Source organism: Noviherbaspirillum saxi, assembly GCF_003591035.1.
In the GTDB taxonomy this organism is placed as follows: Bacteria; Pseudomonadota; Gammaproteobacteria; order Burkholderiales; family Burkholderiaceae_D; genus Noviherbaspirillum; species Noviherbaspirillum saxi.
In genome coordinates, this window is the sequence record NZ_QYUO01000001.1 from 224,593 (window position 1) to 281,818 (window position 57,226).

Below are 57,226 nucleotides of genomic sequence, written 5' to 3' on the forward strand. Positions count from 1 at the left end.
GCCGATTCAGACAGCCGCGCCATGGCCGACCTGTTCAGCAGCGTACCCAAGCACGTAGCCACGCATCGGTCCGATACGCTTGACTGGCAGAACAGTCATGCGCTGGAGGGCGACCTTGCCGACGCAATACGTGCGCTTAAACACCAGGACGGCGCCAATCTATTGACGTTTGGCAGCGGCGACATGGTGCGCCAACTGCTCGCAGCCGGGCTGGTGGACGAGCTTCGGCTTCTGATTTACCCCGTCATACTTGGGCGCGGCAAGCGCTTGTTCGGCGACAACGCACAAGCGTCGGCCTTCACCCTGGCGCACTCGACCAGCACGCCTGGCGGTGTGCTAATCACCCGCTACGTGCGCAGCGGCGAGGTGCGTACGGGAGCGTTTGAAGAAGTCGAGTAACGATCAGTGCAGTAAGGGCATGCCTTCTGACCCACTCGCCTGCGGCACGAATTGCAGCTCAACTCAGACGTTGAGGGTCCGCTGTTGAGAAGCATAACTGGCCGTTCAGGGTCGGATCTTCCTGTTCGCAGCCGCAAGTTCAGCGGCCGCTTCATCGCCATAAGCTGTCTAATCCTAGCCGCGGTTCAGAGGCGACCAGCGGCCAATAGTTGCCTATTGCCTATTGCGTATGGTGGGTAGCTATGCTTTATTACACAAAGTTAGGGTCTGCAGCATGAGTCATAACCTTAGTTCGCCGTTGGAGGGGAAATCATGAACACTAGTTTCACGGCTCTGTTGTCCCTTCAAGTGCCGATAATGCAAGCTCCGATTGGAACTGCAGCCGGTCCCGAACTGGCCGCCAGCGTTAGCAATGCGGGCGCGTTGGGGTCACTGCCAATCTGGTTCCTTCCATTGAAAAACGTTTCTTCAATGGTTACGGCAACGATGCAACTGACTTACCGTCCATTTTCCGTAAATGTCCGCGCTGACCTCAATCAACAATCTCATGTAAATGCGGCGGTGCAAAGCGGTGCAAGCTTGGTTCATCTTTTTTGGGGTGACCCGACTCCATATACTGCTGCAATACACGATGCTGGAGCAAAGGTAATTGTTACGGTTGCGAGCGTCGACGAGGCAAAGCAAGCGCTTGATGCTGGCGCCGATATTCTCATCGCCCAGGGCTGGGAAGCAGGCGGACACGTTCGCGGAAACGTGACAACGATGGCACTAGTCCCCGTCGTGGTAGATATTGCAGGTGCAGTACCAGTTCTTGCTGCCGGGGGCATCGTTGATGGGAGGGGTCTAGCCGCTGCATTGATGTTGGGGGCGTCAGGGGCCGCGATGGGTACTCGGTTCGTCGCCTCAGAAGAATCCCGGGCACACGCCGGATATAAAGCGGCACTACTGGCCGCTCGCCAAAGTGAAGCCGTTTATTTAGTTGATTTATTCGACATTGGCTGGGCAAATGCACCACACCGCGCACTTCGCAATAGCACAGTCCGGGCATGGGAAGCAGCTGGCTGTCCTGCTTCAGGCTCACGTCCGAACGAGAACGAGATTGTGGCCACGCGTGCAGATGGCAAATCGATCGAGCGGTACAGCGTGGTTCTTCCAATGGTTGGTGCCTCTGGCAACATGGAGGCCTTGGTCCAGTACGCAGGCCAGGGTGTAGAAGGAATCAAAGAGATTCTTCCAGCTAGCAGGATCGTCGAAGCCACCGTATATGAAGCCAGCGCATGTCTGTCAGAATTTAGGTCTTGAGTCGTTATTGAAACAGGCTCCCGCGAAATGTCCGCTTTCGGGAAAGTCCAGAGGCGGCTTAGGTTCGCAGAACGTCGGTAATTGGTAGCGCAAAATGAGTCTCCTTTCATTCACCGAAGGAGACAGTCATGAATCCGAACCAAGCTCAACCAGCTACCATTCGGCCATGGAACAAAGGCAAGTTCGTCGGCCCAAAAGCACCCCTGAAGTTGAAGGAAATCTGGGCCATACGCACCCGCCTACAATTGGAGCACCATACCCGCGATCTGGCATTGTTCAATCTGGCAATCGACAGCAAGCTTCGCGGCTGCGACCTGCTTAGCATTCGCGTCAGCGACATCACACAAGGTAACCGAGTACTTCCGCGAGCCATTGTGATGCAACAGAAGACGAAGCGGCCTGTGCAGTTTGAAATCACCGAGCAGACACGCAACTCGATTCTGGCTTGGATTCAATGTGCCCATCTGGCCAGTAACGACTTCCTGTTTCCAAGCCGTATATCGGCTTCTCCTCATCTGTCGACACGCCAGTATGCACCTATCGTTGATGACTGGATTGAATCGATCGGGTTGGAATCAACAGACTATGGTACCCACACGATGCGGAGAACGAAAGCCACGCTGATCTATCGGCGCACGAAGAACCTGAGGGCGGTACAGTTACTCCTTGGTCATACCAAGTTGGAGAGTACCGTTCGATATCTGGGAATTGAGGTCGACGATGCGCTGGAGATCGCGGAACAGACTGAAATATGAAGCATAGCCGCCGGTCGGTGTCTGGCATCTGGAGACGTTGACCGGCCAACGGCAGCCATCCAAGTCCTGGGTAGAGCTTTAGCATACAAATCCGGCATGCCTTGGAGCGTTGTTCCAGGAATTTCCCATTCGGCGCGCCTCTCAGCGCGGGTAGGTGAAGCCGGTGCGAATATCCATCGGTACCAGACGGCTGCCCTCCCGCACCATTAGCCGCTGGGGCGGTTCGTCGCCTGCCAGTGCGCGCGGCGTCACGGACAGTCCTTCGCCCCTGCGCAACAGTGGGTCGCAGCGTTCGTAAACGTTGCGGCAGCCCGTGGCATTAAGGAGCGCCTGCACTACAGGCACCTTCCACAGGTCGACGCCACCGGCATTGAACTGGCAAACCAGATAGCCTGCGATGCCGCCATAGCTGTGCACCAGGAGACCTGGCAAGCCGTCCTTTTCGCCATCGATCAGCTGGACCAGCGCTTGCGGATCGGCGCTACGTAGCGCATCGGCGCGGAGAAGCACGCCAGCCTGTACGCGCCGCTTGATCATCGCGTGGTCAACCGGCTCGTCCTCGCGCAACGTCCAGACGCGGGCGGCGATTTGCGATTTCGCGTTATAGGCCGCGCGGGCCAGGAACTGGCGAGCCGACGATTGCACGATCGCTGTGGCGCCCGGTTTGTTGCGCTCCTGGGGCTTGCCCTCGACCTTTTCGACGGCGGAGACATAAATCCACGGGTCGCCGGAAAGCAGGCCTTGTTCCTTACCCTGTTTGATGGTGATGATGAGCATGCGCGGCTTTCGTTTTCAGGAACAGGATGATACAGCATGCCGCCGGCATCCCCTTTCGCTGCATACTGCTCCTGAAGTGATTGATTTGGTGCCGTTGACTTGCCAATGAGCAATCATCGGCACAGCGTCTGCACCGTGGCCGAAGCAGGTCGGCGGCGTAGGCGGATCAGCACCGTGCGATGCGCTACGAGGTGAGTCCGCGAAGAAGGCTGCTGTCGGTCGCAATCGGCGCGTCGGCCAACCCCGGTGCAGCCTCCGGAACCGGCGGCCTTGCCGGCTCAAGCGCGGGCACTGCGTCCTCCCACTCCCGGCCCCAGCGCATTGCCGCTATCGCTAGGGCACCGGGGTGGGTGAGTCTGGCCTTGAGTTCAGGAAGGCGGCGCTTGCCGATACGCCGGTCCGCAGCGAGCAAGATGTCCACGATCTGCCAACGGTCGGCGAAAGCGAAGCTGAGCAACTGGTCGGTGGGCGTGTCGATGTACTCACGCAATAAACTCGATATCGACGACACGTCCGTGTCGTAAGGGTAGTACGTGGCGTTTCCGCCAAATTCACGCGGGTAATCCCAGATCACGTCTTTGCCCAGCGTGCACCAGTAGCGGGGCAGGTCGGTGCCGCCACTGGCCGATGCCATGCGGTATGCGCGGCACTGGATCTGCAGACGCAGCCCCTCGGCAAAAAGCTTGCTGATCTCGCGCTGGAGTTTGCTCCATGGTTTCACATCCGCCTCCGATTTACAAAGCTGCGAACATGATAACCGCTGGCGTCGCAATGCCCTCGGAGTGGTCTTCGTCTTTGCAGCGTCCGCTTCTGGGAGAAACCTAACACTGGTTTGGGTCGCGTCCGGCCGCTTCGAACGATGCGACCGGTGGCAGGAAGGCGGCGCAAAGCTGCCACCGTTCTTGAATCCTAGTACGGCTTACGATGGCTGGAAACCGTGACCCACCACTACGGGCCAATCGATGTTGTTTGTCAATAGTTCCATGGCACGATGAAACGCCAGATCGACGAACACCATACCATTGACAAAGAACAGCCACTCCCTCATCCGCGAACTGTGAGCTGCAGATGCTGAAGCATTTTCCACCCTGCTGCGCGAACTTGTAGCGGATAACCCGATTTCCATGGGCCTGTCGTATGACGAGGAATTGATGCGTCCGATCTGGCAGTTCGTGCTACGCATCGACCAGACAGCTTGCAGTTACAATGCGTCATCCTGCTGATCTCATCCAATTTGTCATGCATATCTGGGTCGACGCCGACGCCTGCCCCGCCGTCATTAAAGACATCCTGTTTCGGGTGGCCGAACGCCTGCAGCTCAACGTCACGCTGGTTGCCAACAAGTTGATCCGCGTGCCGGGCTCGCGCTTCATCCGCGCGCTCCAGGTCCCGGCTGGCGCGGATGCGGCCGACGCGGAAATCGTTGAGCGCGTCAGCCCCGGCGACATCGTCGTGACCGGCGACATTCCCTTGGCGTCCCTGGTACTGGAAAAGGGCGGTTTGCCGCTCAATCCGCGCGGCGAGTGGTACACCAAAGACACTATTGCCCAGCAACTGACGATGCGGGCTTTCATGGAAGAGCTACGCGGCAGTGGTGTCGACACGGGCGGCCCGGCCGTGTTTAGCCATGCCGACCGACAGAACTTCGCCAATGCGCTCGACCGCGAACTCGCGCGGAGTAAGAATCGCGCAGGTTCCCGCTAAGTATTGTTTCTCAGCATCCTCGCCCCAGTCACATTTAAGTGATGCAGGTCGTATCGCTTCGACATGAAAACAGACTTGTCCCTAGACCGGAATACCAGCTGCATGATCAATTGGTAACAAAATGTGTAAAGAGAGAAACTATTTCCTCTCGACAACGTCTCAAGCGTAACAAAACAATCTGCGGTGGCTGTCTTTACCACGACGGATAAAGCTTGTTATGAACTTCGCAGAGGCACAACCCGGCGAACCAGTCGAACGCAAGGCATAGGACCCCTACGGCTAGGAGGTGTGGTCTCTGACCACGCCGCCGGAACAGAATATGCGGTTTTTTGGGAAGAGGTCCCCATCCTCGGACGGTGCATAACAAGCTCTAGTACTGACGACTGAGTTGAAATGTTCAAGAGAGAAGGAGAGGCAGCATGGAATTAGAACCTTGCCCCGTAAGCGCAGGCGTTAGCGCCGGACAAGCTCGTCGAAAAGGGCATATGTCGATGAACCAACAAAATCGGATGGCCATTACTACGCTCATTTCCGGAATATTGGCAGCCAGCTTCCTCGCTCTTCTGATCGGTTGGTCGGTGTTTGACATTATTTCGGATATCAAACGTGCCGCCGTATTGAAAGCCCGCAACCACGAAGTGACATCCGCCCTGAACAAGCTGCAAATCAATCTAACCAATGCGGAGAAAAGCGAACGTGGGTATGTCGTCGGCAGCGAGGTATCGGCAACGCCTTATCTCGCAGCGGTGGAAGAAGTGCGCTGGACCACCGATCTGATCCATGCACTCGTGTCAAACGATTCATCGCAACGCAGCAACGCTGCGCGTCTTGAAAAGCTTGTTGAATCCAAACTTGGAACGCTCCAGTTTGTCGTCGAGGCCCGCGAAGCAAGCAGCATACAAGCTGCGCAGCTTTTGATGTCGGTCGAGCAGGACAAATTGGAAACGGACCGCATCAAGGATGTGCTCAGCGAGATGGAAAGCCACGAAAACACTGTCCTGAATAAAGCACTTCGTATTCGCGATGGCGCGTTTGACAAATTGTGGTGGGTTCTCGCTGCCCTTACATTCATGTTGTTCGCCGGCGCAATTTGGCAGTATCTGCGCGTACGGAAAATCGTGCAGTACGCCGCGAAATCGGAAGCCGCAATTCGGCATCTGGCGAACCACGATGTTTTGACAGAGCTTCCCAACCGCAGGCTCTTGCTGGAACGGCTCGATACGCACATCGACCACGCGCACAGCAATGCGCAGTCACTTGCCGTCATGTTTATGGACCTCGACGGATTCAAGAAAGTCAATGACACGATAGGACACGACGCTGGAGATGAGTTACTTAAGTGCGTCGCTCAAAGGCTGAAGTCGACCATACGCGCCAGTGATACGGTTGCGCGCATCGGGGGAGATGAATTCATTGTTGTTGTTCCCAAATTGTATGGAGCAGATACAGCGGCACAAATTGCGACCACCCTCGTAGACGCGGTATCGAGGCCTTATTGCATCAAAGGCAGATCCATCAAGGTATCGACAAGTATCGGAATCAGCTTTTATCCGAAGCACGGGGTATCGTCCGGCGAACTACTGGAACGCGCGGACCAAGCGTTAAACCAGGCAAAAGCTAGCGGGAAGAATCGATACAGGTTTGCGTCTTGACGATTTCCGGAGCAGGCGGACGTCCGGGATGGCAAGGCTTAGCAAATCCCACTCGGCCCCGTGCGGCCAGTGACACCGGATGCTCTGCCCGCCACCCCCTCCTTGTTCAATCCGCTGGAACTCACCAGTTGCGCCAGCCGTGCGCATACAAATAACTCGAAGAAACAATATTGCACTTTCCAGCAGAATGCGGAACGATTGCAGCCGTCCCGGCATCGAAGTTTTTTGCAACGTATGCACGAGGAAAACATGAACGCAAATTGGATCGTTTCAGCGAATGCAACTCGGGCGAGATTTTTTTCTCAGGAGAAGTTTTCGGATCCCCTGGAAGAAGTCAACAACATGGTGAATGGAGGATCGCGCCTGCGGCCGGGAGAAATCGAGTCGGATAAACGAGGCCCGATCGCCGCGTCAAAGAGTGCGCATGGTGTCGGGGCAGCCACGCCGAGCAAGACTTACGAACCAGCCCAGACAGCCGACAAGCATGAGGCGGAATTGTTTGCCAAGGACATCGCAGCTTATCTGTTGCAGGCTTATCAGAACCGCCGCTTCCAGCGACTCTCTCTTGTTGTGTCCCCTCAATTTCTTGGCATGTTGCGCCCCTTGCTTGATTCCCAACTGGAATCCGTCGTGAAGCTGGAGATCAACAAGGACTATACGCAGTTCAGCGCGGCACAATTGCGCGAACAGATCCAGGCTCATACGGCCAAGGGATAAGGCCAATGCATCAGCGATGGCGGGTGACGCGATCGTCAACTGCGAAACGTAACGCATATCAAGCGCATATACGCGCCTGATATGCTGCCGCGCTATTTCCTCTCGTTTACCGCACCCGGCTATTCATTATCGCAATCATGGAATTCATCGAATCGCGGCAGGCAACGTAAGAAGGTGTACCCACGCAGGAATACCATGGGCCGGTGAATCCCATCGGCGCCGGATACAGTGCGACATGGTTCGGAATATAGGTCACCATCGTTTGCCGCACGCGTTCCGCTTCGTTGGCCAGCATTTGCCGGTACGAGGTTTCATCCAGCTGCATCATCGCGACCAAGGGTTGTGGATCGACGTAGGGCAGGTCGTCGAGTGTCAGTAGGACTTGCGGTCGGTAAGATGCCGAAGGAATCGGACCGTTCAGGCGCGGTTGCGGTACGTTATTCAGGGTCCAGGTCCGCGCGGGCATGACCACGGTTTCGGTGCCGCCCTGGCCCGATGCCGCACTGAATGCGACGATGCGCGACACCATGGTTCCGTTAGGCATGCCGGCAGTATCCAGGTCGATCCAGGCATAGGTCTTGTCGGCGGAAACATTGAATCGTGCGATCAATGGCGCATAACCACTCGGTGGAAGCAGCTCGACGTTTTCGATGCCGGTACCGCGCACTTCCAGTCGCACCGCTCCGCTTACGCCAGCGCCATCCGCCGGGGCGTTGACCAGCGCTGCCGATAGCGGTGCCTGGCCCGAGTACGGCGTTGGCGCAGGCGAGGGTGACGACGGTGGCAAGGCTTGCGGACCGGATGGATCGACCGGCGGCGAACCGGCGGCCACCGGGATGCGGCCGATCGCGTTAGCCGTGTCTTGCGAGGTGACGGCGGCAGCGATTTCCATCGTGCGCTCGATCGATACTTCAGGCGTGTTGTAACTGAGTCCTTGCTCGACCGCAAAATAGTGGCCAACCGTGTACTTGTTATTCAACAGCGATGGCACCCAGCCCCACGTCGGATCGTTCTGGAAGGTATGCGCGGAATCCAGCATGCTGCGCACCAGCGTGCCTCTGGTGGCGCTGCCGCTGGCGACGCGGTCGGCCCAGAACTGTACATCTTGTTCCGGCGGCGCGGTGGCACCGCTGCGTCCCAGCACGTTGCGGTAAATGATGCGGACGAATTCCGCTGCGCTCATGCCGACCGAATAGCCGGTTAATGTCGGGTACAGAATTGCCGCATTGTAAAATTCCTCGGCGATCTGATCGATGCCTTGTCCGGCTTTGAAGCGTTCGATCCAGAATACAAGGCCGTCGGATTCCGGCACGCGGTTGAAGAAGGCGACATAGAGTTCGATTAATTTTTTGAGGTCGGTGGCGGCAATTCCCTGCGCCTGCGCAGCCACCGTCGGGTTGACGGAAACGTCGGTAAATTGCATTCGTTGCGCAGCGTTGTCCAGATTGGTCGTTCCATCCGATCCGGCATTGTCTATCACTGCATATCCGTTTGCGTTCTTGGCGATCGTGTAGTTGGCGCGTGCACCAGAAAACACTGCTTTGCCGCCGACTACCATGGCTGGCGCCAGCTTCGTACCGGACGATACGGCAGACGAACTTTCGCTACCGCCGCCACAGGCTGCGAGCAATACACAAGCCGATGCTACGGCATACGATGCTACGGCATACTTTTGTGAGACCGATTTCTTCATTTGTCACCTCGACGCAGATTGTTCTAAAGCCTCTTGGCTCTGAAGCCCGCTCACTCCAAAGCTTGATAAGAAGCGTTTATTTAAGAGCAATGCATGAGGTATACGTTCCCTGCTGGCATGGCCGGTATTTGATCTCGGTTAATGATGTGCAGAAACGCAGTTTGTTTCGAATAGACAAAAAAGCCGCCAGTAAAACCCGGCGGCCTTTCAAATCATATGCACCAAGGCAACTAAGTTGCCTGCATTCAGCGTGTCGTGCCTGGAGTTGTTGATGGGGTGGAGGAAGGTGTTGATGTGCTCGATGATCCCGAACCGGACGAAGGCATGGTGCTTGAACTGCTGCTCGAAGTATCGCTCGGTGTCGTTCCCGTTGCCGACGTTCCGCTTCCCGACATGCCCGAGCTGCCTGAAGTGCTACTGTCGGTTGCCGATGTGCCTGACCCCGACGAGCCGCTCGATGATGTGCCGTAACTTGGCATCGGCGGCTCGCTGAGGCTGGAACTGCCGGTTCCAGTGCTGGTGCCGGAGCTGGTGTCGGTAGACATGCTGGTGCCTCCCGAAGTACCTGAGCTACCCGAGCTGCCGCTCATTCCAGAACTGCCCGAACTAGTCGAGCTGTCGCCGCTACTGGTAGTGGAGCTGGGGCTCGTGCTGCTGCTACTGCTGCTCGGACTGCTGGTGGTTCCCGATGATCCGCTGCTGCCGCTGCTGCCGCTGCTGCTCATGTCCGAGGAGCCCGATGCACTGCTGCCGCTCTTCGGAGTTTCCACTGTGGTCGTGGTGGTAGTCTTTGGTGCCGACGTGCCGCTGCCGGATGCGCCGCTGCCGGTCGATGTGCCGGCGCCGGATGTGCTGGTATCCGCTTTGGCCGGATCGGTTGTTGTTGTCGTGGTCGTCGTGGTCTGGGCAAATGCCGCTGTCGCCGTGCCGATCAGCGAAAGAAAAATGGCGATAGGTAACTTTTTCATTTTTGCTCCTTTGCTTCAAATGAAGGGATTCTTCAAAACCACCGAAGGTAAGTTTTAGACCTTGTTTAACAGGCAGGTTCGCAACTTCTCTTTGTGCGGTGCGGGAGCAGGCTTATGAAGTGCGGCATCGCCGATGCCGTGTGGGTAGAGTAGGACCGTCCGATCGATCAGTCTTCGCGCTTGCGACTCAGCTGTTTGAGTTCGGTGTACTTTTTTGCAGAACCATAGGACTGCGCGACCGGATATTTCTCGGCATTCTTTTTGATTTTGTTTTCGGCGGCCTGCAACAGATCGATGCCGCCTTCGCCAGCGATAAGTAACAGGTACAACAGCACGTCCGCGCATTCGTCGGCCAGTTTTTCCTGAAACGCCGGATCCGACGCAAGCTGTCCCAGCATTGCATCGGATTTCCATTGCGTCAGTTCAAGCAATTCCGCCGATTCGAGGTTGAGCGAAATGATCAAGTCCTTCAAGGTATGAAACTGTTGCCAGTTGCGCTCGTCGCGAAAACGGATAAGCAGCTGATGAATGGAGGCGAGGTCGGCCATGTGGGAGTTCCTGGAGAATAGTCGGCGTTTGCAAGTGTGCCTTGCTTTGCCGGTGTATGCCAGGTTCAGAACAGTCGAGCTTAGTGCGATGAGCTTGCGTATCAATCACGCCGGCTTCGGCGCCCATCCAAACAATTCCTTGAACGCCTTCCGGTATTCTGCGGCGCCGATGCGCATGCTGTTGTTGTGGGTGCCGCCTTCGATTAGCAGCAAACGCTTTTTTCCGGCCGCCGCTTCGTACAATTTTTCGCTGAAGCGTGAAGGCACATAACGGTCCTTCGAGCCGTGCACGATCAGCACTGGCAAATCGATGCGCGCAATCTTGTTCACCGAATCGAATTTCTGCGATAGCAGCAGTTGCAGAGGCAACCATGGATAAGTCAGCGAGCGCGCAATATCGAGCAGCGAGGTGAACGAGGATTCGACAATCAAGCCATGCGCCGCCGGCAACGCGGCTTTGCCGACGGCATCGCTGCTTCCAGTCTGCCGAAGATTCGCCGCCAGGTCGATTGCAATCGCGCCGCCGAGCGAATGGCCATAGATAAGGCGCTTGGATGGATCGGGCTGCAGAGTCGTCAAATGTTTCCAGGCGATGTGGGCATCTTCGTAGACCGTATGCTCCGATGGCAGATCGCCATCGCTTTTCCCAAAACCGCGATAGTCGACTGCAAGCACCGAAAAGCCGAAAGCATGCAATTGCTCGATCCGGAATAATTGCCCGGTCAAATTCCAGCGTGCGCCATGCAGGTACAGCACGGCGGGCGCATCCGGGTCGGCTGCCGGCCACCACCAGGTGTGCAGATGCTGGGTCTTGTCTTTCGCTTGCACCGGCAGCTTGGCTTCGGTGATCCCGTCCGGCATGCCGCTGTACCAGCTGGGGGTGCCGGGTTCGACACGGAATGTGAGTTCACGCTCCTTTTCTACCAGTTGGCCGCAGCCTGCGGCTGCAAGCACCATTACCAGCCCGGATGCGGCCGCAACAGACAGCGTGCGGCGACGCAGGAATTGAGCGAATGTTGAAACAAAAGAATGCAGATTCATGGGCGCAAGAAGGAGATGGTTGCCTGCTTAGGAACGTGCACGAAATAATTTCCCGATTTGGTTCACGTCTGACGGGCGCGCTGCAGCGTTGCTCGGCGTCGCCATAGCTCGCTATGACTCCTTCTCGCGCCTTGCAGCGCATCCCGTCAGACGCGTCCAAATCGGTAACTTATTCCGTACACGTTCCTTATCGGAGCATGCAACTCGGAAATGATTCGAGAAGATAAGACTTATCGCGCAGCAAAACGTTCTGCGCAAGCCGTCAGGCGTGCGGATGCTTGTGAATGGGGTCAACCCAGTGCACTTCTTCCGGCTCTTCCACTGCGGCGATGTCGAGGTTGATCACCACCGCTTCATTGTCGCTGCGCACCACCACGCATTCGAGCGGTTCTTGCTGGCTGGCGTTGATTTCCTGATGCGGCACATAAGGCGGTACATAAATGAAGTCGCCCGGCCCGGCTTCGGCAGTGAACTCGAGCTGATTGCCCCAGCGCATGCGTGCATGTCCGTGCACCACGTAAATCACGCTTTCCAGTGCGCCGTGATGATGGGCGCCGGTCTTGGCATTGGGATGGATGGTCACGGTGCCGGCCCATAATTTCTGCGCGCCGACGCGGGCGTAATTGATCGCCGCCGCGCGGTTCATGCCGGGCGTCTGCGGCGTATTGGTGTCGAGGTTGTCGCCGTGCACCACCCGTACGCCGTTTTCACGCCAGTCCGTCTGGCCTGTCGTTTCGTTCATGGCTTCCTCCGATCGGATGACACATGATACGACGACGGCCATAGAACTGCTGATACGCTGTTAACCGGCCGCCGCCTCCGTTGTAACCGGGGTTTCCTCCACCACGGCCGGTGGCGTGGTCACTGCCGTTTTGGTACGACGTAACGCATAGCGGTTCAGCCCCGCCATATGGACGCGACACAGATAGTCTTCCCAGCCTATCGTTGCCGGATCGACTGGAAACAGGACATCGCCTTCCACGCCGAAGCGCTGCGCCAGCGCCAGCAGCTTGCGATTGTGAAAACGATACCTTGGCTGGGTATAAAACGAAAACGTCAGCGCCAGCATCCGGGTCGTGCGCACGGCTTCCAGCGCAGCCGATTCCCGACGCGCTCCAGTCAGCGCTCGCACAGTGCGCCATGTACCGGTGCCGAAGCGTATCGCGGCCAGTATCAACCGAAAGAGGCGATGGTGCACGACCCGGAAATCATGCGTCGGCTCGCGATAGAACAGTTTGTCGTAGCGGCGCCAGTTGCGTTTCGATTCCTGTTCCAGCAGCCCGATTACTTCACCCAGGCGCACCGGATTGCTCGAACCGCTGCAGCATTGATATATCCGATGCGCGCCCGGCACCTGCAATGCTTCGGCCGTGGCCAGCACGATGCTGTTGGCGACCAGGTCGGCCGGAATGATGTCGATGATTTCATTGGGCTGGGCCGGAAAGAAGCGTGTTTTGCCGCGTGCGTAAGCGAGGATGATGGCATCGGCGACTTTCACGCCTTCTATCCAGCCGGGCACCGGTTCCTGCAACGTGCTTTCGATGATGGCCGGGCGCACGATGGTCAGCGTGCGCCCTTGCATGCCCTGTATCGCAATTTGTTCGCCCAGCCACTTGGTAAAGGTGTAAGTGTCGTTCCAGCCGTAACGGTTTGCCGCGCGTATGCCCAGGTCCGTCAGCTTGCGTTCCTCTTGTAGCGGATCGAGCCCGGCATTCTTGATGCGGGCGATCTTTTGCGACAGCGCGCGGTACAGCCCTCCAACATCGTAGTGGCCGTCGCGATGACGCGGAATGGCAGCGCCCGCCGGCGCCACCATTTCTTCATGCATGTCGCCCCGGTGAAAGCCGTTGACATAGCAAGTCGATACCTGGATCAGCGGTGCATCGGCCGCGCGCGCCAGTGCCGTCAGGTGATGCAGGCTGAGCGTATTGATGCGCAAGGCGGCGTCGAGCGGTTCGCGAAAGTTGACGCTGGCCGCTGCGTTGATGATGACGTCGACTTTGCCCGCGAGTTCGATGAAGCGCGAAGCCGGTAGACCGAAGCCGGCTTCCGTGATTTCGCAGCCCAAGCATTCGATCCGGTTGGCAAAAAAGCCGCGCAGCCAGTCCGGCCGTTCGCTGCGCAGGCGGTCGAAAATGGATGAACTGGCAATTTCGCGTTCAAACCGTTCGTGTGCGCTCGCTGCGCTGCCGGTGCTACGGATCGGCAGGATCAGGCAACCGATATCCGGCACCGTGCGTATCAGTTTTTCCAGCACCACCTTGGCCAGGAAACCGGTGGCGCCGGTCAGCAGGATGCGTTTGCCGGCAAGACTTGCGCATACGCTCAATGGGCTACGCGCTGGCTGCATGGTCGATCTCATCAAGTCCTCCATGATCAAAGGATGCGGGTCAGGCGGAACATCGCTGTCATCGCCAGCGCCGGCAATGCGCTGCGGTGCGCGCAATAGGTTTTTTCGACAGTGCCCTGGAAGCGCGACTTCGCGAATTCCAGCCCCTTGAAGTTGTAGAGAAAATCCATGCGTTCGCGGATAACCGACATCGTGCCGCGCAGCAGGCGCGACTCTTGCGGTTCGACGCTGCGGTCCATCATCAGCGGCACCAGACCAAGATCGATATAGGCAACACCTTCCGCCTTGAACACTTCCATCGCATGCGCCATCAGCGCATACCACAAGCCTTGCTTGAAGTTGGCCGACGAGCGCGAAATGTTGGGAACATAACCGACCAGCTTGCCGTTCTGGTAAATCGGATCGAAGAACACGAAGCCGACTGCTTCACCGCCATGGTAGGCATAGAAGTAACGGGTACCTTCGCGGTAATCGATCAGCATCGGACGGATCAGGAAGCGGATTTCATTGTTCTTGCAGCGGCGCGTGCGTATCCACGCCTGCGAAATTTTTCTGACTTCCGGATCGAAGCCGCTCTCCCGGATTTCCAGCCCCTGGTTGCGCGCCTGGTTGATTGCGGTACGGATGATCTGCTTCTTGCCGCCGCGCAGCGACCAGTTGCCGAGATCGACCTTGGATTCGCTGCCGAACTGCGTGCCGTAGTAACGGTATCGATGATGCAAATGGTCGATCACCGGCTTGCTGACCTGTACGAAAACCGCATCGGAAAACGTCGCCAGAAAGTCGTCCAGCATCAATTCCTGGTGCTGCGGGTGACAGACCGGATCAGCCAGCACGAAGCGCATGCCCCAGTGCCGCGCATAGGCGATGTAACCGATGCCGGGTTTGTCGAAGTAACTCATGTCGGGCTGCAGCGTCGAAAACGACATGGAATGCGAGCCGAATTGCTTGAGGCAGGCAATGCGGCGTGCCATGTCGAGATGCGCAACGCCGGCGGCGATAGGATGATCGAGTACAAATGCGTGATCGGACAATTCAGGCTCCCGTAGCGAGCAGGATAGAACGTTGGATGACGGACAAGCAGCGCTTCCGTGTTGCGGCGATCAAAGGGCTTTCTTGCCCAGCACCGACCAATAGCAATCCAGCAGCATCAACCGATAATGTTTTTGCTCGCGTACCTGCAAGCCCAGTTTTTTCATCGACTCCGGATAGTTGTAAATCCGGTGCAGCGCATTGCCGGCCAGCAGACAAAAGAACAGTACCGCGCCGTACCAGTACGCTGTCTTCAACATGCGCGAAAACACATTCCCGCTGGGGAAGGCAAAGTCGCCGACCACCACATCCGCGCCCGGCTTGCCGAGCCGGATCAAATGTTCCAGCACCTGCACCATCCTGTCTTCATGAAAGACGTTGAGGAAAAAATTAGCGACCACCATGTCGTACTGTTCGTATTCCTGTACCTGCATGATGTCGCTGTGCAGATGGTGAATGCGGATGCCGACGTTTTCCCGTTCCAGATTCGCCTGAAATTTTTTGAGCATGGTTTCCGACAAGTCGACGACCGTCACCTCGGCGCCGAGCCGTGCCGCATGCACCGCATCCATGCCATGCCCGACACCAGCGAACAGCACCTTGTCGCCGGGCTTCAAACGGTCCAGCATCGCCACCTTGCAGCGGTGGATGGACTTGCCGCTATAGACGGTGCTCAACCAGTCATAGATCGGGCCGACCAATTTGTATTTGTCTCGCATTGCCTGCTCCTCCGGAGTCTTTTGCATGAATGTCGGTTGCGGCCTGATCGCGGTCGACAGGCGGCTTGACGAGCATGTAGCTTACGTTGAGTGTCGGGTGGTCGGCGTCGTTGGTGGTTGGCATCGCGAGCCAAATACCTGACCGTATGAGTCAGCTGCGTGCCCGATGCATGAAAATATTTCTGTGTCGCAAAGACGTTTGCGGCACGTCATGGCAAGGTCGGTTTTTCACTACAATCCATAGAGATATCCATAGAGATCAACCGACGAAGGAGGCCCTGCATGCGCTATGAACTGTATTATTGGCCCGGCATACAAGGGCGCGGCGAATTTGTCCGGCTGGCGCTGGAAGAAGCCGGCGCCAATTATGTCGATGTCGCGCGCCGCTCGGAACGCAGCGGCATGGGCATGGCGGCGATGATGCGATTGATGGAAAGTCCCGAACTCGCACGCCTACCGTTTGCACCGCCTTTCCTGAAAGCCGGCAGGCAAGTGATCGGGCAAACCGCCAACATCCTGCTCTTCCTCGGGCCGCGGCTGGAGCTGGTGCCCAAGGGCGAGGCAGCGCGACTCTGGGTACATCAATTGCAACTGACGATCGCGGACCTGGTGACCGAAGCGCACGACAGCCATCATCCGATCGGCAACGGACTGTATTACGAAGAACAAAAGCCCGAAGCGCGCCGCCGCGCGGAAGACTTTACGCAGGCACGGATACCCAAGTTTCTTGATTATTTTGAAACCCTGCTGCAGCGTAATCCCGATGGCGATGCCTGGCTGGTCGGCGATACGCTGAGTTATGTCGACCTGTCGATGTTTCAGGTGATCGCCGGATTGCGTTATGCCTTTCCCAAGACCATGAAGCGGCTAGAACCGGACTATCCTTTACTGGTCGCCTTGCATGATCGCGTTGTCGCGCGCCCAAGGATCAAGGCATATCTGAAATCCAAGCGGCGCATACCATTCAATAATGAGGGGATCTTTCGCGCCTACAAGGAACTTGATCGCTGACCCTGTGTGCCACAGCGGGTAAAATGGCGTCCCATGACCAGGTTCCACATCGATCGCCAAGCGACCCGCCTCGCCCGCTGCTTCATGCGTCAACATGCCACACACCGGCCGACATGACCGGATCCAATCTCACTCAACAACTCGACAATTGTTCCGCCATCGAGACAACGGTGTTGTCGCTGCTTGCGCTGCACGGCGAGCCGCTTGGCAAATTGCGCCTGCTTGAATGCCTGCGCATGCTGGGTGCCGCCGATGAAGACGGCGATGTCTTTGTCGCCGCGACTATCGCCGATGTGCTCGCCTTATTGTGCGAAAAAGAGTTGGCGATTGAAGCGCCCGCCAATTCGGTGACTTGTGTGGATGGCATCGTGCTGCCGGTGATCCGGATTGCGCTGGCAGGCGATGGCTTCGGCGCACTATGCCGCGCTGCCGAAGCCGCCACCCCGGTCGGCCGCACCTATGACGGCTACATGTTTCTGCGTACGTACAGGCAAGCATTGGCGCGCCTGCGCATGGCGCTGCTGCAGGCGCAGCCGCCGGAAAGGATTGCGCTATGGCTCGATACCTGCGCGCGCTTTCCCGAGTTTCGCCGGCGGCATCCCTATGTCGAACTGTTTGGCATGTCCTTTGATCCGGAATTGCTCGGCCATTTGCATCCGGCGCTGCAGGACGATGTGATGATATTCCTGCTGTCGCATGCGCAGAATGAACCGGAAAATGTGGAACCGTTGCGCGCTTGGAGCGAGCAGCGTTTGGTATGCGGGGCATGGAAGACGGAAGCGCTGACATTGGCGCTGGCCGAGCATTTGTTGCTGCGCGGCCGGCTGTCGCAAGTGGAAGCCCTGCTGAAAAATTGCGCAAGCGCTGCCGCCGGTATCACGCAGGCTGCCATGCTGTTACTGCGCGGTGAGCAGGAAAAGGCGATCGCCGGCTTCGATAACGCGATCAAAGCCTTGCGCAAGGAAAGCGGCAAGCGCAATGTATTTGTCGATGGCAGCAGCGGTGTGTTCTGCGTGCTTGCAATGATGCGTTCCAGCGAGCCGCGGCACAAGAAACTCGCTGAATCCTTCTTCACCCTGGCCCAGCGTTCGTCGCAAGGCAGCCAGCGCAGTTTCGCGGCGCTGGTTGCCTTGCACGATGCCCGGATCGGAACGCAAAAGGCTGAACCATTGCCAACGGTGGAGCGTGCCATCGGCGACGACATGCTTCCCGCGTTGTTCCATGCATTGACCTGTTACTGGCTCGGTCAGCCGCTCACCGCGCAGACGATTGAACGCGTGGCGCAGGTCTATGCGCGCGCGCAAACGGAAGGCTTCGGCTGGGTTGCCGCGCAGGCCGCCGCCTTGCTGGCCCGCCTCGGTGAAAGTGCTTATCGCGAACCGGCATTGTCGCTGCGTCGGGAACACGGTCTTGACGATCTGTGCGACTGGTTCGAACATCAGGAACCGTGGGAACGGCAGCTGGCGGCACTGATGGAATTGCGCCGCGCGGATCGTGTCGCGGCGAAGACGGAAGCGCCAGGCCGGCTGGTATGGATGATCAACTATGATCCGTCCCGGCAATCGCTCGAGATCGAGCCGAGGGAACAGCGGCGCGATACCAGCGGTGAATGGGGTAAAGGGCGGCCGGTTGCGCTCAAGCGTTTGCGCGACGAAACCGATGCGCTCGATTTCCTGATGCCGCAGGATCGTGCGGTATTGTCCGCAATCGGTGTCAGTACCTCCTTCTATCGCGGTGTCAGTTACGACATCGACAATGACAAGGCGCTGCTCGCCCTGATCGGGCATCCGCTGATGTTTTGGCAAGACACGCCCGAGCAAAGGGTAGAGCTGCTGTCGGGCACCATCGAGCTGATGCTGACTGAACAGCAAGGAACGCTGCAACTCGGACTGCAGCCGCCAGTCGACCATAGCTCGCGCCGCGAAGTGTTGATCGTCATGGAAGGCGCGGCGCGCTTGCGCATTTTCAGCATCAAGGAAGAGCACCGGCAGATCGCCGCGATCATCGACCATGCATTGGTCGTGCCCTTGCATGCAAAGGCCAAACTGTTGCAGGCGGTCGGTGCGGTCTCCACGTTGGTGCCGGTGCAGTCGGACATTGCAACCGGCGTCGACGATATCGATGCCGCGCCGGTGAATGCGGATACCCGGCTGCACGTGCATTTGCTGCCCTACGGCGATGGTTTGAAGATGCAATTGCTGATCAAGCCGTTCGGTCCTGATGGCGCGTCGTACATGCCTGGCAAGGGCAGGGAAAACGTGATTGCCGATGTGGCCGGCAATCGTCTGCAGGCAAAGCGCGACCTTGCCGCCGAACGCATGGCCTCGGCTCGCTTGCTCGATGCCTGTCCGGCGCTGGCCGATGCGGTCGATGCACACGGCGACTGGTATCTCGCCGAGCCGCAGCATTGTCTGGAATTGCTGATGCAGTTGCAGCGCTGCCCAGACATCTTGCTGGCCTGGCCGCAGGGAGAGCGTTTCCGTATCGTTGCCGAAGCCGGCCCGCAGCAATTGCAATTGTCGGTAAAAAGCGATCGCGACTGGTTCGAAGCCAATGGCGCATTGCGCATCGATGACAAGACGGTGCTCGATTTGCGCCGCCTGTTATTCGATGCTCAACAAGGGCAGGGGCGTTTCATCGCGCTCGACGGTAATCGCTTCGTCGCATTGACCGAAGAATTCCATAGACGTATTGCCGAACTCGCGAACGTCAGCCAATTCGACGGCGAGCAGATACAGGTGCACCCCTTGGCGGCGAGTGCATTGGCCGAACTGGCGGACGATGCCGGCACATGTGATTCCGACGCCGCATGGATGCAACATGTAAGCAGACTCGGCGAGCTCGACGACTATGTCGCACAGGTTCCCGGGACCCTGCAGGCGGAATTGCGCGACTATCAACTCGCCGGATTCCAACGGCTGGCACGGCTGGCGCACTGGAAGGTCGGCGCCTGTCTGGCCGACGATATGGGACTGGGCAAGACCATACAAACTCTGGGCTTGTTGCTTCTGCGTGCACCGCAAGGCCCGGCGCTGGTGGTGGCGCCTACGTCGGTATGTCCGAACTGGATGAGCGAAACAGCCAGATTCGCGCCGACGCTGAAGGTCGTGCTGTTTGGCAGCGGCGAGCGCACGCTCGATGGCTTGCAGGGTTTCGATGTCGTGGTGGTCAGCTACGGTTTGCTGCAGCAGGAAGCCGAACGCTTTTCTGCAGTGCGCTGGAGCACCATCGTGCTGGATGAAGCGCAAGCGATCAAGAATGCGCAGACCAAGCGCAGCCAGGCGGTGATGGGATTGCAGGGCGCGTTCAAGATGGCGCTGAGCGGCACGCCCATCGAAAATCATCTCGGCGAATTATGGAGCCTGTTCCGCTTCATCAATCCGGGCCTGCTCGGCTCGGCTGAGGAGTTCAATGAACGCTTTGCACTGCCGATCGAGCGGCACAAGAATGTGCGCGTCAGGACGCGGCTGCGACGGCTGATTCAACCTTTCCTGCTGCGGCGTACCAAGGCCCAGGTGTTGGCCGAGTTGCCCTCGCGTACAGAAATGGTTCGCCATGTCGATCTGACCAACGAGGAAACCGCGCTGTATGAAGCCTTGCGCCGCATCGCGCTGGAGCGTCTGGAAAAAGACGACATGCCGGCGACGCAAAAGGCGTTGCAGATCGTCACCGAATTGATGAAGCTGCGGCGTGCCTGCTGCAATCCCAATCTGGTTGCGCCGGATCTCGGCCTGACAAGCAGCAAGCTGGAAGTGTTCGGTGAATTGCTTGATGAATTGCTGGAAAACCGCCACAAGGCCTTGGTGTTCAGCCAGTTTGTCGATCACCTGAGCCTGATCCGTGCATGGCTGGACCAGCGCGGCGTGCGCTATCAGTATCTCGATGGGTCCACACCGATGCAGGAACGCAAGAAGCGTGTCGAGGCTTTCCAGGCTGGCGATGGCGACGTATTTTTGATCAGCCTGAAGGCGGGAGGTACCGGCCTCAACCTGACTGCGGCCGATTATGTGATCCATATGGATCCCTGGTGGAACCCCGCGGTCGAAGATCAGGCTTCGGATCGTGCGCATCGCATCGGGCAACAGCGGCCGGTGACGATCTACCGACTCATCGCTCGACATACGATAGAAGAAGGCATCGTCGAACTGCACAAGCGCAAGCGGGAGTTGGCGGAAAGCTTGCTGGATGGTGGCGAGGGTATGGGTGGTTTTTCTACGCAGGAGATGCTGGCGTTGCTGCGGCTGGAGCTGGGGAGGTTTGGGGATTAGATCGGGTGTAAGTGTACGGGACGAACAGATATATCGACTCCCTTCTCCCGCAAGCGGGAGAAGGGCCGGGGATGAGGGCGATTGCCAAGTGATTGAACGTTTGCCTATAAATCAAATGAAAGACGGGGATTAAAGATATATGTGAACGCAAGTACTCTTGCTAACACCCTCACCCCCGCCCCTCTCCCGCTTGCGGGCGAGGGGAGAAAACAACATCTTGCTGAAATGTCTTTGCCGATCAACTTATCCCGAAAAGCAGTGAGGCAGCGTTCAGGAAACGCAAAATAAGTTAGCCAACCACACATCACTCCGCCCGTCTAAACCTCCACCACCAAACGCGCATTAAACAGCGCATTCTCCCACTCGATTTCCTCCACCGATCCCGCCGCACGCCGATTGAGCGCATAGCCTCGCGGATTGGCAACCACACGCGTGCCCGCAATCGTGTAGTCGAAGCTATCATGTACATGCCCATGAATCCATAGCGCCGCCTTTCCCATCAACTCCGTCAGGTCGCTGACAAAAGCCGCATTCAATGGCGAGCCGGCAAAGCGCGGGTGTACTGATTGCGGATGCGGGCCATGGTGAGTCACCACCACGGTCGGTCCGTCGAAGACTTCGTCCAGCTTTGCACTCAGCCATGCCCGCGATTGCCGGTGCATCCGCAATGCATCGGCGGCACTGAAACTGCCTTCATGCGTGGAAATCAGTCGATGGTCGTACAGGATCTTTTCTGCTTCGGCCATCGCCAGCTCCGGTCCGATGTCGCTGAATAGATAATCGGTCCACAGGCAGCATCCGAGAAAGCGCACGCCGCTGATACGGGTTTCCTGGTTTTCCAGATAGCGTACGCTGCCATATGAAGCGGATTGCCGCAGCTTGCCGATCAGGTCAGGATAGTTTTCGTGATAAGCCTCGTGATTGCCGTTCACGTACACGACAGGCACTGGCCAATCGGCAAATGCCTCCAGTGCGCCGGCGCCATGATGAATATCGCCGGCGATCACCAGTACATCGGCATCGGTTGGTTCAATCACCCGATAACCGGGAAACTGCTGCTGCAATATATCGAGATGCAAGTCGGAAGCGAATTGAATTTTCATGGGCAAGATGCGTCGAAAAGCGGGTGGGTCAAGGTCAGACTGCAAGCTTACCGTATCAGCTTCAGCATGTCCTTGAAGCGTGGATGCGTCGAGTTGCGCATCCATTCAAACAGCACCATTTCCGTCGTCACCAGTTCCGCTCCGGCGGCCTTGGCACGCTCCAGTGCGATGGTCTTGTTGAACGGTACGCGCGATCCGATCCCATCGGCCACCAGGCGCACGCGGCGCTGGCGTGCGCGCAGCCCCAGCACGGTTTGCAATACGCATACATGCGCTTCGCAACCGGCAATAATCAGGTCGCCGCGCTCTTCGCGCAGCAAGTCCATGAATGCCCGTTCGGCGCAGGCATCGAAATCGGTCTTTGCAATCACGCTGTCGCAGAGCGCCCCTATCTCGGGCACATTCGGCCCCAGGCCGGATGGGCTTTGCGCGGTGCCGACGACCGGTACCGCGAGCAGCCTGGCGGTCTGCGCCAGACGCAGCGCATTCGCGACCACCGACGCGCTGTCGTGGATGGCCGGCATCAGGCGTTCCTGCAAATCGATGATGACTAAAGTGGCGCGGCTGGGATCGCAAAGGCTGCTCATTTTTTCACCTGCTGAATTAGTTTCTTGGCGTACATGGAAAACAATGCGCGACCGTCTCCATTGCCCGTTCAATTCCGGCGTCAGACCGAGCGGCTTCATTCCCTGAAATTCCTTGCGGTCTGCCGCGCGCAATATGCTGGATTCTGGTCGACGTCGGTTTCAACGCGTCGACCATGATGTCGACCGCCACCTCGGGCCGGGCGCTGCCGCACATGAAGACATCGGCGGCGGCAAAGCCCAGTTCAGGCCAGGTGTGTATCGATATATGCGATTCCGCCAGCAGTACGACGCCGGTGATGCCCTGGCCTTCGCCGAAGACATGGAAGTGGCTGTAGATGATGGTGGCGCCTGCCGCCACCGCGCTTTCGCGCAACAGCTTTTCAATGGCATCGGGATCAGATAATTGCGTGTCGTCGATGCCGTACAGATCGGCGATCAAGTGCATGCCCGAAGCCTGGTGCGTGCCTGTCATTTATGTCCTCCGCTGCCGCCGCTCCAGGAGCCGGAGCTTGAACTCCAGCTGCTGCCCGAGCCGGTGTTCGACCATACGCTGCTACCGGACAGCAGTTTGTTCCAGCTGACGATGGTGCAGGTCAGCGACACGATCAAGCCATAGATGATGAATTTGCCCCTCATGATGTTTCATCATCCATGGCTTGCAGAATCAGCGCGGGTACATAGATCGCCGCTGCCGAAAACAGGAAAAACTTCCAGGTACCGCTGAATGAAAACAATAAGGGTACCGCGTTAAAGATCAGCATGCCGTACAGGAAATACTTGGCAATCGTCAGCAAGGGCGTTTTCGGCGACAGCTTTTCCGCCTTGACCGCCGTACCGAACCATGCGCGAATCTGATCGGATGGGACCGGCGACGATAGCGACCATGTCAGTTCATGATTGCTCAGTTCGGCGGCAAGCTGGTTCTTGCCATTTTCAAATTCCACCACGCGCACCGTGTCGCCGGCGTTGACGCGCCAGTTGAAAGCGCCGGCCGCAAACTTGACCGTTGCCGTGTAGTCATACCGTTTGCTGAAAGTTTGCGCGCCGAGCCGGGCACTGTCGCCGCCGCTCCATTCCGGCCATTCGTCGAGCACCTTGGTCCGATACCAGCCTTCGTCGGTTTCGATCAGCCAGGTGAAGCCGCCGCGCGGATTGTGCATCAGGTATTCGGTCCAGCTTTCGCCTTCATCGTCGCTGCGCGTCATCACGCCGATGATTTCATGCGAGGCGTTGCCGATCTTCGCACTGGCGCCCAGTTCCAGCGTCGTGCTGGCTGCGGCCATCCGGTGTCCTGCCTCCAGCACGATGGCTACCCGGGTCGTGGTATCGACCTGCGAACGGCAGCTTGGACAAATAATTTCGCGCGTGACGCCCGGTACGAAGCGTACGCCGCTGCCGCAGGAAGGGCAGGCCAGCGCGTCAACCTTTTGCCGGATCTTGCCGGCGCTGTCGCGCACCGTGTCGTCATCGCGCAGCAGTTGGCATTGCAGCTGTTCCAGCGTCACGCTGTTGCCGGCATAGATGGCCGGCCGTTCCGATTCCGAATAATCGAGCGTCAGAAAACTCTTGTCGCGACGGAAGTCGGCGACCTTCGCCTGCCAGCCTGCGCCGACGCGGTAAGGCAACTCGCCTTCGCCGCCGGTGCATTCCGCGCTGCGGATATCGGATGCGATGAAGTTCTGGCCGAGGATGGGATAGGCATGTCCCGGCTGCAGTTCGTCGAAGGCCGGCAATGCGCGTTCATCCTGCTTTTCAAAGGTCAGCGTGTACTGGCCGGAGGCATCCGACAGCCATGCCGGACGGCCATCGTCGAAGTACACATACCATTCGTTCCAGATGCCTTCCGCGTAACGCAGCTGAATGCGGCCAATGACGGTGAACGCGACCTTGCCGTATTGCCCGGCGGTGCCGATCTGCAGCGGCGAATAATCTTCCAGCACGGCCGACATGCGGCCCATGTCCTTGACCGCGTCCGCATCCTTGAGCACGGTGGTCTTGCAATACTCGCATACCGCCATGACCGAGGCATGCGATTTGAAGATAACCGACGCGCCGCAGCTCGGGCAGGAAACATTCTGCATCTACACGCGCCCTAGCCGATCAATTTTTGCAGTACTTTCGCCTTGGCGTCGTCATAGTCGCTTTGCGAGATCAAGCCTTTGTCGAGCAAGCCTTTCAGTTTTTCGAGGCGGGCTTCCAGCGAATCCTCGGCTGGCTGCACCGGAGTTGCAGCGGCCGCTGGCGCGGCAGGAGCAGCAGCAGGAGCAGGTGCGCCCGCGCCCAGACCTTGCGCCATCACCTGACCGACCGCCATCCCGGCCGACAGGCCGGCGCCGAGACCGGCCAGCCCGCCTTCGTTTTGCGCGGCCAGCGGAATCGCTTCTGCGGTCTGGAAACGGGTAAAGCCTTCCATCTTGCCCGCGCTGAGGCCGCCTTTCATGCCGGCGCCGATGCGTGCATCGAGCGCCTGCTGCAATTCATCCGGCAGGCTGATACTGCCGACATTGAATTCGTCGAGCGCAAGGCCATAGCGCGCGAAGGCGGTACCGAGGTCGCCCTTGACCTGCTGCGCCATCAGCGCCTGGTTGGCCGCCATGTCGAGGAAGGGAATATTGGATGCGCCGAGCGAAGTCGCCATCGTCGACAGCATGATCCCTTGCAACTGGGCTTCGACATCGTCGCGCGTATAGATTTCGCGGGTGCCGCATAGCTCGGTGAAGAACAGTTTTGGATCGGCCACGCGATACGAAAACATGCCGAATGCGCGAATGCGCACCATGTCGAAATCCTTGTCGCGGATCGTGATCGGCTGCGGTGTTCCCCATTTGCGGCCGGTCTGGATGCGGGTGCTGAAGAAAAACACATCGGCCTTGAATGGCGATTCGAACAGCTTGTCCCAGTTGCGCAGATAGGTCAGCACCGGCAGCGTGCGGGTGGTGAGCGTGTAATTGCCGGGACCGAAGACATCGGCGATCTGGCCTTCATTGACGAATACCGCGATCTGCGATTCGCGCACGGTCAGTGCCGCGCCATTCTGGATTTCAAACCCCTCCATCGGAAAGCGCCAGGACAGCACGCCTTCGGCATCCTCGTTCCATTGCAGGACATCGATGAATTGTTTCTTGATGAAAGAAAAAACGCTCATGATGGGTATCCTTGGCTGGTTGCTGATCAGGAAATGCAGGCGGCGTTGATCGCGCCGACCGAGAGGGAAATCGCGCCGAGCATGCCGCCGAAGGCGATGTTGCCCGATTCGATGTGTTCTTTCGAAATGCGCATCAGCTTGGTGGTAACGATATACGCCAGCAGCTGCACCGCCAGCGCGCCTATGGTCCAGAGCACGAAAGGCACGATGCTGGAGGTATGCAGTATGCAGGACGCAACCGTCAGTGAAAAGCCGAGCATCGCGCCGCCCAGCGACAGCGCGGCCGCGCAATTGCCCTGGCGGATCAGCAATACTTCGTTGAAAGGCGTGACGCGGGTATAGACCACAAAGAAAAAAACCAGCAGGATGCCGGCAGTCAGCAGATAAATGAGATAGTTGGCAAACGCGGGTAGAGTATTCATCGCTGGATAGTCATCGCTCGGGAATTTGGCTTGCCAATATACTAATCCAATTATTACCTCTGTCCAGCATTTTCCAGAGCATCGTTAATTCATCGCTAATTCATCGATTTCACAAGCCTACGGCCCCGCCACTGCCCGCATTCATGAGCAAGCATATCCTGATCCTTTCCGTCTTCGTGGTCGCGTCCTGCGGCCTGGCTTACGAGCTGATCGCCGGCGCGCTGTCGAGCTATCTGCTCGGGGATTCGATCTTCCAGTTCTCGACCATCATCGGCTGCTATCTGTTTGCGATGGGCGTCGGCGCGCATCTGTCCAAGTACGTGAAGGACGAGGATGTGCTGGCGCGCTTCATCGATATCGAACTGGCGGTGGGCTTGGTCGGCGGCCTGTCGGCGGCGGTGCTGTTCCTGACCTATGCATGGATGGGCGCGCCGTTCCGGACCATGCTGTATGTGCTGGTATTTCTGGTAGGGATGTTTGTCGGCACCGAAGTGCCGCTGGTAATGCGCGCGCTGAATGCACGGCAAACCAGCTTCAGCGAATTGGTGAGCAAGGTGTTGACCTTCGATTACCTGGGCGCGCTTGCCGTATCGGTATTGTTTCCGCTGGTGCTGGCGCCGCATCTCGGGCTGGTGCGCACCGGCTTCCTGTTCGGCATGTTCAATGTCGGCGTTGCGTGCTGGACGATCCATGCATTCCGCCGCGAATTGCGCGATGTCGGCGCGCGGATGCTGCGTGCCAGCGCCGTGTTGTTTGTGCTGGCCGGCGGCTTCGCCGCATCTGATCGTCTGGTGGTGTGGGGCGAGCATGGATTGTTCGGCGACGACATCGTTTTTTCCACATCGACGCCGTATCAGCGGCTGGTGATCACCAAATGGAAAGACGATCTCCGGCTCTACATCAACGGCAACCTGCAATTCTCGTCGCGCGATGAATACCGTTATCACGAAGCGCTGGTGCATCCGGCATTGGAGTCTCTGCCTTGGGCACGCTCGGTGATGATACTCGGCGGCGGCGACGGGCTGGCACTGCGCGAAGTGCTGCGCTATCCGAATATCCGTCATGTGACGCTGGTCGACCTCGACCCCGCGATGACCGAGGCGTTCGGCAGCCGTGAAGAACTGGTGCGTCTCAATCATGCGTCGCTGCGCGACCCGCGCGTCACGGTGATCAATACCGATGCGGCGCTGTGGCTGCAAAACACCGACCAGGTATTCGATGCGGCGATCATCGACTTTCCCGACCCGTCGAGCTTCGCGCTCGGCAAGCTGTATTCGGTGCCTTTTTATAGCATGTTGAAAAAACATGTGGCCGCACGCGGCTTGGTCGCGGTCCAGTCGACCTCGCCGTTTTTTGCCCCGCATGCCTACTGGACCGTCGATGCGACACTGCGCGAAGCGGGTTTCCAGACCTCGCCCTACCATGTGTATGTGCCCTCGTTCGGCGAATGGGGTTTCATCATGGCGGCGCCGCAGCAGAAATTTGCAGCGCCCAGCCAATACCGTTTGACGATGCGTTACCTGAACGGCGAAACGACGAAGGAAATGTTTACCTTCCCGCCCGACATGCCGCGCCTCGACATGCCGCCGAACCGGCTCGATACCCAATCCCTGGTCCAGCAATTCGAGCGCGACTGGCGGCAGGCGGTGCGCTGATGCAAAGGCGGTCCTTTTTGCTGGGGGCAGGCGCGGTCGCCGCGCTCGGTTCCGTGGCCGGCTATTGGCGCTGGCAGGAAATCACGCCGTCCATTCACATGCCGGGCATGCAGCAAGGGCATTTCCTGCGCGATCTTGCGCGCGATCGTCGTGCCTTGCCGCCGCCTTCGTATGCAATCGACACCGATGTCGTGATCCTGGGTTCCGGCATTGCAGGACTGACCACCGCATGGAAGTTGCGCAAGGAAGGGCACAGCGACTTTGTGATGGTCGACGGACCTCAACCCTATGGCAATGCCGCCGGCGGCAGTCATGGCGACCTTGCCTATCCGACCGGCGCGCATTACCTGCCGTTGCCCACGCGCGACGCGTTCCATGTGCGCGAAATGCTGCATGACCTCGGGATATTACTGCGCAATCCCTCGGCCGAACGCCCGTATTACGACGAACGTTTCATCCTGCATGCGCCGCAGGACCGCATATTGTTCGATGGCAGCTGGCAGGAAGGCTTGATTCCGAAAGATGGCGTACCGCAATGGGAACTGGATGAGCATGAACGCTTTTTCCAGGCAATGGCGCACCTGAAAGCGACGCGCGGTGCCGATGGCAAACCATTGTTCGTACTGCCCAGCGCCCTGTCGTCCAGCGATCCCGCATGGCAGGCCCTTGACCGGATCAGCTTCCGGCAATGGCTAGAGCAGGCCGGCTACAAGTCGCCGACCTTGCACTGGTATCTCGACTACACCTGTCGCGACGACTACGGAACCGGCTATGAACAGACTTCCGCTTGGGCGGGACTGCACTATAGCTGCAGCCGGGATGGTCTGGCGGAAAACGCAGCCACCGGCGAATGGCTAACCTGGCCTGGAGGTTTGCAGCCCATCGCCTCCGCATTGAGTGATAAGGCCGGCAAGCAGCGCAAGGATGCCAGCGTGGCGACATTGAAGCCGAATGGAAAACGGGTCGAAGTCCTCTGTGTCGAGTTCGTGAACGGACAGCCACGCAGCTTTCTTGTGCATGCGCGAAAGGCCGTATGCGCAATGCCGCTGTTCGTTGCGGCGGGAATCGTTGATGCAATCCGGGACTACGGCTTCGATCCTGCCGCGCACATGCCCGCCTATGCGCCATGGATGGTGACCAATTTCCTGATGCGTTCCTTTCCACGAGAGAAGGCCGAAGCGCCACTATCTTGGGATAACGTCGTATATCAGGGCAAGGGATTAGGTTATGTCGTGTCGACGCATCAGGATATCCGCGTGACGCCTCCAGAAAAGACTGTATTCAGTGCCTACATGGCCCTATCGCGCCATACACCGGACGACGGCCGCAAGTGGCTGGATACGGCGTCGCCGGATGAATTGCTTGCGCTTGCGGCAAGCGATCTCGAAGCGGCCTACGGCGCAGAATTCGGCAGGTATGTCGAGCATGCGGATATCACGTTGCGGCCCCATGCCATGTGCTCGCCGCGCCCCGGGTTCCGTTCCAATGCCGGCTTGCGTGCCTTGCGCGAGACCGACGGTTCCGTACTTTTTGCACATAGCGACCTGTCGGGGTTCTCAGTGTTCGAGGAGGCGGCGTGGTGGGGATACCGGGCGGCGCTGAAGCTGCTTGGATAGCGGTGAAGCCCACGGCCATCGTGACCGTTGACATCCGTAACCCGAGTACGATAGTCTTCTTTTGGTGCAATTTTGATAACTTTATTCGCGATGGTACTGCCGCTGAAATTCATAAAGAAAGCTCTTCCTGCTATAGCCGCCTTGCCGATCATATTTTTCGGTTTCCTGTACTACGCGTTTCATGAAGAAAACTCGTATCCGCAAGCGCATTCGATTGATTTCTATCTAAAGTTGTCATCTGTGATCCGCAACGTCCCAGTCCTTGACGTTATAGGAACTCCTCAATATTTCTCCAGCACGGGAGATGGGCCAAAGCCACCGGAGTCCACGATCTGGTACACCACTAGCGAAAAGAGCGAACAGTCGCTCGCCATCAAGATCAACGCGTACTTGCGGGAGCAAGGCTTTGCGCCGTATACATCCCAAACCCTTAACGTGCCGATAGGTGACAAAAAAACGGTTTACCAGGCCACGTTCATCAATCGCGACAGAGAATCCCTTGAATTCATTATTAGTTCCTTACCAATGTCGAACAATTTGGAAGTTAGCGTTACGCACTTTAATTAGTGTCCTGATGCCTAAATCGACTGAATAAAAGCGAACCTACGAAACAGTCCCTTGGGAAGGAAATTCACATGTCGAAACGTGGTGACATTACCACCGGTCGCTTAATTTATACGTGCAATTGCGGCTGGATGGACTTAGGCCACATGCGGTCTTCAGAAACCCGACCACATGGAAGTGCACGATACTTATGGGAAGACGTGCTGCATGAGCGCGGGCTGACCATGCCTGTTTATCCGGGCAGTCACGTTATCGGATATAGGCAATCAATGACCCGCTTCGGCATCACCTCTGAGCACTTTAAGGCCTACTGGATTAAGAAAGGATTGACAGTAGCGCGAAGACAAGCGGTTGCCTTATCGGTCTTTATGGAAGTCACTCATGGTTTCGAAAGCCTTCAGCAAAAATATTCGCTTATCACGGACAGCGGATATAGTGAAGAAGACCTCGTGTCTAACTTGGTAGGGTTCTACAGTGTAGTGATGGGATTGAATTGGGCGGCTACGTGCAAACCTGTCTCGAAGGAAGCATCCTTTGCGATTTGGGATATGCACGGTTCTGTCGGATCACGTAAGAACCGATCGTTTAAGCCCAATTTTTATCCGTGCAAGGAATGTAAAGACACTCATGGAATCGAAACTCCCAGTTTTCCGGCGATATTCAATGTAATTCAACCCGCAAGAAAGGAGATTGATTTCGGTGATGTAGGAAAGAATACTCTGGTTCCACGCCAGCTACAAACAGCTCTTTATCGTCATCTGTAATGTCAGCGGTAGGGCTGCAGTGTCATAGTATCGACGCACTCGGATATTCGCGTCACGTCGGCAAAGAAAACCGTATTCACCGCATACATGGCCTTGGCCGACAGCAAGCCGGAAGACGACGGGAAGTGGCTGGACCGCGCGCCGAAGTCACGTTGCGTCCGCATGCGATGTGTTCGCCATGCCCCGTCATCTCCACGAAAGTGGAGACCCATAACCCGCTTGCTCAATGCAGCGACCAAGATGTTCCTACTCGAAGCGCAACGTCGGCATGGGTGCCCGCTTTCACGAGCATGACGAGGGAAAAAAAGAAGCATCATTGATGCTCAGGTACCCGCATGCAAACAACGCAATGTGACGCCGACTACGCCATAAATAAAAAAAGCCCGCAGATAAAATCTGCGGGCATAAATCCAACTCTTGGAGAGAGTGGGGGAGACGCTTTACAGCAATGGCGGTCGGGCTTCGCGGCGACCGCCGGGCTCCGGCATCATGCCGGAGCAGCGAACCTTACTCGCCGGCGGGAACGCGCTTGTCTTGCGCCGCTGCCAGGGCTTCCTGGCGCACCTGGTCGCGGGTCTTGGTCGATGCGACGTTGATGAACTCGAAGAATTCCGGGGTGCGGTTGCCGGCATACTGGCCATCCGCCTGCGCTTTTTCCAGTTCGGCGCGCACTTCGGCGCGGGTCTTGGTGGAGGCAACGTTATTGAATTCGACGAACTCGGTCTGGCGTGCGATCTGGCCGTTGGCATTGGCCTGGTTCATTTCAGCGATCACTTCAGCGCGGGTCTTGGTCGATACGAAGTTGCTGTGATCAACGTAAGGATAGGTGTTGTCGGCCAAAGCAGAACCGGCAGCGGCAAAAACAGCAACAGCAGCAATCAGATTTTTCGCATTCATGTTAATTCTCCAATAAGGTTAAATGACTCCGGGCTCATAGTGTTGTGAGTCCTTCGAGAGTCGCACTGCGTTGTGTGCTCATCGATGAAGCACAGTCTATCCATTGCGCGTGAGGAGAAAAACAGCGTATGCCGCAATGCACCATTTCGTTTTCAGAAATAATCGTCGGCAATCTGGATTTCTTCCTGTCGCGCTTCTCCTTGAAATCCCTGCAAACCTACCAGCCGCCGCCCAGCGAGCGGATCAGCGCGACCGTCGTGGTGGCGCGTGAACCGCGCAATTGCACGGCGCTGCGCTCGACTGCCGCCAGATTGCGCTGGGCGTCGAGCAGTTCCAGATAACTCGAGCGTCCTGCGGTGTACAGCTTGTTCGCCAGATCGGCCGATCGTCTGGCCGACGCAAGCGCTTCATCGATCGCCTCGGCCTGTCCGGCCAAAGTGCGCAAGCCAACCAGGTTGTCTTCGACTTCGGCAAACGCGGCCAGCACGCTTTGCCGATAGCCGGCCACCGATTCTTCCAGCGCGGCCTGGCTGCGCACGATATTGGCTTGCGTGCGGCCACCGTCGATCACCGGCAGCGACAGCAGCGCGCCGATCACCCAGCTGCGGCTGCTCCACTTGAACAGATCCGACAAATCGTCCGATTCGCCGCCCCCGGCGCCGGTCAGCCGCAACGCGGGAAACATCGCCGAGCGCGCCACGCCGATCCGTGCGTTCGCCGCGACCATCGCACGCTGCGCGGCCGCGATATCCGGTCGCCGTTCCAGCAAGGCCGAGGGCAAGCCGGCCGGAATGCCGGGTAACCGCGACGACGCGAGCAGCGGATTGCTGCTGGCGCCGAATGCCGCTGCCGGACGGCCGAGCAATACCGCCAGCGCATGTTCCAGCTGGGCGCGCTGCCGTTCCAGCGCGATCGCTTCGGAGCGTATCGTCGACAGTTCGGTGCGCGCGCGCGACACGTCCAGTTCCCCAACATCGCCCAGGTCGTAGCGGCGCTGGTTGATGCGCACATTTTCATCGCGCAGCCGCACCGTCTCGTTCAGGAACGACAGCTCGGCATCGGCCGCGCGCAGCCGGAAATAGGTCTGCGCGACATCGGCTTGCAAGGCCAGCAGCACCGAGCGGTAGGTCGCTTCGCTGGCCGCTGCATCCGCCTGAGCGGCGCTGACGTTGTTGCCCACCCGTCCGAACAGGTCGACTTCATAACTGGCGGTCAACCGCCCTTGCCAGACCGTTGCCGGGGCGACCGCCGTGCCTGCCGGCAGACCGCGCGATAGCGCCGAGTTGCGCAAGCGTTGCGGACCAAATTCCGCATTCACGGCTGGCATGCGATCGGCTTCGGCGACGCCGGCAATCGCGCGTGCCTGCTTGACCCGTGCGGCGGCGGCGGCGAGGTTGGCATTGGCCGCGGTGGCGTCGGCGATCAGCTTGTCGAGCGTGCTGTCGTTGAAGGCTTTCCACCATTCGCCGCGCGGCTGGGCTTCGGCGGGCTCGGCCGGCTTCCAGCGCGCGGCATCGGCCATGTTCGCCTCCTTGAAACCGGACGGGATCTCGATATCCGGCGCGCGCAATTCCGGTGCCGCGCATCCCGCCAGAACCATGGCCGCCAGCAACGGCGTCAGCAGTTTCGGAAACAAGGTATTCATCTTCATGTCATCCATCGTTATCCACATTTACGCGACTCCCTTCGAAGCGGATTCAACTGTCGGAACAGGTTTTTCCAGTCGCTTCGCAAGATTGCGCAACAGCACATAAAACACCGGTGTCAGGAACAGACCGAACAGCGTCACGCCCAGCATGCCGGCGAACACCGCGACGCCCATCGCGTGGCGCATTTCCGCGCCGGCACCGGTGGAAAACACCAGCGGTACCACCCCCATGATGAACGCGATCGAGGTCATCAGGATCGGACGCAGGCGCAGGCGGCAGGCTTCCAGCGCGGCTTGCACTACGGTGCGTCCATGGTCTTCCAGTTCCCGTGCGAATTCCACGATCAGAATCGCGTTCTTCGACGCCAGTCCGACCAGTACGAACAGCGCGATCTGCGTGAAGATGTTGTTGTCGCCGCCGGTCAGCTTGACGCCGAGCAGTGCGCACAGGATCGACATCGGCACGATCAGGATCACCGCCAGCGGCAGGGTCCAGCTTTCGTACTGCGCAGCCAGCACCAGGAAGACCAGCAGCACGCACAGTGGGAACACGATCACCATGGTGTTGCCCGCCAGGATTTCCTGATAGGTCAGGTCGGTCCACTCGTAAGTGATGCCCTTGGGCAGAACTTCCTGCGCGATCTTTTCCATGGCTGCCTGTGCCTGTCCGCTCGATACGCCGGGCGCCGCACCGCCATTGATGTCGGCCGACACATAGGCGTTGTAGCGCTGCACGCGGTCGGGACCATAGCTGTCCTTCACGCGCATCAGCGACGACAGCGGAATCATTTCGCCCTTGTTGTTACGCACCTTCAGCTGCGCGATATCTTCCGCATGCGAACGATAGGGCGCGTCAGCCTGCACCTTGACCTGATAGGTACGGCCGAACTGGTTGAAGTCGTTCACATACAGCGAGCCGAGATTGATCTGCAGCGTCTGGTAGATCGTCGCCAAAGGCACTCCGAGTTGCTTGGCCTTGGTGCGGTCGATGTCGGCGAACAGTTGCGGCACATTGATTTGGAAGCTGGAAAACACGCCCGCCAGTTCCGGTGTCTGCCACGCTTTCATCTGCAGTGCCTGCACTGCCTTGTACAACTCGTCATAGCCGAGATTGGCGCGGTCCTCGATCATCAGCTTGAAGCCGCCGATGGTGCCCAGGCCGTTGACCGGCGGCGGCGGGAATACCATGATGAAGGCATCCTCGATACTGCCGAGCTTGGCATTGATCTGCTGCGCAATCGCGGCACCCGATTGATCGGCGGAGGTGCGCTGGTCGAAAGCATCCAGCCCGAAGAACACGATGCCGGCGTTCGGCGCATTGGTAAAGCCGTTGATCGACAGGCCGGGGAACGCGATCGAATCCTTCACGCCCGGTACCGACTTTGCCACGTCCGACATGCGGCGAATCACGGCATCGGTACGATCGAGCGAGGCGGCATCCGGCAATTGCGCGAAGCCGACCAGATACTGCTTGTCCTGACCGGGCACGAAGCCGCTCGGCACTGCCTTGAACACGAACACCGCGGCCACGCCTAATACCGCATACACCACTAGTGCCATCGCCTTGCGGTTGAGCACGGTTTTCACGCCGCCTTCGTAGCGTTCCGACGCGCGGCCGAAGACCCGGTTGAACCAACCGAAGAAGCGGCCGAACACCTTGTCCATGCCGCGCGTCAGCGCATCCTTGGGCGCGTCATGCGGCTTGAGCAATGCGGCTGCGAGGGCCGGCGACAGTGTCAGCGAATTGAAGGCCGAAATCACGGTCGAGATCGCGATCGTCAGTGCGAACTGGCGATAGAACTGGCCGGACAGCCCGGACACGAAGGCGATCGGCACGAACACCGCGCACAGCACCAGCGCGATGGCGATGATGGGACCGCTGACTTCCTTCATCGCCTGCACCGTCGCGTCGCGCGGTGACAGGCCTGCATGGATGTTGCGCTCGACGTTCTCGACCACCACGATCGCATCGTCGACCACGATACCGATCGCCAGCACCAGCCCGAACAGCGACAGCGTGTTGATCGAAAAGCCGAACAGCAGCAGCACGGCAAAGGTACCGACGATCGAGACCGGCACCGCGACCAGCGGAATAATGGACGCGCGCCAGGTCTGCAGGAAGATAATGACCACCAGCACCACCAGCGCAATCGCTTCCAGCAGCGTATGAATCACCGCGCGGATCGACTCGCGTACGAACTGCGTCGGGTCATACACCACGCTGTATTCGACGCCTTCGGGGAAGTCTTTCTTCAATTCTTCCATCTTGGCGCGCACGTCGGCCGAGAGTTGCAGTGCATTCGACTGAGGCGCTTCAAACACTGCAATCGCCGCAGCGGACTTGTTGTTGAGCAGCGAACGCAATGCATAGTCGGTGGAGCCAAGTTCTACGCGCGCCACATCCTTGAGCAGCGTGACCGAACCATCGGCGCCAGTGCGCACGATGATGTTGCCGAACTCTTCTTCCGATTGCAGACGGCCTTGCGTATTGACGGTCAGCTGGAATTCCGCATTCTTCGACGGCGCGGCACCGATCACGCCGGCCGCAACTTGCACGTTCTGTTCGCGGATGGCGGACACGACATCGCCGGCGGTCATGCTGCGCGCGGCGATTTTTTGCGGGTCGAGCCAGACACGCATCGCGTAATCGCCTGCACCGAACAACAGGGTTTCACCCATGCCCGGAATGCGCGACAACTGGTCCTTGATGTTGAGCACCGCGTAGTTGCGCAGATAGACATCGTCATAGCGGCCGTTCGGCGATGACAGGTGCACCACCATGGTCAGGTTGGGCGAGCTCTTGACCGTGGTGACCCCGATCTGCCGCACTTCTTCCGGCAGGCGCGGCAATGCGCGCTGGACCCGGTTCTGTACCTGGGTTTCAGCTTGTTCGACATTGGTGCCGACCTTGAACGTCACGGTCAGCGCCAGCGCGCCATCCGAAGTCGCTTGCGAAGACATGTACAGCATGTTTTCCACGCCGTTGATCTGTTCTTCCAGCGGGCCGGCCACCGTTTCCGAAATGACTTTCGGATTGGCGCCGGGATACATCGCGCGTACCACGACCGAGGGCGGCACCACATCCGGATATTCGGAAATCGGCAATTTGAAAATGGCCAGCACACCGGCCACGAAGATCAGGATCGACAGGACTGCCGCGAAGATGGGCCGATCGACAAAAAATCTGGAAAAGTTCATGTTCGTTCTCTCTGGAGAGTCACTGTTTCGCCTTCGGCGACAGGCATGCGCCGGGATTGGCCGGTTGCCGGTATCGCTTGAAGGTCAGGCGAAGGTCAGGCATTAATGCGGTTTGGCGACAGGAAGACAGCCGGCTGTCTCGATAGGGAGAAGCCGGAACGCGGTCAGTAAAGCATCGGTATTGCGCGGCCCGGTGTTCAGTGCATCGATGAAAACCGGGCTGCCGGGCGTGTTATTCGCTGTCGAAAGCCGAAGACGTCAGGATTTCGTCGTGTCGTCCTCTTTCTTTTCCGCCTTTTGCTCGCCCCTGGCGGGTGCGCCGGTCACGGCCGCTTCCATCGGCACTGTTTGCGCGGTGACCGGGGCGCCGGGACGCACGCGCTGCAAGCCGTTGACGACCACCTTTTCGCCGGGCTTCACGCCATCGCGCACCACGCGCAAGCCATCGATCACCGGGCCCAGAGTCACCGGCCGGTATTCAGCCTTGCCCTCGGTGTTCACCACGTAGACGAACTTACGATTCTGGTCGGTGCCGACCGCGCGGTCGGAAATCAAGGCCGCATTGGTCTGCTTGCCGCTGCCATTGCCGCTGGCCAGCTGCACACGCGCAAACAATCCGGGCGCCAGCGCATTGTCGGCATTCTTGAACATTGCGCGCATCCTGACACTGCCGGTGGCCGGATCGACCCGGTTGTCGACGAATTCGAGCTTGCCTTCATGCGGGAAGCCGGTTTCATTCGCCAGGCCGATGCGCACGGTGACCGGCTGGCCGTTGCGCGCCTGGGCGCCAACCCGCAGGAAGGTATCTTCGTCGCCATCGAAGCTGGCATAGATCGGATTGTTCGACACCACCGACGTCAGCACCACGCTGCCATCGACCAGGTTGCCGGTCGTGACTTCAGCCTTGCTGACGCGGCCATTGATCGGCGAATGCACCTGGGTAAAGCTCAGGTTCAGCTTCGCTGCTTCATACGCGGCTTGCGCGGCGCGCGCGGTGGCATCGAGTTCTTTTACGCTGGACGCTTTTTCGTCGGCTTCGCGCTGCGCAATCGCCTTGTCGGCGACCAGTTTCTCGGCGCGTGCCAGTTCCAGCTTCGCGAGATCGGCCTTGGCGCGTGCCGCCAGTGCGGCGGCTTCGGTACGGCTGGCTTCTGCCTGGTAAGGGCGCGGGTCGATCACGAACAGCACCTCGCCCTTTTTCACTTCGGCGCCCGGCTTGAAGTTGACCGAAGCGATGAAGCCAGAGACGCGCGGACGGATATCGACGCGGTCGACCGCTTCCAGACGGCCGGAAAATTCTTGCGTTTCGGTGATCGATTTTTCCAGCACCTCCGCGGCCGAGATCGGTGGGCCGCCGTCGGGCTTGGGCGCTTCCTGTGCAGAGGGCTGTCCGCAACCGGACAGGATGAAGGCCGCTGCCGCGCTCAACGCAAGCACTGCCGGCAGGCGGCGGAAATTGGAAAGATAAGGATGTTGTTTCATGTTCTTGTTCCTTTGGATCTGTAACTGGGTATATCGAAAACCAGTGTCAAGCCTCCCGCAATGGGAAGGTCAAGCAGTATTCTGAGCAGCGTCTAGCCCGGCGATGAATGCCGTGACTTCATGCAACGCGATTTCCTTGCGGGCGCAGCTACATCGCGCATGCGGATCCTGCAGTTCGATCGCCGGTAATCTGCGTACGACGCTCGTGACGCCGGACGCCTGCAGCTTCGCGCCATATTGTTCGGCTTCGTCGCGCAACGGATCGTCGTCCGCCGACAGGATCAGCGCCGGCGGCAAACCCTTGGTGCGGCTCGATTGCAGCGGCGACGCATACGGATGGGCACGGTCGATCGCATGCGGCAGGTAGCCGCGATAACTCATCGCGCAGGCGTTGGCCGCGACGATGCCGCCGTTTGCCGCCTCCACCTTGCGCATCGAACAGCTTGTCAGGCCGGGATCCAGCATCGGCATCATCAGGATCTGCGCCGCCAGCGCCGGGCCGTTGCGGTCACGTGCCATCAGCGCCGCCACCGCTGCCAGATTGCCGCCGGCTTCCAGTCCCGCCACGATCAGGCGCGGGTTCTTCCAGGTCTTGCGCTTGCAATAGCGCCCGCCCCACGCCAGTACCGCATGCGCATCTTCGGCCGCGGCCGGGAATGGCCGCTCGCTTGCCAGCGTGTAGCTCGATCCGAGCACCGTATAACCGGTGCGCGCGGCCAGCACGCGCATGAAGATATCCGCCATTTCCAGTTCGTCGGTGACAAAGCCGCCGCCTGGAAAATACACAATCAAACCTTCGGCCACGGCCCCATCGGGAACGTAGAGCCGGGCATCGAGTTCCCGTTGCGCGCCCTTGATCGCTTGCGCACGCATTTTTACGCCGGCAATTTCCGCTTCCAGTTCTGGCGGAATGTCGTCTTCGCTCTGGTTCTGTACCATGGCTATCTCCGCATTGCTGCTTTTGCTTACCGTGAGGCGGACTATAGCTTTGTTCTACAATGTAAATAAATAGCAATAAACCGAATTGACTGTTCAGGTTCCTGAACAATCGTTTCATATTCTTGTCACGAACCGGCGCGATGCGAGGGCTGGAATACTTGTGACTGTTGTTTGCAGGGCCGGCCGTCCACCAGACGGACTCCCTGTTCCTGTAAATCGAAGGGAGATCCCCATGGATAAATTGCAGGCAATGGAAGTGTTTGTGCAAGTCGTCGATAGCGGCGGCTTCACACGCGCGTCGGAAAACCTGCAGCTGCCGAAGGCAACGGTATCGACGCTGATCCGCAACCTGGAAACCCGGCTTGCGGTCAAGCTGCTCAACCGCACCACTCGCCATGTCAGCGTCACGGCAGATGGCGCCGCTTACTATGAACGTTGCCTGAGCATTCTGGCCGATGTGCACGATGCCGAGGAATCCTTGTCCCGTACTCGTGCCAGCCCGAGCGGACGCTTGCGGGTCGATGTGCCGACCGGCATGGGGCGTGGCGTAATCATTCCTGCTCTGCCGCAATTTTTCGAGCGTTATCCCGATATCGAACTGGAAATCGGCTGCAGCGACCGTCTGGTCGACTTGATCGAGGAAGGGGTGGATTGCGCGGTGCGCGGCGGCGAGCTGGCCGATTCCAGCCTGATTGCACGGCGGGTCGGCATGCTGCATTTCATTACTTGCGCTGCGCCATCCTATCTGGCGCGGTTTGGTCGTCCGCTGCATCCGAACGACTTGCTGCAGCATCGCTGCGTCAACTATTTTTCAGCCAAGACTGGCAAGATTTACGAATGGGATTTCGCCCGCGATGGCGAACGTTTCCAGATCCGCGTGCCAGGCCGGGTCGCGGTCAACGATTCCGACGCCTATATAGCAGCCGGTTTGTCGGGAATGGGGATTGCGCAGATGTCGCTGTTTGCGGTCCAGCCGATGCTGGCGTCGGGCGAACTGGAACTGGTGCTGGAAGACTGGTGCGTCGATCCGATCCCGTTGCACGTGGTCTATCCGCACAACCGGCATTTGTCGGCCAAAGTGCGCGTATTCGTGGAATGGATTGCGGAATTGTTTGCGGCGCAAGACGGTTTGCAGAATGGCGAACTGCGTTGCCCGACCATGCCGGGCGCCATCAAGACCAGGAGCAAGACGGCGGCGCCTCTGATGCTATCGCCGCAGAGGGAGCCGCAATCCAATAACGCCTAAATCATGCAACTGCCATCTGTTGCCCGGCCGCGCGCTTCTTTGCGGCTTCGGTCTTGTTGCGCAGACGGGATGGCGGCAAGCGGCGCAGCGTGCGCAGCGATTGCAAGTCATGAATCATGATGGCGCGCTGGTCGACCGAAATCATGCCGATCGCATTGAATGCCGAAAAGGTACGGCTGACGGTTTCCAGGGTCAAACCGAGATAATTGCCGATTTCCTGGCGTGTCATGCGCAGGTTGAACTGGCTGCCGGAGTAGCCCATTTCAGCAAAGCGCTCGGACAGGAAGACCAGGAAGCGGGCCACGCGTGCCTCGGCGCTCAGCGAACCGAGAGTGCCGACCATTGCCTGTTCGCGCACCAGTTCGCGGCTCATTACGCCATAGATCGCGGCTTCCAGTTCCGCATGGGTACGGCCCAGTGTGGAAAAGGTCTTGAACGGCACCAGGATCACATCGCAGTTGGTCAGCGCGACGGTTTCGGTCGAATACTGTTTGCGATGGATGCCATCGATGCCGAACATGTCGCCCTTCATCGGGAAGCCGAGCACCTGCTCGTTGCCCAGTTCATCGATCATCACTGTCTTCAGGAAACCGGAGTTGACGATGTACAGCATGTCGAACGGCTGACCGATGGTGTGGATGCGCTGGCCAGCCTTGAACTGCATGTGCTGGAACTGGAAGTCATCATTGACGATGCGTGCCGAGATGCGCAGCAGGTCGCACACTTCCTTGAGGCTGGACCACAGTTTGGCCTGACGCTGCCAGGAGGTACCGGAGGGCGAAGGCGTTGCCAGCGAAACGGTATTGGAACGTAGATCGGTCATGGGCGAAGTCAACATTGCTATACCTTTTTGAAATAGTTGGTGGTTGTTCTTCGTCACAAACATCATTTGCGACGCGGCAATCAGTGGTTGAGATTATGTCTATTCAACTGACTGCTGGAAATCAGCGAGAGGATGATTAGCAATGTCGGTGCTCAGACCGGTTCTATCGGATTATTCCTACATGCTCGATAACATCTTGTTGCCGCAAGGAATCTATGCTGTAGAGAATGTCAGCTCGACCATGTTTTTGGACGTGGTCTTAGCCTTGATTTGAAAGGGATTTTTAGAGCGAGGATGAAGAAGGCAGGAGCGTTACGACTTGTTACGTTTGTAATTCTTTGCTCGGCGCCGGAGGCTGCTTGTGTTGACGCGCAAGCTTGATGATCGCATTGCGAATACCGGCCAGAACCGTCACGGCATTGAATGGCTTGACGATGAAGCCATGCACACCCCAATCGAGCGCGCGCTGCACGAAACCCGCTTCCATCTTTGCCGATACCACGAAGAACAAGGCTTTCGGCAAGCCCTGGCGCAAGGTATCCAGCCTGGAAAAGCCTTCGTCGTCGGCAGTCCCGATATCGATGCACACCAGCTGCGGCTGCAGCTTGATCATGTTGGCCAGGCCCGCCGAGCCGGTATTGGCGTCGCCGATCACATTGTGACCGCCATTGGCCAGGACGCTGCCGAGCAGGTTGCGCGAGATGGCATTGGCATCGATGACTACGACTTTGAGCATCGTTCGGACCCTTTGATCACAGGAATGACGCACCCATTATAAGGACTAAGCCAGCCATTCATTCAAACCGGCAAATGCCGTGTCGTTTTGACATAGAATGAAGTCGCTCATACGTCTCACATACCCCTGAGGATTCCATCATGTTCAAGCGCCTGCTTCTGTCCATCCTGCTGATCGGTGCGGCTGCGCCCGCCTTTGCACAGACTGGATCGTCTTGTCCGGCCATCCTCAATCAGACTTTCAACCGGCTGCAGGATGACGCGCCGCAAAACCTATGCAAGTACGCCGGGCAAGTGGTGCTGGTGGTCAATACTGCCAGCTACTGCGGCTTCACCAGCCAGTATGAAGGTCTTGAGGCGCTATATGCCAGATATCAGCCCAAAGGTCTGACCGTACTCGGCTTCCCGTCCAACGATTTTGGCGGGCAAGAGCCGGGCGACAGCAAGCAGATTGCCGATCTATGCTTCAACACCTATGGCGTCAAGTTTCCGATGTTTGCCAAGAGTTCGGTGTCCGGCAAGGAAGCCAATGCGCTGCACTCACAACTGGCCAAAGCGACCGATACCACGCCCAAATGGAATTTCTACAAATATCTGATCGATCGCAGCGGCAAGGTGGTCGGCAGCTACTCCAGCCTGGTGAAGCCGACGGATAAGCAACTTACGTCCGATATCGAAAAGGCGCTAGCGCAAAAAATGTAGCTGCCGGATGTTGATAAAAAACGAATTGCCAGACGCGTGCCGCAAGGTATGATGAAAGCAGGGAGCAGTAACCACTTTTTTCGCACTCAAGGGGGCAAGCATGTATCAAAGAATACTGGTCGCCTATAACGGCACGCCGGAAAGCCGGCTCGCCCTACAGGAATGCATTCGACTTTCGCCCGGCCCCGCCGCGCAAATTCATCTGCTTGCAGTCGTCACGCCGGTACCCATCGTGCTGGCCGGCGAATTCGTCGCCGCCGTACCGACTATGGATGAAGAGCAGGCCGAACGGGATGCAATGGCCCAAGTGCTGGAGACGGGACGCAGGATGCTGGCCGACGCAGGACTGAGTGTCACGCCGCATCTGGAAGTCGGCGAACCGGTCACGGTGATCGGTGAACTGGTCAACCGCGCCGGCATCGAACTGGTCATCGTCGGTCATTCGCGCCACAAGCCGTTCGCAATGCGCTGGTGGCGCGGCTCGATGGATGCCGTGCTGGTGGAAAAAATACGTTGCAGCGTGCTGGTCGCGGCCGACCCCAAGCCGCAGTAGTTCCCGCTGCACTGCGGTACGTCAGGTCGGGCTGCCGGCCTGACGCCCTACAAGGACCGCTACAAAAAGCGGTCCAGCAACTTCTTGCTTGCCCGGTCGAGCGCCTCGGTATTGCGTATCAGGTACTGCACGCCGTGGTTGTCGGCGATCAGCAGCGTCGTCGCCGCGACCCGGCGGATGTCTTCCTCGCCCTTCAGCACAAAACGGGTATCACCCTTATCGGTTTCCACATCCCAGATACTGGGGACTGCAAACGTCGATACATAGCGGATCGCTTTGATCACCGGCAGGAATTCGCGGCTTTTCAACTCTTCTTCCAGCAGTGTCCGCGTGGCGGCCGGAAGCTCGTCCAGGCGCTCTATCCATGCCAGTTCATGCCCATCCCTGTCGACCAGCGCAATGCCCTTGTCGGGCGCGGCAATCGGAAACGCGCGTACCGGCAGCACACCTTCATGCACGCCATCGGCCGAGGTAAAGACCAGCTTGCCGAAGGCGTTGCGGCTCAATGTGAAGGTGGTCATGCGGAATCCTCGGTCAAGGCGGCCAGGGCATCGTTTTCGGCCTGCCGCTGCTGTGCCTGATACAGGCGGAAATAGGCGCCGCCGCGCTCCAGCAATTCTTCATGCTTGCCGACTTCGACAATCTGGCCTTTGTCCAGCACCACGAGGCGATCGGCCTGGCGCAGGGTCGACAAGCGGTGCGCGATCGCAATCGTGGTGCGGCCGCGCACCAGGTTGTCCAGCGCTTTCTGGATTTCCTTTTCGGTCGTGGTATCGACCGATGATGTGGCTTCGTCAAGGATCAGCAGTTGCGGATCGATCAGCAAGGCGCGCGCGATCGAGATCCGCTGGCGCTCGCCGCCGGACAGGGTCTGCCCGCGTTCACCCACCATCGAGTCATAGCCGTGCGGCAGCCGCAGGATGAATTCATGCGCATTGGCCGCACGCGCCGCGCCGATGATTTCTTCGCGCGTTGCATTGGGCTTGCCATAGGCGATATTGTCGGCAATGGTGCCGAAGAACAGGAAAGGCTCCTGCAGCACCAAGCCGATATGGCGGCGATATTCGGCGACCGGCAGTGAGCGGATATCGACGCCATCGACCATGATCGCGCCTTCGGACACATCGTAAAAGCGGCAGATCAGGTTGACCAGCGTACTCTTGCCCGAGCCGCTGTGGCCGACCAGGCCGATCATTTCGCCCGGCTTGATCGCGAGATCGACCCCGCGCAGCACCGCGCGATTGCCATAACGGAAGCCGACCTGCTTGATGTCGATGCGGCCTTCGATGCGTTGCAGATGCACCGGATTCTGCGCTTCCGGTACGCTCGATACATGGTCGAGGATGTCGAAAATCCGCTTCGCGCCAGCCGCCGCCTTTTGCGTCACCGAGACGATGCGGCTCATCGAATCCAGCCGCGTATAGAAGCGGCCGATATAGGCGAGGAAGGCGGTCAGCACGCCGACCGTGATCAAGCCCTTCGACACTTGCCAGATGCCGACTGCCCAGACGATCAGCAAGCCGATTTCGGTCAGGAAGGTGACGGTCGGCGAAAACAGCGACCAGACCTTGTTGACGCGGTCATTGATTTGCAGGTTATGCTTGTTGGCATCGCGGAAACGCGCGGCTTCGCGCTTTTCCTGGGCAAAGGCTTTCACCACGCGGATGCCGGGAATCGTATCGGCCAGCACATTGGTTACTTCACCCCAGACCCGGTCGATTTTTTCAAATCCGTGGCGCAGCTTGTCGCGCACTACATGGATCATCCATGCAATGAAGGGCAGCGGCAGCAGCGTCACCAGCGCAAGCCAGGGATTGATCGAGATCAGGATCGCCGCCGTCATCGTGATCATCAGGACATCGGTCGCGAAATCGAGCAAATGGAGCGACAGGAACACGCAGATCCGGTCGGTTTCCGAACCGATGCGCGCCATCAAGTCGCCGGTACGACGTCCGCCGAAATATTCCAGCGACAGGCGCAACAAATGTTCATAGGTCGAGGTGCGCAGGTCGGCACCGATGCGTTCGCTGACCAGCGCCAGAATGTAAGTGCGTGCCCACCCTAGTATCCATGCCACCAGAGCCGCGCCGAACAGGCCCGACAGGTAAAGCGCCACCAGGCCGGTATCGATTTCCTGGCCATTTTGATAAGGGATCAGCACATTGTCCATCAAGGGCATCGACAGATACGGCGGTACCAGCGTCGCCGCGGTGGACGCGAGCGTCAGCAGGAAGCCGGCCAGCAACTGCCCCTTGTATGGCTTGGCGAAACGCCAGAGCCGAAACAGTGTCCAAGTCGATGGCGGCGTATGGATTTCGCGTGTGCATACCGGACATTCTTCCTGGTCTGCCGGAATCTGCGCCTTGCAGGAAGGACAGATTGCCTGTTCCGGTTCCTGTATCCCCAGTCCGCTGACTATCGCATCGCGTTGTTGTTCGAATTGATCGATAACACGCAACGCATCCGGATTGCGACCCAGGGTGTAACGCCAGCTTGCTAGCCTTTGTTGATCATCATGCAGTTCCAGCGTGCCGACACCGGCATGGTCATGATGGTCTAGTACGAGTTGTTGTCGAAAAGGCCATTCCTGCCAGGCGCTGTCGCGCGCCGGTTTGGCAAGCAGCCTGCGATCGGTGACCAGCACGATGCCGGACGAAAAGCGGAGGTTGGGATCGAGATCGAGTTCTACGCTGGCAACCGCGGACTCGCCAGGCTGCAAATGCATATCGGTATCATGCTGCCAATGCGCTGGAACGGCGCTTCGGCCGGGCAATGCCGGAAGGGATTCTGTATTCATTCAAGCTCTGAAAAGGCAAACAGGAAGAAATTTTGTTTGCAGTATGTAAATTTGCGGGTGCGATGGGCACCTCAAGACTACGCTAAAGCGGTGTATAACCTGCACTAATGTGGCGCCAAGTATACCGAGAGGCGATAATGTTGTTACGCAGGACGAGACTTTGCCTGATAATTTTTTCGTGCTTTCAGTAAACTAACGCCTTTGAATTGCGTTATTCACCCACAGGCCAGAAAAACACAGTCCGAAAATCTAGTCTGCACAATTCGACGAATTCACCACAAACGGCCATCACCCTTCAGCCTCTCGTATTAAATGAACAAGAAAACCATTGAGATCATCAATGTGATGTCTCTGCGCGGACCCAATATCTGGACTTATCGTCCAGTGATCGAGGCCTGGGTCGACATTGGCGATCTCGAAGATTCGCCTTCCAATACCATCCCCGGATTCTATGAGCGCCTGACGGCCTGGCTGCCCGGCCTGATCGAACACCGTTGCGGTGTCGGCGAGCGTGGCGGCTTCCTGCAGCGCTTGCGCGACGGCACCTGGCCCGCGCACATCATGGAACACGTGATGATAGAACTGCAAAACCTGGCCGGCGTCCAGACCGGATTCGGCAAGGCGCGCGAGACTTCCAAACGCGGCGTCTACAAGGTCACGGTGCGGGCCCGCTACGAAGAAGTCAGCCGCGCGGCGCTGGTCGCCGCACGCGATCTCGTGATGGCAGCCGTCGACGACCGGCCTTATGATGTCGGCGGCACCGTCAAGACCCTGAGCGAACTGGCCGAATCGGTGGCGCTGGGACCCAGCACCGCCAGCATCGTCGATACCGCCGGCGAGCGCCGCATTCCGGCACTGCGCCTGAACGACGGCAATCTGGTGCAGCTCGGCTACGGCAAGCGCTCGCGCCGGATCTGGACCGCGGAAACCGACCAGACCAGCGCCATTGCCGAAAGCATTTCCAGCGACAAGGATCTGACCAAGAGTCTGCTGGCTTCCTGCGGCGTGCCGATCCCGGAAGGCCGCACCGTCAGCAGTCCCGAAGACGCATGGGACGCGGCGCAGGACATCGGCATCCCGGTCGTGGTCAAGCCGTCCGACGCCAACCATGGCCGTGGCGTATCGACCGACCTCAATTCGCGCGAAGAAGTCGAGGCTGCTTACCATCTGGCGGAACAGGAAGGCAGCAGCGTGATCGTCGAACGTTTCATCCGCGGCAACGAGCACCGTCTGCTGGTCGTCGGCGGCAAGATGGTCGCCGCCGCCAAGGGTGAAATGGCGACCGTGGTTGGCGATGGCAAATCCAATGTGACGGAGTTGATCAACTCGCAACTCAATACCGACCCGCGCCGCGGCGAAAGCGAAGAATTCCCCCTGAACCTGATCACCTATGAAGAAGACCCGACCGTGCTGCTGGTGCTGGAACGTCAGGGGCTGGGGCCGGATTCGGTGCCGGAAGCCGGCAAGACCGTGCTGATCCAGCGCCATGGCAACGTGGCCTTCGATATCACCGATGAAGTGCATCCGCGTGTGGCCGCTGCCGCCTCGCTCGCCGCCCGTATCGTCGGGCTCGACATTGCCGGCGTGGACCTGGTGGCCGAAGACATTTCGCGTCCGCTCGAAGAGCAGGGCGGCGCAATCGTCGAAGTCAATGCCGGTCCGGGTCTGCTGATGCACCTCAAGCCCGCCAGCGGCCAGCCGCGTCCGGTCGGCCGGGCGATTGTCGATCACCTGTTCCCCGAGCAAGACAATGGCCGCATTCCGCTGGTCGGCGTCACGGGCAGCCGCGGCAAAACCATGGTCACGAGCCTGATCGGCCGCATGCTCAACCTGCACGGGCCGAATGCCGCTGTCGCTAGCAGCAGCGGCCTGACGCTCGGCCAGCGCCAGATGGACGCCGGCGATTGCGCCAACTGGCAAGCCGCGCATCGGGTGTTGATGAATCGCGCGGTCGAGGCAGCGGTATTCGAGCATGGCTTCCGCTCGATCCTGACCGAAGGCATTGCCTATGACCGCTGCCAGGTTGGCGTGGTGACCAACATGGCGGATGATGCAAGCCTGCCCGACCTGTATATCGACGACGTCGACCAGATGTTCAAGGTGGCGCGGACCCAGGTCGACATCGTATTGCCCGAAGGCGTGGCGGTGCTGAACGGCGCCGACCCGCGTGTGGCGTCGATGGCCGAACTGTGTGACGGCAGCGTCATCTTCTTCTGCGTCTCGCCCGAGATCGATGTGGTGGTCCAGCATCGCGCCCAAGGCGGTCGCGCAGTCTACCTGCGCGACAGTCAGGTGGTGCTGGCAAATGGCGCGCATGAAACCGTGCTGGTGAAAATCGCCGCGCTAGGCATCCGTGGCCTGGAGCAGCGTCCCCACGCGATTGAAAACATGCTTGCCGCAGTCGCGGCGGGCTGGGCGCTGGGTATTGCATCCGACGTCATTCTGGCCGCGGTGGAAACCTTCGACTACGGCACATGAGTGCGTTGCTGTATCCCGGCCCCGGCCTTGGCCCCGGTGCCGGAATAAAGCCTGTGCAAGCCCAATAACGTTCATTCAGGATCAGCCAGCCGGAGGCGCAATGCGCCGGCTGCGCAACCAAGGAAATACTGATGGAAATTTCGCGTATCCGCGCGCTGCGCGGCCCCAACCTGTGGAGTCGGCATACCTCGATCGAAGCGATCGTTTCATGCGAAGAGATCGAGCGTGACATTGCCAACCTGCCGAAGTTCGAGCCGCAACTGCGCGCACGTTTCCCAGAAATCAAGTTTCTCGAACCGGCCAGCCCGCAGCATCCCTGTTCGCTCGCCCATGCGCTGGAAGCAGCCGCTCTCGGCCTGCAGGCGCAGGCCGGCTGCCCGGTCACGTTCAGCCGCGTGGTGCAGACGGTCGAGCCCGGCATTTACCAGGTGGTGTTCGAATACACCGAAGAAGACGTCGGCCGCCTCGCACTGGAACTGGCCGAAGCCCTGTGCCGCAGCGCGATGTCCAATACGCTTTTCGACCTGGAAGACGCGCTGGCCCGCCTGCGCGAGCTGGATGAAGACATCCGCCTCGGCCCGAGCACCGGCTCCATCGTGCAGGCCGCGGTCGCGCGCGGCATCCCGTATCGCCGCCTGACCGAAGGCAGCATGGTCCAGTTCGGCTGGGGCAGCCACCAGCGCCGCATCCAGGCGGCCGAGACCAGCCGCACCAGCGCCATTGCAGAATCGATCGCGCAGGACAAGGAACTGACCAAGATGCTGCTGAACGCCGCCGGCGTGCCGGTGCCGCATGGCCGCTCGGTCACCGACGCCGAAGACGCGTGGAAGGCTGCCTGCGAAATCGGCGGTCCGGTCGTGCTCAAGCCACGCGACGGCAACCAGGGCAAGGGGGTCGCGGTCAATATCCGTACGCGCGAAGAAGTAATCGCTGCGTTCAATGTGGCCTACGGCATCAGCACCGACGTCATCGTTGAGCGCTACATCACCGGCCACGACTACCGCCTGCTGGTGGTGGGCGACCACCTGGTGGCCGCTGCCCGCCGCGCGCCGCCGCAAGTGATCGGCGACGGCAAGCATACGATCGGCGAACTGATCGAACAGGTCAACAAGGACCCGCGCCGCGGCGATGGTCACGCGACTTCGCTGACCAAGATCCGGCTGGATGACATTGCGCGCGCGACGCTGGTCAAGCAAAACTACACGACCGATAGTGTGCCGCCCAAGGGCGAACTGGTGGTACTGCGCAACAATGCGAACCTCAGCACCGGCGGTACCGCCACCGACGTCACCGAAGACGTGCATCCGGAAATGGCCGCGCGCGCGGTCGAAGCGGCACAAATGGTCGGTCTTGATATCTGCGGTGTCGACGTGGTGTGCGAAAGCGTGCTCAAGCCGCTGGAAGAGCAGGGTGGCGGCATCGTCGAAGTCAATGCTGCGCCGGGATTGCGCATGCACCTGCAGCCTTCATTCGGCAAGGGCCGACCGGTCGGCGAAGCGATCGTCTCGACCATGTTCAAGGACGGCGATGACGGACGCATTCCTGTGGTCGCGGTTGCCGGCACCAATGGCAAGACCACGACCGTCAAGCTGACTGCGCATATCCTGGCCACCAACCGCTACCGGGTCGGCATGACCGGCACCGATGGCGTGTACATCGGCAGCGAGCGCATCGATACCGGCGATTGCAGCGGTCCGCGCAGCGCGCGCAACGTGCTGCTGCACCCGGATGTCGATGCGGCGGTGTTCGAGACCGCGCGCGGCGGCGTGTTGCGCGAAGGCCTGGGCTTTGATCGCTGCAATGTCGCGGTGGTCACCAATATCGGCGAGGGCGATCACCTTGGCCTGAACTTCATCACGACGGTCGAAGACCTTGCGGTGGTCAAGCGCGTGATCGTGCAAAATGTCGCGCCCACCGGCACCGCGGTGTTGAACGCGGCCGACCCGATGGTGGCCAATATGGCCGCGGTGTGCCCCGGATCGATCACCTACTTTGCCAAGGATGTCCATCATCCGGTGATGACCGCGCATCGCGCGCAGGGCCGCCGCGTGGTCTTCGTCGACGGCAATGCCATCGTCGCGGCGGAAGGCAAGCGCAGCCACAGGATCGCGCTGACCGACATACCGCTGACTGCCAATGGCGCGATCGGCTTCCAGGTCGACAATGCGATGGCGGCAATCGGCGCCGCCTGGGGCCTGGGCATAGAGTGGAAAGTGATTGAAGCCGGCCTGAAAACCTTTGTCAGCGATGCGCAAAGCGCACCCGGACGCTTCAATCTGTTTTCCTACAATGGCGCGACCCTGATCGCCGATTACGGCCACAATCCGGATGCGATCCAGGCGCTGGTCGATGCGATCGACAGCATGCCGGCCAAGCGACGTTCGGTGGTGATCAGCGGCGCCGGCGACCGGCGCGACATCGATATCCGGCGCCAGACCGAAATCCTCGGTGATGCCTTCGACAACGTTGTGCTGTATGAAGACCAGTGCCAGCGCGGCCGCGAAGATGGCGAAGTGATCAAGCTGCTGCGTGAAGGCCTGGCCAACGCGAAACGGGCGACTTCGATACAGGAAATCCGCGGCGAATTCCTGGCCATCGATACCGCGCTCAAGGACTTGTCCGAAGGCGATCTGTGCCTGATCCTGATCGATCAGGTTGAGGAAGCGCTTGCCTATATCGGACAACGCGCGGCGGCATGATGCCGTATTGCGCCGCGCCGGCTGAACGGCGCGGCGCAATACGACTGAATGGCTCAGGATGCCGGACGCAGGCGAATCAGCTGGCCCTTGCTGTGATCGGTCAGCAGATAAAGCAAGCCGTCCGGTCCTTCGCGCACATCGCGTATGCGCTGCTTCACATCCTGCAGCAGCTTTTCTTCCTTCACCACCTTGTCGCCCTGCAGTTCCAGCCGCGCCAGGTACTGGAACTTGAGCGCGCCGACAAACAGACTGCCTTGCCACGCCTTGCCATAGCGCTCGCTGCGCAGGAAAGCCATGCCCGAAGGCGCCATCGATGGACTCCAGTAATACGCCGGCTGCTCCATCCCTTCCTTTTCGGTCAATCCATCGCCGATCTTTCCTCCGCCATAGTTCTCGCCCCAGGTAATCACCGGCCAGCCGTAGTTCTTGCCGGCTTCCAGACGGTTGACTTCGTCGCCGCCCTGCGCACCATGTTCGTTGATCCAGAGCCGGCCATCCGGCCCCAGCGCCGCACCCTGTGAATTGCGATGACCGTAGCTCCAGATTTCCGGCAGTGCGCCCTTCCTGCCGGCAAACGGATTGTCTTTCGGCGCCGAGCCATCCTTGTTGATGCGCACGACCTTGCCATGATGGTTGTCCAGCGTCTGCGCATCCTTCATCCGCTTATAGCGGTCCCCCAGCGTCAGAAATAGCTTGCCATCCTTGGTTTCGACGATGCGGCAGCCGAAGTGCGCATTGCTGCTGACCTTTGGTTTTTGGGAAAACAGCACCTTCATTTGTTCGAGCCGTTTGCCATCGTCCGACAGCCGTGCCGATGCCAGCGCGGTCGAATTGCCGAAACCGGAAGACGCCGGTTCGGAATAGCAGAAATAAATGATGCGGTTGCGGGTAAACGCGCTGTCGGCCTGCACATCCAGCAAGCCGCCCTGGCCGCCGACATCGATCTTGGGCAAGCCTTCGATCGCCGCGCCCAGTTTGCCGTCAGCCTGTACCAGCCGCAGACGCCCCGGCCGCTCGGTAACGAGCATGCGGCCTTCATCAATGAATGCCAGTCCCCAGGGATGTTCCAGTCCGTCGGCCACGACTTCCGGCTTTACGCTGCTTGCGTGCACGCCGGAGATGGCGGTCAGTAATCCGGTGGCCAATATGAACAGATGCCATGTCCCTGGATGGTGTCGCATTGTTTCCCCTGTAAAAGTACCCTGCGTGCGCAGGCTTGCATGGCCAGTTTACCTGCAGCTGTGTCGCCGCATCACTGCCGCATCACTTCGATTTCTTGTTGCGCGATTCTTCGGCATTCTTGCGATCGATATCTGATGTTGCATCGTCCATCTTTGGATCGACATGCCGCGGCGGCGTCACCACGGCGCCGGGATCGGTTTTCGGCGGCACCACGACAATGCCGGAATTCGACGGCGCCTTCATGGATTTGTCCGGCGCAATGCTGATGCCGGGGTCGATCGGTGCAGGAAATGTCGGCTCGGTTTTGCCGGCCGATTGGGCCAGGCAAGCGGTACTGAGCAGGCCGCCCAGCAAGGCAAGCAGGAAGTTTTTCATTGATGACGATCTCCTTGCGAACGCCTGAGCCCAGCGGCCTTTCTCAGATCCGGTGACCGGGCCGCGTCGGCGTGGTTGGTGCATTTAAGGAGGCGGCCTCGGCAGTCTCGTCAGCCACGCCTTCGCGCGGCTCCCCCTGTTCGGTCAGGTCGTCCTGCAGCGTGAGCATTTCCATACCGAGCTTCTCGCGCTGTCCGGCATCGATCATTTTGACCACGGCCGGAAACAGATTCTCTTCCTCTTCCTGATGATGGTGCTCGGTCTGCTCCTTGAGCACCTTGAATTTGGCTTCGAATCCCTTGTCGGCCGCATCCATTTCCAGCAGGTCGGCCAGCAGTCGCTTCAGCGACAGATGTTCTTCCAACGATTCGAGCAAGTCATCTTCGGTGCGCGCCCGGTTGACGGCCGGATAGAAAATTTCCTCTTCCGATTTGATGTGTACGGTTAACTTGTCGGCTGCGCGCGCGAACAGCGCATCACGACCGTTCTCATCGCTGTCCGCAACCTGTTGCAGCAAATCTTCCATTTCCCTGTGTTGTGCAGTCAAAATGTGTACTGCGTCGGTGTCCTGTCCAATCATGTGCCTTGCTCCCAAAAATGTTTATCCGACAAGCTTAGAGAAAGCCGCGCGGCACAGGTTCAGGCTGCGCAAAGGTAAAGCGTGATCAGACGCAAAAGCATGCAGCACAACGGAAAGATCTTGCCACGCTTAAAATACGCGCTTGCCAACGAAGAAGGAAGCCGCATGACTGAACGCAAACCGCTCGATGCATTCGCCATCATGGTGATGCTGATACTGTGCGTGCTGTGGGGCATGCAGCAAGTCGCCGTCAAGCTGGCTGCACCACACATGGGCCCGGTGATGCAGATTGGATTGCGTTCCCTGGTCGCGGCGCTGCTGGTGGCTGCGCTGATCGTTGTGCGGCGCGACAGGTTTTCATTCAGAGATCGTACCTTGTTGCCAGGAATTGGCTCCGGCATGCTGTTTGCCATCGAGTTTCTGTGTATCGCGCTTGGTCTGCAATACACCACCGCTTCGCATATGTCGGTGTTCCTCTACACCGCGCCGGTATTTACTGTACTCGGGCTGCACTGGTCGATTGCCGGTGAAAGACTGAAACCCCTGCAATGGGCCGGCGTGCTTGCTGCGTTCGCGGGTATCGCGGTGGCATTTTCCAATGGATTTACCGAACAGGGCCATGACTGGTGGCACATGTTGATTGGCGATGCGCTGGGCGTGCTCGGCGGTTTTTTTTGGGCGGCGACCACCGTGCTGATCAGGCGCTCCGCCTTGTCGGAAGCGCCGCCGGCCACCACGCTGTTGTATCAGCTCGGAACCTGCGGCGTCATCCTGGTGGCGCTTGCGGCCCTGCTCGGACAGGGACAAGACATCAGCATGACGGGCATGGTCTGGGGCAGCCTGTTCTTTCAGGCCGTGATCGTCGCCTTCCTGAGTTACCTGATGTGGCTCTGGTTGCTACGCAAATATCTGGCGTCGCGCCTGTCGGTATTTTCTTTTCTCACTCCGCTGTTCGGGGTCGGGTTCGGCGTGCTGTTATTGCAGGATCCGCTCGATCCGCGTTTCGTTGCAGGGGCGGTACTGGTGATGCTGGGCGTCGTGATGGTGAATATGCGCGGCAGGTAGAGCGGGGCTATCGGGCGGTTGAAATTTCCTATGGCACTTTTGCCGCGCGACGCGACCTAAGCTCCTGGCGCGCCGTTGCGCGTAATCAGATTGGAGTCATGTCATGTTGCTACGTTTGGGACGCCTCTTTCGCACCGTCGGACGCGAAATCATTGTGTTGTGGTACGCCTGCCGTGATCCGGCTACGCCAATAGCGCTGAAGCTGGCCGCCCTGATGCTTGGCCTATATGTATTCAGTCCCGTGGATGTCGTTCCGGATTGGCTTGCATTCCTTGGCTGGGCTGACGATGTGACCTTGCTCGCACTCGGGATTCCTGCATTGTTGCGCTTCGTTCCCGGTCACGCGTTGCAGCACGCGAATGTTTCCGCCGACATACTGTTGTCGCGCGTACGCCCGATACGTTCCAGCCGTGCCGGCAAAAATCGGCATTAAGCGTAACCAGTAATAAAAACGGCGCACAAAGCCAAGCTTTGGGCGCCGTTTTCTTTTGTTGCGGCTTTTTCCGTTACTTCAAACGCCAACCGGCTTATATGCATTGGCGTTGTCAGCCAGCCAGCGGCTGGACAGCTCGCTTTCCTGCTGGCTCGGGTGGAAGTCGCGACGCAGGTATTCGCGCCACGGCCGATAACTTTGCCGCACCAATCCTCGCTTGCCAAACAGATAATTCGCGGCACTCTTCCAGGTACTCCATTTCCACAATGTGCCGTCGCGCTGCAGGTTGTTGATGGTCTGCCGCAGTGTATCGCCGAGGAAAATCAAGGTGACACGGCGGAACCAGGTAATGCGCCACGCGTGGGTACCGCCCAGCCCCTGGTACAGATCAAATGCGGTGCTCTTGTGCTCGGACTCTTCCGCGCTATGCCATAACCACATCGTTTTCAGCCGGGCTTCGCTGCCATCGAGCCAGTCATGATTTTCCAGCATCCATTCCGCGAATATCGCCGTGAAGTGTTCATTGGCTGCGGTGATCGCCAGCCAGTGACGTGGGTCGACGCCATCCAGCAGTTTCAGACGCTTCTGCGCGCGCGGCGCCCAGTCGTTGACCAGGCCCTGTTTTTCGAGATGTGCATTGAATAGTGCATGGATGCGGCGGTGCGTCGCTTCCTGGCCGACGAACCCGTGCACCTCGGCCTTGAATTTTTCCTGCTGTTCCGGCGGCAATGCCTTGAATCCGTTACGTACGGAATCGATGAAGAATTGCTCGCCGACCGGAAAGCTCATCGACAAGGCATTGAACAGCGCCGATCGGAATGCATCGCCACCGCACCAATGGCGGTCGAACGGCGTTTCCAGATCAATCAACAGACGGCGGACTACGAGGTCGGTCATCGCGGCACTCCAACGAGGGTAGTTGAGTCGGTTGGTACTGGTCAGTACCATTAGCCTATGTTGGAGGTGGAATGTGGTACTGTCAAGTACCAATCTGAAAAAACCGAAGAAAACCAGATATGACGCAAGTACTGAAAGCGCCTGATATGACTGTTGCACATCGTCACCGCCTGCTGGAGGGTATGGCGCAAGCGGTGGCTGCAAAGGGATATGCAGACACCACCATTGCCGATATCGTCCGCGAGGCAGCGGTGTCGCGCCGCACGTTTTATGAATATTTCAATACCAAGGCAGACTGCCTGATCGCCCTGTATACCGCCGCCAGCCATAATGCGCTCGATGTGTTGCGCAATGCGATCGATCCGGCGCGTCCTTGGCAAGTGCAGATCGAGAGCGCGATCCACGCCTACTTCGGCTGCCTTGCGCAAAACCCGGTCCTGATGCGCACCCTGTTCATCGAAATTCTCGGCCTGGGCTCACCCGGTCTGGCCGCCCGGCGCCAGGTCAATGCTGAAATCGCCGACTTCATGCTCAAGGTCATCAACTCGGACACAGGGGGACACAAACGCGCGTCGCCATTGACGGCCGACATGGCCATTGCCGTCGTCGGTGGAATCAATGAACTTGTACTGCAGGCGATTGAACAAGAGCGTGTAACCGAGCTTGCGCAAATGGCCGATCCCGCGATTCGCCTGATCCGCGCCGTCACGCGCGAAGCCGATTGAGAGACGCTGGAACTTTGCGGCGGCAACGGGTTTCTTAGTAAGCAAGGGCGGTTGCGGCGTCAGGCTGACAGCATCGCACTCTTCCGATGACGCGTGTGCACTCCGGGTATCGGAAAGCGCTCCTTTGCGCGCTCTTCTACCGATGCCTATCAAACCAAACAATGACCTCATTTGCATCCGGCCGCTCCGATTCACCGTTATCCGCAGACGACGTGGGCAAAACCGGATTTCTGCGCAGGCATTTGCTGGTGCTGATCGCCTGGCCCCTGGCATCCCTGTTCCTGGCCTGCGCGCTATGGGCGGTCACACTGCGGGCGTTGAACAACGAACGCGATCTGGCGCGCGACCAGGCATTTACCACTGCATCCGGACTGGCGGGAGCATATGCTGCGCAGTTGCGCCATTCGCTGCAGCAGATCGACCAGATGCTGCTGAGTCTCAAATACGATTGGGAAGAACCGCAGATCGACTTGAACCTGGAGCGGCAGCGCAGGAAAGGTTTGTATCCCGACAGTTCACAGCTGTACGCCAGCATCATCAACAGTTCCGGCGAACTCGTTACCACAACTGTTTCAAAGGCAAGCCAGGAGTGGCAAGGCGACCAGGATTACTTCAAGCGTCATCGAGCCGGGATGGAGAAAGGTTTGCTGATCAGCGCTCCTGAAACAGGTGCGACGCAGACCAGGCCGTTGATCCGGTTTTCACGCCGCTTGCAGCAAGCGAACGGTGCGTTCGACGGTGTAGCGATTGTTACCGTCGATCCGGCTTATCTGGTGACCTTCTATGACGAATCCCGGCTCGGCAGGGACGACTTTGTATCGGTGCGTCGCAATGACGGCCCTTTGCTCGCAGCCAAGGTCGGGCAGGATGAAGACGCGGTCCGCATCTTTTATCGCAACGATCCGATCTTCCCTTCCCCATCCGGCATCCTTGTGGAGCCGCAGGAAAAATTCCAGGATGGACAACCTCGCATCGTGGCT

General features: G+C 58.8%; 54 protein-coding genes (2 of these 54 running past the window's edge). 23 read left to right on the forward strand and 31 right to left on the reverse strand.

The features are described 5' to 3' along the window. The 3 genes from D3871_RS01185 to D3871_RS01195 form a co-directional block, all read left to right on the forward strand. Positions 1-399, forward strand: the 3' portion of a protein-coding gene (locus tag D3871_RS01185) for a dihydrofolate reductase family protein (protein ID WP_119767250.1). 228 nt of this gene lie to the left of the window's left edge; 399 of the gene's 627 nt are visible here — the last part of the coding sequence; the start codon falls outside the window, past its left edge; the stop codon is at positions 397-399. Positions 400-711: 312 nt separating this feature from the next. Beyond that, the gene (locus D3871_RS01190; RefSeq protein ID WP_119767251.1) at positions 712-1,701 is read left to right on the forward strand and encodes an NAD(P)H-dependent flavin oxidoreductase; all 990 of its coding nucleotides are present in this window, start codon (positions 712-714) and stop codon (positions 1,699-1,701) included. A 128-nt stretch (positions 1,702-1,829) separates the two neighbouring features. Beyond that, positions 1,830-2,456, forward strand: a complete 627-nt coding sequence (locus D3871_RS01195; RefSeq protein WP_119767252.1) for a tyrosine-type recombinase/integrase — start codon at positions 1,830-1,832, stop codon at positions 2,454-2,456. Positions 2,457-2,597: 141 nt separating this feature from the next. On the opposite strand, the gene D3871_RS01200 is transcribed toward D3871_RS01195, so the two are convergent. The 3 genes from D3871_RS01200 to D3871_RS29695 all read right to left on the reverse strand — a co-directional run bounded on the left by D3871_RS01200 (position 2,598) and on the right by D3871_RS29695 (position 4,359). After that, entirely contained in the window at positions 2,598-3,233 is a 636-nt protein-coding gene (locus D3871_RS01200) for a class I SAM-dependent rRNA methyltransferase (protein ID WP_119767253.1), read from the reverse strand. A 184-nt stretch (positions 3,234-3,417) separates the two neighbouring features. After that, the gene (locus tag D3871_RS01205) at positions 3,418-3,954 is read right to left on the reverse strand and encodes a hypothetical protein (protein ID WP_199724709.1); all 537 of its coding nucleotides are present in this window, start codon (positions 3,952-3,954) and stop codon (positions 3,418-3,420) included. A gap of 198 nt (positions 3,955-4,152) precedes the next feature. After that, positions 4,153-4,359 carry a hypothetical protein gene (locus D3871_RS29695; protein WP_147376729.1) on the reverse strand — a complete coding sequence of 69 codons (207 nt, stop codon included), beginning with the start codon at positions 4,357-4,359 and terminating at the stop codon, positions 4,153-4,155. Positions 4,360-4,472: 113 nt separating this feature from the next. Between D3871_RS29695 and D3871_RS01210 the strand changes: the two genes are divergently transcribed. From D3871_RS01210 to D3871_RS01220, 3 genes are all read left to right on the forward strand, one after another. After that, positions 4,473-4,937 (forward strand): YaiI/YqxD family protein, encoded by a 465-nt coding sequence (locus D3871_RS01210; RefSeq protein WP_119769804.1) that lies wholly within the window; start codon positions 4,473-4,475, stop codon positions 4,935-4,937. 419 nt (positions 4,938-5,356) lie between these two features. Further along, entirely contained in the window at positions 5,357-6,589 is a 1,233-nt protein-coding gene (locus D3871_RS01215) for a diguanylate cyclase domain-containing protein (RefSeq protein WP_119767254.1), read from the forward strand. 102 nt (positions 6,590-6,691) lie between these two features. Continuing rightward, positions 6,692-7,306, forward strand: a complete 615-nt coding sequence (locus tag D3871_RS01220; protein WP_233575474.1) for a host attachment protein — start codon at positions 6,692-6,694, stop codon at positions 7,304-7,306. Positions 7,307-7,412: 106 nt separating this feature from the next. Here D3871_RS01220 and D3871_RS01225 read toward each other — a convergent pair whose 3' ends face one another. Then, positions 7,413-8,999, reverse strand: coding sequence for a DUF4214 domain-containing protein (locus D3871_RS01225; protein ID WP_119767255.1), 1,587 nt, complete (start codon positions 8,997-8,999; stop codon positions 7,413-7,415). A gap of 255 nt (positions 9,000-9,254) precedes the next feature. On the opposite strand from D3871_RS01225, the gene D3871_RS01230 reads away from it, so the two are divergent. Both D3871_RS01230 and D3871_RS01235 read left to right on the forward strand, forming a co-directional pair. After that, positions 9,255-9,470, forward strand: a complete 216-nt coding sequence (locus D3871_RS01230; protein ID WP_147376730.1) for a hypothetical protein — start codon at positions 9,255-9,257, stop codon at positions 9,468-9,470. Between the two features lie 42 nt (positions 9,471-9,512). Then, positions 9,513-10,025 carry a hypothetical protein gene (locus tag D3871_RS01235; protein ID WP_119767257.1) on the forward strand — a complete coding sequence of 171 codons (513 nt, stop codon included), beginning with the start codon at positions 9,513-9,515 and terminating at the stop codon, positions 10,023-10,025. 109 nt (positions 10,026-10,134) lie between these two features. Here the strand turns inward: D3871_RS01235 and D3871_RS01240 are convergent, their stop codons facing one another. The 6 genes from D3871_RS01240 to D3871_RS01265 all read right to left on the reverse strand — a co-directional run bounded on the left by D3871_RS01240 (position 10,135) and on the right by D3871_RS01265 (position 15,657). Next, positions 10,135-10,515 (reverse strand): nucleotide pyrophosphohydrolase, encoded by a 381-nt coding sequence (locus D3871_RS01240; protein ID WP_119767258.1) that lies wholly within the window; start codon positions 10,513-10,515, stop codon positions 10,135-10,137. Between the two features lie 105 nt (positions 10,516-10,620). Beyond that, positions 10,621-11,556, reverse strand: coding sequence for an alpha/beta hydrolase (locus D3871_RS01245; RefSeq protein ID WP_199724710.1), 936 nt, complete (start codon positions 11,554-11,556; stop codon positions 10,621-10,623). A 262-nt stretch (positions 11,557-11,818) separates the two neighbouring features. Further along, the gene (locus D3871_RS01250) at positions 11,819-12,298 is read right to left on the reverse strand and encodes a cupin domain-containing protein (RefSeq protein ID WP_119769807.1); all 480 of its coding nucleotides are present in this window, start codon (positions 12,296-12,298) and stop codon (positions 11,819-11,821) included. 60 nt (positions 12,299-12,358) lie between these two features. Continuing rightward, the gene (locus D3871_RS01255; RefSeq protein WP_233575475.1) at positions 12,359-13,918 is read right to left on the reverse strand and encodes a fatty acyl-CoA reductase; all 1,560 of its coding nucleotides are present in this window, start codon (positions 13,916-13,918) and stop codon (positions 12,359-12,361) included. A gap of 14 nt (positions 13,919-13,932) precedes the next feature. Beyond that, entirely contained in the window at positions 13,933-14,940 is a 1,008-nt protein-coding gene (locus D3871_RS01260) for a DUF2156 domain-containing protein (RefSeq protein ID WP_199724711.1), read from the reverse strand. 69 nt (positions 14,941-15,009) lie between these two features. Then, positions 15,010-15,657 (reverse strand): class I SAM-dependent methyltransferase, encoded by a 648-nt coding sequence (locus D3871_RS01265; protein WP_119767260.1) that lies wholly within the window; start codon positions 15,655-15,657, stop codon positions 15,010-15,012. Positions 15,658-15,939: 282 nt separating this feature from the next. Here D3871_RS01265 and D3871_RS01270 point away from each other — a divergent pair, with 282 nt between their 5' ends. Both D3871_RS01270 and D3871_RS01275 read left to right on the forward strand, forming a co-directional pair. Further along, entirely contained in the window at positions 15,940-16,668 is a 729-nt protein-coding gene (locus D3871_RS01270) for a glutathione S-transferase (RefSeq protein WP_119767261.1), read from the forward strand. 113 nt (positions 16,669-16,781) lie between these two features. Continuing rightward, complete coding sequence (locus D3871_RS01275) at positions 16,782-20,936, forward strand: DEAD/DEAH box helicase (protein ID WP_119767262.1); 4,155 nt, start codon at positions 16,782-16,784, stop codon at positions 20,934-20,936. A gap of 317 nt (positions 20,937-21,253) precedes the next feature. Here D3871_RS01275 and D3871_RS01280 read toward each other — a convergent pair whose 3' ends face one another. Genes D3871_RS01280 through D3871_RS01305 form a run of 7 tightly spaced genes read right to left on the reverse strand, consistent with a single transcriptional unit; the run spans position 21,254 to position 26,193 of the window. Further along, a complete protein-coding gene (locus D3871_RS01280; RefSeq protein WP_119767263.1) occupies positions 21,254-22,039 on the reverse strand; it encodes a metallophosphoesterase in 786 nt (261 codons plus the stop codon). Between the two features lie 47 nt (positions 22,040-22,086). Next, positions 22,087-22,626, reverse strand: coding sequence for an isochorismatase family protein (locus tag D3871_RS01285; RefSeq protein WP_119767264.1), 540 nt, complete (start codon positions 22,624-22,626; stop codon positions 22,087-22,089). Positions 22,627-22,642: 16 nt separating this feature from the next. Continuing rightward, on the reverse strand, positions 22,643-23,098 hold the full coding sequence (speD, locus tag D3871_RS01290; protein WP_119767265.1) for an adenosylmethionine decarboxylase: 456 nt from the start codon (positions 23,096-23,098) through the stop codon (positions 22,643-22,645). Further along, positions 23,095-23,262, reverse strand: a complete 168-nt coding sequence (locus D3871_RS30090) for a hypothetical protein (RefSeq protein ID WP_158597842.1) — start codon at positions 23,260-23,262, stop codon at positions 23,095-23,097. Before D3871_RS30090 ends, speD begins: the two co-directional genes overlap by 4 nt. Further along, on the reverse strand, positions 23,259-24,707 hold the full coding sequence (locus D3871_RS01295) for a DUF4178 domain-containing protein (protein WP_119767266.1): 1,449 nt from the start codon (positions 24,705-24,707) through the stop codon (positions 23,259-23,261). Before D3871_RS01295 ends, D3871_RS30090 begins: the two co-directional genes overlap by 4 nt. An 11-nt stretch (positions 24,708-24,718) precedes the next feature. Further along, the gene (locus D3871_RS01300; RefSeq protein WP_119767267.1) at positions 24,719-25,771 is read right to left on the reverse strand and encodes an SPFH domain-containing protein; all 1,053 of its coding nucleotides are present in this window, start codon (positions 25,769-25,771) and stop codon (positions 24,719-24,721) included. Between the two features lie 26 nt (positions 25,772-25,797). After that, positions 25,798-26,193, reverse strand: a complete 396-nt coding sequence (locus tag D3871_RS01305) for a DUF350 domain-containing protein (RefSeq protein WP_119767268.1) — start codon at positions 26,191-26,193, stop codon at positions 25,798-25,800. Positions 26,194-26,336: 143 nt separating this feature from the next. Here D3871_RS01305 and D3871_RS01310 point away from each other — a divergent pair, with 143 nt between their 5' ends. The 4 genes from D3871_RS01310 to D3871_RS01325 all read left to right on the forward strand — a co-directional run bounded on the left by D3871_RS01310 (position 26,337) and on the right by D3871_RS01325 (position 30,792). Beyond that, positions 26,337-27,848, forward strand: a complete 1,512-nt coding sequence (locus D3871_RS01310) for a polyamine aminopropyltransferase (RefSeq protein WP_119767269.1) — start codon at positions 26,337-26,339, stop codon at positions 27,846-27,848. Continuing rightward, complete coding sequence (locus tag D3871_RS01315; RefSeq protein ID WP_119767270.1) at positions 27,848-29,464, forward strand: NAD(P)-binding protein; 1,617 nt, start codon at positions 27,848-27,850, stop codon at positions 29,462-29,464. Before D3871_RS01310 ends, D3871_RS01315 begins: the two co-directional genes overlap by 1 nt. A 90-nt stretch (positions 29,465-29,554) precedes the next feature. Then, positions 29,555-30,031: a hypothetical protein gene (locus D3871_RS01320; RefSeq protein WP_119767271.1), complete on the forward strand. Its 477-nt coding sequence runs from the start codon at positions 29,555-29,557 to the stop codon at positions 30,029-30,031. Positions 30,032-30,099: 68 nt separating this feature from the next. Continuing rightward, on the forward strand, positions 30,100-30,792 hold the full coding sequence (locus D3871_RS01325; RefSeq protein WP_119767272.1) for a hypothetical protein: 693 nt from the start codon (positions 30,100-30,102) through the stop codon (positions 30,790-30,792). Between the two features lie 2 nt (positions 30,793-30,794). On the opposite strand, the gene D3871_RS30095 is transcribed toward D3871_RS01325, so the two are convergent. From D3871_RS30095 to D3871_RS01350, 6 genes are all read right to left on the reverse strand, one after another. Continuing rightward, on the reverse strand, positions 30,795-30,956 hold the full coding sequence (locus tag D3871_RS30095; RefSeq protein WP_158597843.1) for a hypothetical protein: 162 nt from the start codon (positions 30,954-30,956) through the stop codon (positions 30,795-30,797). 343 nt (positions 30,957-31,299) lie between these two features. After that, positions 31,300-31,689 carry a DUF4148 domain-containing protein gene (locus D3871_RS01330; protein WP_119767273.1) on the reverse strand — a complete coding sequence of 130 codons (390 nt, stop codon included), beginning with the start codon at positions 31,687-31,689 and terminating at the stop codon, positions 31,300-31,302. A gap of 217 nt (positions 31,690-31,906) precedes the next feature. Beyond that, entirely contained in the window at positions 31,907-33,340 is a 1,434-nt protein-coding gene (locus tag D3871_RS01335; protein WP_233575632.1) for an efflux transporter outer membrane subunit, read from the reverse strand. A gap of 21 nt (positions 33,341-33,361) precedes the next feature. After that, positions 33,362-36,535, reverse strand: coding sequence for an efflux RND transporter permease subunit (locus tag D3871_RS01340; protein ID WP_119767274.1), 3,174 nt, complete (start codon positions 36,533-36,535; stop codon positions 33,362-33,364). A gap of 258 nt (positions 36,536-36,793) precedes the next feature. Then, positions 36,794-38,017 (reverse strand): efflux RND transporter periplasmic adaptor subunit, encoded by a 1,224-nt coding sequence (locus tag D3871_RS01345; protein WP_119767275.1) that lies wholly within the window; start codon positions 38,015-38,017, stop codon positions 36,794-36,796. Positions 38,018-38,086: 69 nt separating this feature from the next. Continuing rightward, complete coding sequence (locus D3871_RS01350; protein ID WP_119767276.1) at positions 38,087-38,956, reverse strand: alpha/beta hydrolase; 870 nt, start codon at positions 38,954-38,956, stop codon at positions 38,087-38,089. A 232-nt stretch (positions 38,957-39,188) separates the two neighbouring features. On the opposite strand from D3871_RS01350, the gene D3871_RS01355 reads away from it, so the two are divergent. Then, entirely contained in the window at positions 39,189-40,202 is a 1,014-nt protein-coding gene (locus D3871_RS01355) for a LysR family transcriptional regulator (protein WP_119767277.1), read from the forward strand. A gap of 1 nt (position 40,203) precedes the next feature. Here D3871_RS01355 and D3871_RS01360 read toward each other — a convergent pair whose 3' ends face one another. Continuing rightward, the gene (locus D3871_RS01360; protein ID WP_233575476.1) at positions 40,204-41,025 is read right to left on the reverse strand and encodes a Crp/Fnr family transcriptional regulator; all 822 of its coding nucleotides are present in this window, start codon (positions 41,023-41,025) and stop codon (positions 40,204-40,206) included. 322 nt (positions 41,026-41,347) lie between these two features. After that, positions 41,348-41,761 carry an ANTAR domain-containing response regulator gene (locus D3871_RS01365; protein ID WP_119767279.1) on the reverse strand — a complete coding sequence of 138 codons (414 nt, stop codon included), beginning with the start codon at positions 41,759-41,761 and terminating at the stop codon, positions 41,348-41,350. 140 nt (positions 41,762-41,901) lie between these two features. Here D3871_RS01365 and D3871_RS01370 point away from each other — a divergent pair, with 140 nt between their 5' ends. Both D3871_RS01370 and D3871_RS01375 read left to right on the forward strand, forming a co-directional pair. Beyond that, complete coding sequence (locus D3871_RS01370) at positions 41,902-42,462, forward strand: glutathione peroxidase (RefSeq protein WP_119767280.1); 561 nt, start codon at positions 41,902-41,904, stop codon at positions 42,460-42,462. Positions 42,463-42,562: 100 nt separating this feature from the next. Then, a complete protein-coding gene (locus tag D3871_RS01375) occupies positions 42,563-43,015 on the forward strand; it encodes a universal stress protein (protein WP_119767281.1) in 453 nt (150 codons plus the stop codon). Positions 43,016-43,074: 59 nt separating this feature from the next. On the opposite strand, the gene D3871_RS01380 is transcribed toward D3871_RS01375, so the two are convergent. Both D3871_RS01380 and D3871_RS01385 read right to left on the reverse strand, forming a co-directional pair. Beyond that, positions 43,075-43,536, reverse strand: a complete 462-nt coding sequence (locus D3871_RS01380; RefSeq protein ID WP_119767282.1) for a cyanophycin metabolism-associated DUF1854 family protein — start codon at positions 43,534-43,536, stop codon at positions 43,075-43,077. Further along, positions 43,533-45,812: a cyanophycin metabolism-associated ABC transporter gene (locus D3871_RS01385; RefSeq protein ID WP_119767283.1), complete on the reverse strand. Its 2,280-nt coding sequence runs from the start codon at positions 45,810-45,812 to the stop codon at positions 43,533-43,535. The genes D3871_RS01380 and D3871_RS01385 overlap by 4 nt, the downstream gene beginning before the upstream one ends. A 312-nt stretch (positions 45,813-46,124) precedes the next feature. On the opposite strand from D3871_RS01385, the gene D3871_RS01390 reads away from it, so the two are divergent. Beyond that, on the forward strand, positions 46,125-48,290 hold the full coding sequence (locus D3871_RS01390) for a cyanophycin synthetase (RefSeq protein WP_119767284.1): 2,166 nt from the start codon (positions 46,125-46,127) through the stop codon (positions 48,288-48,290). Between the two features lie 131 nt (positions 48,291-48,421). Beyond that, on the forward strand, positions 48,422-50,989 hold the full coding sequence (cphA, locus tag D3871_RS01395) for a cyanophycin synthetase (protein WP_119767285.1): 2,568 nt from the start codon (positions 48,422-48,424) through the stop codon (positions 50,987-50,989). 53 nt (positions 50,990-51,042) lie between these two features. On the opposite strand, the gene D3871_RS01400 is transcribed toward cphA, so the two are convergent. The 3 genes from D3871_RS01400 to D3871_RS01410 all read right to left on the reverse strand — a co-directional run bounded on the left by D3871_RS01400 (position 51,043) and on the right by D3871_RS01410 (position 53,126). Further along, positions 51,043-52,170, reverse strand: coding sequence for a PQQ-dependent sugar dehydrogenase (locus D3871_RS01400; protein WP_119767286.1), 1,128 nt, complete (start codon positions 52,168-52,170; stop codon positions 51,043-51,045). An 82-nt stretch (positions 52,171-52,252) separates the two neighbouring features. Next, positions 52,253-52,546, reverse strand: coding sequence for a hypothetical protein (locus D3871_RS01405; protein WP_119767287.1), 294 nt, complete (start codon positions 52,544-52,546; stop codon positions 52,253-52,255). A gap of 43 nt (positions 52,547-52,589) precedes the next feature. Next, the gene (locus D3871_RS01410) at positions 52,590-53,126 is read right to left on the reverse strand and encodes a hemerythrin domain-containing protein (protein ID WP_119767288.1); all 537 of its coding nucleotides are present in this window, start codon (positions 53,124-53,126) and stop codon (positions 52,590-52,592) included. A 165-nt stretch (positions 53,127-53,291) separates the two neighbouring features. Here D3871_RS01410 and D3871_RS01415 point away from each other — a divergent pair, with 165 nt between their 5' ends. Beyond that, the gene (locus tag D3871_RS01415) at positions 53,292-54,191 is read left to right on the forward strand and encodes a DMT family transporter (protein WP_119769810.1); all 900 of its coding nucleotides are present in this window, start codon (positions 53,292-53,294) and stop codon (positions 54,189-54,191) included. 103 nt (positions 54,192-54,294) lie between these two features. Beyond that, the gene (locus D3871_RS01420) at positions 54,295-54,624 is read left to right on the forward strand and encodes a YkvA family protein (protein ID WP_119767289.1); all 330 of its coding nucleotides are present in this window, start codon (positions 54,295-54,297) and stop codon (positions 54,622-54,624) included. A 78-nt stretch (positions 54,625-54,702) separates the two neighbouring features. Here the strand turns inward: D3871_RS01420 and D3871_RS01425 are convergent, their stop codons facing one another. Continuing rightward, positions 54,703-55,521 carry a metal-dependent hydrolase gene (locus tag D3871_RS01425; RefSeq protein WP_119767290.1) on the reverse strand — a complete coding sequence of 273 codons (819 nt, stop codon included), beginning with the start codon at positions 55,519-55,521 and terminating at the stop codon, positions 54,703-54,705. A 146-nt stretch (positions 55,522-55,667) separates the two neighbouring features. Here D3871_RS01425 and D3871_RS01430 point away from each other — a divergent pair, with 146 nt between their 5' ends. After that, positions 55,668-56,246 carry a TetR/AcrR family transcriptional regulator gene (locus D3871_RS01430; RefSeq protein WP_233575477.1) on the forward strand — a complete coding sequence of 193 codons (579 nt, stop codon included), beginning with the start codon at positions 55,668-55,670 and terminating at the stop codon, positions 56,244-56,246. A 161-nt stretch (positions 56,247-56,407) separates the two neighbouring features. After that, a protein-coding gene (locus D3871_RS01435) for a bifunctional diguanylate cyclase/phosphodiesterase (RefSeq protein WP_158597844.1) crosses the window boundary here: on the forward strand, positions 56,408-57,226 show its beginning. 1,914 nt of this gene lie beyond the right edge of the window; only the first 819 of its 2,733 coding nucleotides appear in the window; its start codon is at positions 56,408-56,410; its stop codon lies beyond the right edge, outside the window.

Coding starts and splice junctions, on each gene's coding strand:
- D3871_RS01380 (WP_119767282.1), bottom strand. CDS start 43,536: ATGACCACCTTCACATTGAGCCGCAACGCCTTCGGCAAGCTGGTCTTT.
- D3871_RS01425 (WP_119767290.1), bottom strand. CDS start 55,521: ATGACCGACCTCGTAGTCCGCCGTCTGTTGATTGATCTGGAAACGCCG.
- D3871_RS01340 (WP_119767274.1), bottom strand. CDS start 36,535: ATGAACTTTTCCAGATTTTTTGTCGATCGGCCCATCTTCGCGGCAGTC.
- D3871_RS01330 (WP_119767273.1), bottom strand. CDS start 31,689: ATGAATGCGAAAAATCTGATTGCTGCTGTTGCTGTTTTTGCCGCTGCC.
- D3871_RS01400 (WP_119767286.1), bottom strand. CDS start 52,170: ATGCGACACCATCCAGGGACATGGCATCTGTTCATATTGGCCACCGGA.
- D3871_RS01390 (WP_119767284.1), top strand. CDS start 46,125: ATGAACAAGAAAACCATTGAGATCATCAATGTGATGTCTCTGCGCGGA.
- D3871_RS01350 (WP_119767276.1), bottom strand. CDS start 38,956: ATGGTACAGAACCAGAGCGAAGACGACATTCCGCCAGAACTGGAAGCG.
- D3871_RS01285 (WP_119767264.1), bottom strand. CDS start 22,626: ATGAGCAGCCTTTGCGATCCCAGCCGCGCCACTTTAGTCATCATCGAT.
- D3871_RS01280 (WP_119767263.1), bottom strand. CDS start 22,039: ATGAAAATTCAATTCGCTTCCGACTTGCATCTCGATATATTGCAGCAG.
- D3871_RS01200 (WP_119767253.1), bottom strand. CDS start 3,233: ATGCTCATCATCACCATCAAACAGGGTAAGGAACAAGGCCTGCTTTCC.
- D3871_RS01335 (WP_233575632.1), bottom strand. CDS start 33,340: ATGAAGATGAATACCTTGTTTCCGAAACTGCTGACGCCGTTGCTGGCG.
- speD (WP_119767265.1), bottom strand. CDS start 23,098: ATGACAGGCACGCACCAGGCTTCGGGCATGCACTTGATCGCCGATCTG.
- D3871_RS01225 (WP_119767255.1), bottom strand. CDS start 8,999: ATGAAGAAATCGGTCTCACAAAAGTATGCCGTAGCATCGTATGCCGTA.
- D3871_RS30095 (WP_158597843.1), bottom strand. CDS start 30,956: ATGCGGACGCAACGTGACTTCGGCGCGCGGTCCAGCCACTTCCCGTCG.
- D3871_RS01305 (WP_119767268.1), bottom strand. CDS start 26,193: ATGAATACTCTACCCGCGTTTGCCAACTATCTCATTTATCTGCTGACT.
- D3871_RS01295 (WP_119767266.1), bottom strand. CDS start 24,707: ATGCAGAATGTTTCCTGCCCGAGCTGCGGCGCGTCGGTTATCTTCAAA.
- D3871_RS01360 (WP_233575476.1), bottom strand. CDS start 41,025: ATGACCGATCTACGTTCCAATACCGTTTCGCTGGCAACGCCTTCGCCC.
- D3871_RS01415 (WP_119769810.1), top strand. CDS start 53,292: ATGACTGAACGCAAACCGCTCGATGCATTCGCCATCATGGTGATGCTG.
- D3871_RS01430 (WP_233575477.1), top strand. CDS start 55,668: ATGACTGTTGCACATCGTCACCGCCTGCTGGAGGGTATGGCGCAAGCG.
- D3871_RS01270 (WP_119767261.1), top strand. CDS start 15,940: ATGCGCTATGAACTGTATTATTGGCCCGGCATACAAGGGCGCGGCGAA.
- D3871_RS01365 (WP_119767279.1), bottom strand. CDS start 41,761: ATGCTCAAAGTCGTAGTCATCGATGCCAATGCCATCTCGCGCAACCTG.
- D3871_RS01240 (WP_119767258.1), bottom strand. CDS start 10,515: ATGGCCGACCTCGCCTCCATTCATCAGCTGCTTATCCGTTTTCGCGAC.
- D3871_RS01410 (WP_119767288.1), bottom strand. CDS start 53,126: ATGATTGGACAGGACACCGACGCAGTACACATTTTGACTGCACAACAC.
- D3871_RS01345 (WP_119767275.1), bottom strand. CDS start 38,017: ATGAAACAACATCCTTATCTTTCCAATTTCCGCCGCCTGCCGGCAGTG.
- D3871_RS01405 (WP_119767287.1), bottom strand. CDS start 52,546: ATGAAAAACTTCCTGCTTGCCTTGCTGGGCGGCCTGCTCAGTACCGCT.
- D3871_RS01310 (WP_119767269.1), top strand. CDS start 26,337: ATGAGCAAGCATATCCTGATCCTTTCCGTCTTCGTGGTCGCGTCCTGC.
- D3871_RS01320 (WP_119767271.1), top strand. CDS start 29,555: ATGGTACTGCCGCTGAAATTCATAAAGAAAGCTCTTCCTGCTATAGCC.
- D3871_RS01250 (WP_119769807.1), bottom strand. CDS start 12,298: ATGAACGAAACGACAGGCCAGACGGACTGGCGTGAAAACGGCGTACGG.
- D3871_RS01370 (WP_119767280.1), top strand. CDS start 41,902: ATGTTCAAGCGCCTGCTTCTGTCCATCCTGCTGATCGGTGCGGCTGCG.
- D3871_RS01190 (WP_119767251.1), top strand. CDS start 712: ATGAACACTAGTTTCACGGCTCTGTTGTCCCTTCAAGTGCCGATAATG.
- D3871_RS01300 (WP_119767267.1), bottom strand. CDS start 25,771: ATGAGCGTTTTTTCTTTCATCAAGAAACAATTCATCGATGTCCTGCAA.
- D3871_RS01325 (WP_119767272.1), top strand. CDS start 30,100: ATGTCGAAACGTGGTGACATTACCACCGGTCGCTTAATTTATACGTGC.
- D3871_RS01265 (WP_119767260.1), bottom strand. CDS start 15,657: ATGCGAGACAAATACAAATTGGTCGGCCCGATCTATGACTGGTTGAGC.
- D3871_RS01215 (WP_119767254.1), top strand. CDS start 5,357: ATGGAATTAGAACCTTGCCCCGTAAGCGCAGGCGTTAGCGCCGGACAA.
- D3871_RS01420 (WP_119767289.1), top strand. CDS start 54,295: ATGTTGCTACGTTTGGGACGCCTCTTTCGCACCGTCGGACGCGAAATC.
- D3871_RS01385 (WP_119767283.1), bottom strand. CDS start 45,812: ATGAATACAGAATCCCTTCCGGCATTGCCCGGCCGAAGCGCCGTTCCA.
- D3871_RS29695 (WP_147376729.1), bottom strand. CDS start 4,359: ATGGAAATCGGGTTATCCGCTACAAGTTCGCGCAGCAGGGTGGAAAAT.
- D3871_RS01375 (WP_119767281.1), top strand. CDS start 42,563: ATGTATCAAAGAATACTGGTCGCCTATAACGGCACGCCGGAAAGCCGG.
- cphA (WP_119767285.1), top strand. CDS start 48,422: ATGGAAATTTCGCGTATCCGCGCGCTGCGCGGCCCCAACCTGTGGAGT.
- D3871_RS01315 (WP_119767270.1), top strand. CDS start 27,848: ATGCAAAGGCGGTCCTTTTTGCTGGGGGCAGGCGCGGTCGCCGCGCTC.
- D3871_RS30090 (WP_158597842.1), bottom strand. CDS start 23,262: ATGAGGGGCAAATTCATCATCTATGGCTTGATCGTGTCGCTGACCTGC.
- D3871_RS01195 (WP_119767252.1), top strand. CDS start 1,830: ATGAATCCGAACCAAGCTCAACCAGCTACCATTCGGCCATGGAACAAA.
- D3871_RS01245 (WP_199724710.1), bottom strand. CDS start 11,556: ATGAATCTGCATTCTTTTGTTTCAACATTCGCTCAATTCCTGCGTCGC.
- D3871_RS01255 (WP_233575475.1), bottom strand. CDS start 13,918: ATGAGATCGACCATGCAGCCAGCGCGTAGCCCATTGAGCGTATGCGCA.
- D3871_RS01210 (WP_119769804.1), top strand. CDS start 4,473: ATGCATATCTGGGTCGACGCCGACGCCTGCCCCGCCGTCATTAAAGAC.
- D3871_RS01355 (WP_119767277.1), top strand. CDS start 39,189: ATGGATAAATTGCAGGCAATGGAAGTGTTTGTGCAAGTCGTCGATAGC.
- D3871_RS01275 (WP_119767262.1), top strand. CDS start 16,782: ATGACCGGATCCAATCTCACTCAACAACTCGACAATTGTTCCGCCATC.